Consider the following 46,426-nt stretch of genomic DNA (forward strand, 5'->3'; position numbering starts at 1 on the left):
GTAATCCTGTTTTTTTTGTTGGTTTGGGATGCGTTTAGTCTAAAACCGATAGAATCTATCCAGGTATGCACTTTTGTATGCAGGTTGCGTATATTATTCATAGGTTAAATATTTAATAGTTCAACGAAATAAATAGTGATAAGTTTTAACTGTTTCGTTCGTATTTATAAACAGTTGTTAACTAAAGCTAAAATCGTGCCGGATAATTTAATATGGCTAAATAAAATATTTTATTATCCTGTGGGTAATTGAAACCAAAATGATTATTGTTGCGTAAAATGTCTCGTTACCTTAGACAATTAGCAGTATGAAAACCAAATACTTATCACCATTTGTATTACTTATCGTAATCAGTTTAAGCGCTTGTAAAAGCTCTACAGCTCCCGGACCAAAAGGCGCGACAGGTGCTACCGGCGCCACAGGTGTTACCGGCGCTACGGGGGCAGCTGGTGCAGTAGGGCCGGGCGGTCCGCAAGGCGTAGCAGGTGCTACTGGTGCCACGGGCGCTACGGGTGCCACCGGCGCTAATGGGACTAACGGAACTAATGGCGCTGCAGGAGCTACCGGAGCAGCAGGGGCAAAAGGTGCCACAGGCGCTACTGGGGCCACCGGAGCTAATGGTTCAAACGGTGCTACAGGAGCAACAGGTGCCACCGGAGCTAATGGTACATCAGCTGTTATCGCTAACTACGTATTTACCAACCAAACTGTGGTTTTGGCAGGCAACACCCACTTGTTAGTGCCCGCAATTACACAAGCTATAGTGGATCAGGGCATTGTTTTGGTTTATTTTAGAAACACCGGCACCACTACGTCATGGATCTCTTTGCCATATAGTGAAACAGGAAATACGCTTACTTTACAATCATACGGTGTTGGTTATGTAGATCTGAAGGCTAACTTCACATCCGCAGGTTTGGATATCAGGGTAGTGATCATACCGGGCACCTCGCTTACCACTTTAATGTTGCATAATCCGGGCCTTAACTTAAATAATTACGACCAGGTTGCCAAGGCGGCAGGCATCAACTAAGAAAACTGACTTATATAAGAACATAGGGGCATCGATTTAACGGTGCCCTTTTTTATTTAGGCGTATTAGCTTAAATTGGCGCCAATGTCAGTTAACGCATTGCCGCTTTTTAATAAGACCCGTATAGCTCCGACACCGAGTGGTTATCTCCACTTGGGTAATGCGCTGTCATTTGCGTTAACCGCCGCTCTGGCCCGCAAATCGGGCGCAAAAGTTTTACTGCGGATAGACGACCTGGACCAGGAACGGGTGAATGACCAGTACGTACAGGATATTTTTGATACGCTTAACTTTTTAGGAATAACCTGGGATGAGGGCCCGCGTAATTTAGAAGATTATAAAAACAATTGGTCGCAATTGCATCGCGTGGCGCTTTATAGGGATGTGCTGCAACAATTAAAAGATCAACGTGAGGTGTTTGCCTGTTTATGCCCGCGGTCGCAACTAAAGGGTGGCATTTATCCCGGTACCTGTCGTAACCTGGCTCTTCCGTTAGAAACGCCAGATACAGCCTGTCGGCTATATACCGATGACCGGCAGTTATCTGTTAAAACCTTATCTGCCGGTGTCGCCGGAACTAAATTGCCTGAAGCGATGGCGGATTTCGTCGTCAAAAAGAAGGACGGCTATCCGGCTTACCAGTTGGCTTCTTTGGTTGATGATATCCATTTTGGTGTGGACCTGATTGTACGCGGCGAAGATCTATACCCGTCAACCATCGCGCAGCAATATTTGGCTACTGTGCTTGGTGCTGCTGCCTTTCAAAACATAACCTTCCATCATCACCCGTTAGTGATGGACGGCGATAAAAAGCTCTCCAAATCTGCCGGGGCAACTTCTATTAAATATCTGCGGGAAGAGGGTAAAACTGCGACAGATGTTTATCGGGAGATTGGGCGAATGCTGGACATTAACGAAAACTTAAGCAGTTTTGAAGACTTTGTAAAGCTGATGTAATTTAGGGGTGTTCCGCTTTGCGTGCGGAACACAACGGAACGGGTGGAACACTACGGAACACCCCGTTTTTAATTTGGAACACCATAATAGTTAAAAAAGTTAATTGTGAATGGAGTGACAGAATCTTGTCGGTATTTGTATTAACTTTTACGGGTTGGTTTCGAAAAAACCTAAACAAGCAATATGTTTTTTATCTTAGCTAAGATCAACATCATCAAACTTGAAACACAGTTTCTTCTACTTTAAAAAGCTAACCGGATGGAATATCGCAGGCTTAGCGGGCTATATTTTGTTTAGCCTGTTTGGATATGGTTATTGCAGTTTATTTACTCCGGACGAGTTACCGCAATTTCTTTTAGGTGACATTTTAGTTATGCAAGGCCTTCTTTATTTGTTAGGATACAAGAAATTAAGAAATATGACTGTCTTCTTTTGTTGGTGCGCGGTGGGCTTGATGCAGGTACTGATCTATTTTCTTTTAAAAGATAACCCTGCTTTAAAAGTTGGTCATTTGTCCGCAGTAGTTGCTTTTAGAAACACTATCCCTTTATTACTTCTATTTCAATCATTGCGCTTTCTATATTTTAAGATACAAGGCCGGGAATTAATTATGCTCTCAAAATTGGGGCAAAAAGATATGTATGACAATCGCGAAAGTGATTTCTTTGATGTTATTTCATTCATTATTTATTTCTCAGCAATGATATACTTGTCAGCACAATAACAAAAAAGGGCCTGATCCTAAAATCAAGCCCTTTAACCTTTTAGCTTTCGCCTTTTACCTTAATTAGAATTAGTAACGGTAATACTCCGGTTTAAACGGACCGTCAACAGTTACACCGATGTATTCGGCCTGGTCCTGGTCAAGTACTTCCAGCTCAACACCAATTTTAGCCAGGTGTAAACGGGCAACTTTTTCGTCTAAATGTTTTGGTAAAGTGTATACTTTGTTTTCGTAAGCACCAGCGTTTGTCCAAAGCTCTAACTGAGCTAAAGTTTGGTTGGTGAATGAGTTACTCATTACAAAGCTTGGGTGGCCCGTAGCGCAACCTAAGTTTACCAAACGGCCCTCGGCCAAAACAATAACGTCGCTGCCGTCAATAGTATATTTATCAACCTGTGGTTTAATTTCGATTTTGGTATTGCCATAAGCGCTGTTTAACCAGGCCATGTCAATCTCATTATCAAAGTGACCGATGTTACAAACGATAGCTTTGTCTTTTAAAGCGCGGAAATGCTCTTCGCGAACAATGTTCATGTTACCGGTAGCGGTAACAACAATGTCAGCTTCAGCAATAGCAGTGCTTAATTTTTTAACTTCAAAACCTTCCATAGCTGCCTGTAAAGCGCAGATAGGATCAATTTCGGTTACAATTACACGCACACCGGCGTTACGTAAAGAGTCTGCCGATCCTTTACCTACATCGCCATAACCGCAAACAACGCCCACTTTACCGGCCATCATTACGTCAGTTGCACGACGGATCGCGTCAACCAATGATTCGCGGCAACCGTATTTGTTGTCGAATTTTGATTTGGTTACAGAATCGTTAATGTTAATTGCCGGGATTGGCAAAGTGCCGGCTTTTACACGCTCATATAAGCGGTGCACACCGGTTGTAGTTTCTTCTGACAGGCCTTTAACACCTGATACTAATTCAGGATAGCGATCAAATACCATATTGGTTAAATCACCACCATCATCTAAGATCATGTTTAATGGCCGGCGGTCTTCGCCAAAGAACAATGTTTGTTCAATGCACCAGTCAAAATCAACCTCGTTTAAACCTTTCCAGGCATAAACAGAGATACCGGCAGCGGCAATAGCAGCAGCGGCATGATCCTGGGTTGAAAAAATGTTACATGATGACCAGGTAACTTCGGCACCCAATTCAACCAGTGTTTCAATTAACACAGCTGTTTGGATGGTCATGTGCAGGCAGCCTGCAATGCGCGCACCTTTTAATGGTTTTGAAGCTCCAAACTCCTGGCGCAAGGCCATTAAGCCCGGCATTTCTGCTTCGGCTAACCCTATTTCTTTACGGCCCCATTCGGCTAAAGAAATGTCTTTTACTTTGTACTTGGTGTAAGCGGTCTCTACTGATGACATAGCGTTTAATTTTTTTGAATTGCAAAAATAAGACATTCTGTTATTAAAGTGAAATGTAAGTTACCCGCGCCGGGATTATTGCGTTAGGGTGATAAGTAGCTGGGATCGAGGGTTGATGAAGCCCGGAAGTGTTAGTTGTTAGTACGCGTTAGGGATGGAAGCGGATACCGGCCCGAGCCTAAGGGCTGTGGCGTATAAGCGGACAGCCCGGCCCGCAGGGAAACGCCCACGTTATTAATAATTATTTATAACCTATATCAGCACCAACAGACAACCGAATCTTCAAATCGCCTGCAATCCTAACCATGGTACCAGGCTAATCAACCCAACATCTCATCATCCACGGCAAACTCACCCTATGTTCCTCACCAATTCACCCAACAATAAAACGATAAAAACCCTGCCCATTTATTCCACTTTATTTATATTTGAAGCACTTTAATACTCAGCTATTTAATTTATTTAACCTAACAAATGAAAAAAGTAATTTTGGTAACAGGCGCCTCATCGGGTATTGGCTTAGCCAGCGCAACTGCTTTACATGAAGCCGGACACATCGTTTATGGTACCACACGTAACCTTGCAAAAAAGGTAAACGTACCCTTTAACTTAATTGAACTTGATGTAACTGACGACGCGTCTGCACAAGCTGCCGTTGCTAAAATTATTAAAGCCGAAGGTAAATTAGACGTGCTGGTAAATAATGCCGGTAACGGTATTGCCGGCCCGGCCTACGCTATGCCGGTTGATAAAGCTAAGCAACAGTTTGAGGTTAACTTTTTTGGCGTTGTACGTATGTGCAGCACCGTTATACCCGAAATGTTAAAAAACAAAGCCGGTATGGTGGTTAACATAAGCTCATTAGCGGGGCTGTTTGGTTTGCCTTACCAAAGCATGTATGTTGCTTCAAAATACGCGGTTGAAGGCTATAGCGAAAGCCTGCGGATGGAACTGCGCAAAACAAGCGTTAAAATAGTTACCATTAACCCGGGCGACTTTAAAACCGAATTTACCGGCAGCCGCGAAAAAATACCCTTTACGGTTGATAACGAGAAGTTGAAAGCCAATTACGACATAGCCATTGCCAGCATTGAAAAAGATGAAAACGCAGGTGCAGATCCGTCAGCTATTGGTAAACAATTAGTTAAAATAGTTGGCAAGAGCAGCCCGGCGCACCAGTACTTAGTCGGTGCTATTGGCCAAACCATTGCAGTTACCTTGAAAAAGGTATTACCTACAGGTGTGTTTGAAGGGTTGATGGCTGATCATTACGGGATAAAGTAAACAGCCCCTCCCAACCCTCCCCGGAAGGGAGGACTTTAAATAATTATTTATTAAACAAATATATTAAGTCTCCCCCGGCAGGGGGGGGCTTAGGGGGCTGACTATGGGAAAAGATAAATTAAGACGTTTTGCTGAGATAGAAACATTTAGCAACGTTTTACAACTGGACGAGGGCAAGCCTTACAAAGGCCGGTGGAGCAAGGACTTTTTTAAGAACAATAACCCGGTGGTACTGGAACTAGCTTGCGGTAAAGGCGAGTACACGGTTAATTTAGCGGTACTGTTTCCGGATAAGAATTTTATAGGCATTGATTACAAAGGTAACCGCATTTGGCGCGGCGCTAAAACCGCGTTAGAGGATGGCGTGGCTAACGTAGCCTTTATACGGATGCAGATAGAGACCCTTACGGATTATTTCGGCAAAGGTGAAGTGGATGAGATCTGGATCACCTTTCCGGACCCGCAGCCGCAGTTGAGCCGCGAAAAAAAGCGCCTCACATCGCCCCGGTTTTTAAATATGTATATCGAGGTGCTAAAGCCCGGCGGTTGTGTAAACCTGAAAACAGATAACGATGGGTTTTATACTTACACCGCCGAAAAGATAAAAGAGCTGAAATTAAAAGAACACGTTAATACGGCCGATCTGTATAAATCTGAATACGCCGACCAGGTGTTATCCATCAAAACTTATTACGAAAAGAAATATTTAAAGGACAATAAAAATATTAACTACCTTAAGTTTTCATTTCAATAATTATTGCGATGCCCGATTATAACTTTTATGATAACGTTTATGATGTGGCCCGCCAGATACCGTCGGGCAGGGTAACATCATACGGTGCTATTGCCAGTTATTTAGGTACCAAAGGATCATCAAGAATGGTGGGCTACGCTATGCAGGCTTGCGGTAACGCCAAGCCGCCCGTGCCGGCCCACCGCGTAGTAAACCGCCAGGGCCTGCTAACAGCCAAGTTCCATTTTGGCGGCGATACCATGCAGCGTTTGCTGGAAGCCGAAGGCATAAAAGTAAAAGACGACCAGGTGCAGGATTTTAAAACCGTGTTTTGGGATCCGAATATAGAGTTGGCGTTATGAATACGGTCCACAAAACTAAAACTCCAACTCCACCAGCATCGGGCAATGATCAGAATGTTTGGCCTCCGGCAAAATGGTCGCCCGTTTAATATTATCCTCTAACTCCTTACTGGCCATAGCATAGTCAATGCGCCAGCCCAGGTTCTTGGCGCGGGCATTAAAACGAAAACTCCACCAGGTGTAGTTATGCGGTTCTTTGTTTAGGTGACGGAACGTATCTACATAGCCCGACTCGATAAAATTTTCCATCCACTCGCGTTCTTCCGGCAAAAAACCTGATGAGTTGGCATTTGATTTTGGGTTATGGATATCAATAGGGCGATGGCAGATATTGTAATCGCCGCAGATTACCAGGCGCGGGTGCTCCACTTTTAACAGGGTAAGATACTTGCCAAACTCGTCTAAAAATCTAAATTTAAAGGCCTGCCTGTCTTCGCCGCTTGAGCCCGATGGGAAATAAACGCTCATCACCGAGACCTCGTCAAAATCAACACGGATGTTACGGCCCTCACGGTCGAAATCAGGGATCCCGCAGCCGTATTCAATATGGTTTGGCGTGCGTTTGGTAAATATGGCGGTGCCGCTGTAGCCTTTCTTTTCGGCCGGGAACCAGTAATGCTGGTAACCCAGCGCATCAACCAAATGCAGATCGGTTAATACATCAGGCGTAGCCTTAATTTCCTGCAGGCAAACCACATCAGCATCGGTTGCCTGTAACCAGGCCAGCCAGTTTTTGTTGATAGCAGAACGAATGCCGTTAACATTATAAGTGATAATTTTCATGTCGGATTCCGGATGTTCGATTTCGGATTTAAAAATTTAAATATATAACCAAATTAGAGATCGAACATCCGAAATCTGAAATAAAATGGCTTAGCGCGCAAGGCCCAAAAGTTTATCCAAATCCTTACACTGCCCTTTTGATAGCACGCTCACCGTCATTGGTATATTGGTTAATGGCCGGTCGCGTTCGTCTTTTTTAACGCCGGCAATACGGTCAACCATATCTATGCCTGTTACAACTTCACCATAAACGGTATAGCCCTGGTCAAGGTGCGGCGCGCCGCCAACGGTTTCATAAATTTCGCGTTGCGATGGCGGGATGACGCGGCCCTTTAACCTGCCGGCAATTAGTTTATCCAGGTCGGCATCAGTAAAACGCTTACCCTCTACAATATAAAACTGGCAACCGCTTGATGCTTTGGCCGGGTTATCATCGCGCGCGGCCGCCAGTACACCGCGTTTATGAAACAGACTATCGTTAAATTCGGCGGGTATGGTATAACCTACATCGCCGTTGCCCAGCTCGGCGCCGGGTTTGTTTTTGCTGGTATCGCGCGAGTCGGGGTCGCCACCCTGGATCATAAAATTCTGTATCACCCGGTGAAACAAGGTGCCGTTATAAAAACCTTTTTTAGCCAGTTTGATAAAATTATCACGGTGCCCGGGTGTTTCGTTATATAGGCGGATTATGCAATCGCCAAAGCTTGTGCTCACCCGTACATATTGATTTTTGGGTGGTTTTGCAAAAGCAGTAAGCGTGGCTAGCAAAATGACCAGGGTAAACAGTTTTTTCATATTGTTAATTAATTTCTTCTTCAAAATAGTTAATTATCAGGGTTTTTATCACCATCTCCTGTTCAAGCAGGGTATAGTTTGGGATAACCTGCACCAGTTTCCAGTGTGGCCACCCGTCCTGGTCCAAACCTTCCAGCTCATAAAAGCCCATCATGCTAAATAATTTGCAGTTGGCTATATGCATCAATTCTTCTTTTTGGCGCTTGCTGAATTTGCGTGGGCCCTGGCCCAGCTCCTGCACACCAATTAAAAACAGCATCACCTTAACATCGGGCTTATCGCTGTCAAAATCCTGTGCTATGCGGTCCTGTAATTCGCTCCATTTCTTGTTGATCTCTGCCGGTGTCATGCAACAAATATACATGGATGATTGTGCTAATTATAGACAAAATATAATTGCTATTGCAACAATATTGCTTTTGTTGATTGATTTTACTTAAAAAAGCGTAATTTTGCCATTGATTTGAAAAACAACAAGGCAAATATTTTTTACGCGTGGCTGTTAATGTTCTGCTTTATAGCGGGGCAGTATACTGTTTATACGCACCAGCATAAAGTTATTGCCGGTATTGCTGCCAAAACCCGGGGTGTCGCCAAAAATCAATCGCGCACCGTTGTGCAGGAAAAATGTTCTATGTGCGATGCTATGCACCACACCAACGCGGTAATTAACACGTATACCTACTTCAGTCCTAATATTGTTACAAAGCATTTTTACAGGGTCTACAACTATGATTTTGTAAGCATTGCGTTAATCTTATCAGCCGGGCGCGCTCCGCCGGTTGCAGCATCCTGCTAAATTATAATCTGTGCGATTTAAAATCGTTCAAACAATAACCCTTTTTATTTTTTAAGAGCAACAGGTACATGGCTTTTCAACTGCAATAGCCCGCCTCAATTAACTTCAACAATGAAATTCAATATAAAATTAATAAGCCTGCTGATCATCTTGCTGGCAAATACCCTGATTACCAAAGCTGCCCGCACTGATGCCGGGACAATTACCGGCACCGTTACCGATAAAAAAGACGGCAGCCCGATTATTGGCGCAACCATAAGTATTCCCGATTTAAAAACAGGCACGGTTACAGATGCTAACGGCAGGTTCACGCTAAACCATCTGTCAAAAGGCGTTTATTTGATACAGGTTAGCTATATAGGCTACTCAACCGTTACGCAACGGGTTGATCTGTCGAAAACCACCGAGCTTAATATCCAGCTGCAGGCCTCATTCATTGAAGCCGGCGAGGTGGTTATTACCGGCGTAAGCCGCGCAACCGAGTTAAAACGCAGCCCGATACCAATGGCAGCGGTGGGTAAAGCTTTTGTCGACCAGCGCGCCGGCGCCGGTAACGTTATTGACATGATAGCCAATTTACCCGGTGTAAGCGCGGTAACCACGGGGCCAAATATTTCTAAACCGTTTATTCATGGCCTGGGCTATAACCGGGTTATTACCCTGATGGACGGCATACGCCAGGAAGGCCAGCAATGGGGCGATGAGCATGGTGTCGAGGTAGATCAGAATTCTATTGACCGGGTAGAAGTGATTAAAGGCCCGGCAAGTTTAACTTATGGATCAGACGCTATCGGCGGGGTGGTTAACCTGATATCGCCGCCGCCCGTGCCGGATGGATCTGTTCTGGGTTCGGTACAGTCTGTTTATGGTACTAATCAGGGGCTGTTCAATAACTCGTTAAGGCTGCAGGGCAATAACAAAGGGTTGATATGGGGGACTATCGTATCTGCCAAAGAAGGTAAAGCTTATCAAAACCAACACGATGGCCGTGTATACGCAACCGGCTTTAACGAAAAAGACGCGCGGATTATGGTTGGATTAAACAAAGCCTGGGGATATTCTAATTTTAATGCCTCGTTATTTGATGATGAGCAGGCGATTCCTGACGGCAGCCGTGACTCTGTTACCCGCCGGTTTACCAAACAGGTTACAGAGGACGACGCTACGCGCCCTATAGTACCCGCGTCCGAATTAAATGCTTACAAGATCCCGGTTCTGCACCAGCACGTACAGCTTTACCGTATTTATAATAACAGCAATTTTATATTGCAGAATGGTGCAAACCTGTTTGTTAACTTAGGTTACCAGTTTAGCCACCGGCGCGAATACACTCACCCTGAAGATCCGGAAACGGCAGGGCTTAACCTGCACCTTACTACCTATACTTATGATTTTAAGTATAACCAAACTTTCGGCAACGGCTTTGAAACCACTTTTGGCCTTAACGGGCAATATCAAAACAATACCATAGGCAGTGCTACCGATTTCCCGATACCTGCTTATCATCAATTTGATATCGGGCCGTTCGCGGTGTTAAAGAAGAGCTTCGGCAAACTGGATCTGTCGGCCGGTGCAAGGTATGATTACCGGTCGTTTGCCGGACAGTCGGCCTATATCGATACGTTAACCGGCAAATATCCGCAGTTATATACCGGCAGCAATACGGGTGCACCAGGCGTGATCAAACAATTTGACGCGTTAAACAAATCTTTTACCGGTTTTTCGGGCAGCTTTGGCGCAACTTATAATATGTCTGACCAGTTTTTTCTGAAAGCTAACATCTCGCGCGGTTTCAGGGCGCCCAGTATTTCAGAATTATCAGCCAACGGGCCTGATCCGGGCTCACAAATTTATCATGTCGGTAACAGCAGCTTTAAACCCGAGTTTAGCGTGCAGGAAGATGTTGGCGCTTTCCTGACCCTGCCCAATGTATCGGCCAGTGTTGAGCTGTTTGACAACGATATTGAAAATTATATCTATCAGCAACAGGTTCTAAACCCTGACGGCAGTCCGGCTATTAACCCGGCGTTTCCGTTGTATTCCATATTTACCTATACCCAGAGCAAGGCACGCATTAATGGCGGCGAATTTAACCTGGATATCCACCCGACATCATGGTTGCATTTTGAAAACTCTCTGGCTTTAACGTATGGTAAAAACCTGGGCAATGGCAGCCCGGTAGCCGACAGCTTAAAATACCTGCCGTTTATACCACCGCTGCATACGCACTCTGAGTTGCGCGGGACCTTTGTTAAAGGTTTTTCAAAATTTAAAAACGTTTATGCCTTTGTGGGATTAGATCACTACAGTGCCCAGGACCGTTTCTTTTCTGCCTACGGAACCGAAACCTATACAGCCGGATACAATCTGTTAAACGCCGGTATAGGCGGTAACCTGGTTAATGCAGCAGGTAAGAAGGTAGTTGAGTTGTTTATTGAAGGCACCAACCTGGCTAACATCAACTACCAGTCGAATATGAGTCGTTTAAAGTACTTTGATAATGCTGAGACCGCACCGGGCGTGCAGCGCGGTATTTTTAATATGGGCCGCAATATTAGTTTCAAGGTGATCGTACCATTTGATCTGTCGGCGCACGCAGAGAAAAAGAATTAACCAGGCACTGTCATGCTGAACTCAGCATAACAATTGGTTAAAAAAAGCGATGGGTTACAAACCCATCGCTTTTTTTAACGCCCATAATTTTGCATAACCATCAAAATATCATTATGTTAGATTCGTAAAACATTCAACATGAACCTTTTAGCTGAGCCCCCTAAAAAGCGTATCGATGCCATCGATATACTGCGCGGACTTGTAATGGCTGTAATGGCGCTTGACCATACCCGCGATTTCTTTATGGTGGCACCCTATGATCCTACTGATCTTACCCGCGCATCAACCATCTTATTTTTAACCCGCTTTATTACCCATTACTGCGCCGCAACCTTTGTTTTCCTGGCAGGCACAGGGGCGTTCTTATCGCTGGCGCGGGGGAAAACCAAAGCCGCAGCCGCTAAGTTTTTACTGTCGCGCGGACTGTGGCTGATTTTTTTAGAACTGACTGTTGTTTATGCCGGCTGGGGCATCGGCGAATTGTTTTTACAGGTGATATGGGCAATCGGCATCAGCATGATGGTGCTGGCAGTTTTAATTTACCTGCCGCTTTCTGTTATCGCCGGTTTTGGTTTATTATTGATTTTTGGGCATGATGCCTTTGACCATATCAGCATGGCAACATTTACACCCGGCGAAAAAACCTGGTGGACTTTTTTACACGTACAGGGCATGGTGCACCTGTTTGGGCATACAAATGTATTTGTAATGTATCCGCTGATACCATGGGTGGGCGTTATGGCTACCGGCTACAGCTTTGGCAAATTATATACTATTGACGCGGTTAAGCGCAAAAAAATACTGCTAACCATTGGCATAGCAGCAATAGCCTTATTTATCCTGATCAGGTATTTTGGTATTTACGGCGACCCTGAGGTCTGGACCTACCAGGGCAATATTCATCGTACCCTATTGTCATTTATCAATGTATCAAAATACCCGCCATCGCTTGATTACCTGTTGGTGACGCTTGGGCCGGGCATGTTGTTTTTAGCTTGGGTTGAAGGCAAACACAATATATTCACCAATATTTTTGTGGTATATGGGCGGGTGCCGCTTTTTTATTACATCCTGCATTTATACCTGCTTAACTTATTGGCCCATATCATCGGCGCAATTTTACAATTGCCAAAAGGTACCGGTTTAAGCTTAGGCTGGGTGTATATAATATGGGTGGGTGTAGTATTCATCCTCTATTTTCCGTGCAGATGGTTTATGCGGTATAAAAGCACGCATAAACAATGGTGGCTGAGTTATTTGTAAAGGGCCGGCCATTACAAAAAATTACCACATTAAAAGCGTGAAATTCCGCTTTTAATGTGGTAATGATTAAATCTGATTTTTTATCCCCGGGGCAGGCAAACCCGCCGCTAATTACTTAGGCCCGTAGGTTACTATCGGGATGATCATTTCTTCTAACGAGATGCCGCCATGCTGGAAGGTCTCATTATAAAAATTAACAAAGTGATTATAATTGTTAGGGTAAACAAAGTAAGTATCCTCCTTGGCAAATACAAAGCTTGAGCTTACGTGCAAGCGCGGTAACATAGCATCGTGCGGGTTGCGGATATGGAATACATCCTTAGGGTTAAAGTTAAGGTTGCGGCCCTGTTTGTAACGCAAATTGGTGTTGGTATTACGGTCGCCTATAATTTTGCTTGGCTTTTTAACTCTGATGGTACCATGGTCGGTAGTAATAACTACGCGCACTTGTTTTTGCGCTAAAAATTTAAGCAGATCAAACAACGGCGAATGCTCAAACCATGACAGCGTTAATGAACGGTAAGCGGCGTCGTCGCTTGCCAGCTCGCGGATCATCTGCATATCTGTACGTGCGTGCGACAGCATATCCACAAAGTTATATACCACTACGTTCAGGTCATTTTTCAGCAGGTTGCTTACCGAATCGTTCAGCGCGCGGCCCTCGTCAATATTTAAAATTTTATGGTACGAATGTTTAATATCCTTACGATAAACACGGCTTATCTGATCGGCAATGAAATCCGACTCATACAAATTCTTGCCGCCCTCGTCTTCATCATTCTGCCACATTTGGGGGTAGCGCTTTTCCATTTCCAACGGCATCAGGCCCGAGAAGATGGAATTACGCGCGTATTGCGTAGCTGTAGGTAAAATACTGTAGTAGGTATCTTCTTCTTCCAGCTTAAAATATTGCGATATAATGGGGTTAATGATCTTAAACTGATCATACCTTAAATTATCGATCAAGATAAAAAATACCGGTAAGTTACCCTCCAACTTAGGAAACACCTTCTTTTTAAATAACTGAGGTGAGCTGGTTGGCGCGGTGTCCGGGTTCTTGATCCAGTCCAGGTAATTCCTTTCAACAAATTTGCAGAACTGGGTATTTGCTTCGGCTTTTTGCAGGGTCAAAATTTCATGCATACCGGCATCTTCCAGCTGCCCCAATTCCAGTTCCCAGTAGATCAGTTTTTTGTAAACATCAACCCATTCCTGGTGGCTCAGGTTGTCATTAAGCGTAATGCCCAGCGTCCTGAAATCCTGCTGATAGGCCATGGTGGTTTTCTCGGTCACCAGGCGTTTGTTCTCGGTTAACTTTTTTATCGTAAGCAGTATCTGTTTGGGGTGTACCGGTTTTATCAGGTAATCGCCAATTTTTGAGCCGATGGCATCCTCCATTAAATATTCCTCTTCGTTCTTGGTTATCATCACGATAGGAACATCATTGTTGATGTTTTTGATCTGTGCCAGCGTTTCAATACCGGTTAGCCCCGGCATATTTTCGTCAAGGAAAACCAGGTCAAAATAGTTATTTTTGAAGGCCTCAACCGCGTCATTTCCGTTGGTTACGGTAGTCACCTTGTAGCCTTTTTCGTTTAAGAAAAGTATATGTGGTTTTAACAGGTCAATCTCGTCGTCAGCCCATAATATTGTAGTATCCTGCATAGTATATTTTATAATATCGGTAAATAAATGTCGTTCAGTAGTTCAGGCCGTTAAGCCCAATTTTTGCTAAACATAGGGATATAACTCTAAAGCATGTTATTTGTTACGTATTGTGGCATAGTATTAACAAAAATTAACAAATATAAAGTAAAATGTTTACCATAATTTAACATTTTTGCAGCGCATAAACTACACATTGAATAAAAAGAAAATAATAAACGACCCGGTTTACGGATTTATAAGCATCCCGTCTGAATTGGTGTTCGACCTGATCGAGCATCCTTACTTTCAGCGATTAAGATATATTAAACAATTGGGCATGACCCACCTGGTTTATCCGGGCGCGTTGCATACCCGTTTTCACCATGCACTGGGTGCCATGCACCTGATGAAGATGGCGGTTGAAACCCTGCGTAGCAAGGGCCATGAAATTACCACTGCCGAAGAAGAAGCCGTAACCATAGCTATTTTATTACATGATATCGGGCATGGGCCGTTCTCGCACGCGTTGGAACATACCATTGTTCAGGGCGTATCGCACGAGGATATTTCTATCCTGCTGATGGATAAACTGAATGAGCAGTTTAACGGGAAACTAACAACCGCGATCAGCATTTTTAGCGGTACTTACGCTAAAAAGTTTTTACATGAGCTGGTATCAAGCCAACTGGATATGGACAGGCTGGATTACCTGAATCGCGACAGTTTTTTTACAGGCGTATCAGAAGGGGTGATCAGCTCAGACCGGATCATTAAAATGCTTACCGTGAGGGACGATCATATCGTAATTGAAGAAAAAGGAATTTACTCGGTCGAGAAATTTATTATAGCCCGCCGGTTAATGTACTGGCAGGTATACCTGCATAAAACCGTTATCGCAGCCGAGCAAATGCTGGTTAAGATACTGGAGCGCAGCCGCGAACTGGTTTTAAAAGGCGAAAAGCTTTTTGCCACCCCCGCACTTAATCATTTTTTAACCAACACGCTTACACGCGAAGCATTTATTAAGGATGGCCATTTAGAGGTATTTACCCAACTGGATGATACCGATATCCTGTCGGCAGTTAAGATCTGGGCGTCGAGCGATGATTTTGTGCTGGCTAAACTATGTAATGATTTTGTGCACCGGAAACTGTTTCATGTGGATATTACCAATGATAAACCTGACAAAAACCTGGTTGCACAATTGGGTGAAAATGCCGTTGTTAAATATGGAATAGCCAAAACGGAGGTGCCGTATTTTGTTTTTACAGATTCCATAAAAAACAACGCCTACCGGGTGGGCGACGGCAATATAGGCGTGCTGATGAAAGACGGCAGCGTTATAGACCTGGCCACCGCCAGCGACTACTCTAACCTGGAGGCATTGGCTAAAACGGTAGAGAAATATATACTTTGTTATAGCAAAGATCTGGTTTAAAAATTACTGGTGTTGCGTTGTACGTTAACTCAACATTAAAAACACATATTACGTTCAACGTATAACGTACAACATAACCATTAAAAATTTAAATTTGCCCGATGCAATTTACCGCCCAGCAAATAGCTTTATTACTCAACGGAACAGTTGAAGGTGATCCGTTAGTAGCGGTTAATCAGTTGGCTAAAATTGAAGAAGCCGTTGCCGGCACGCTTTCGTTCCTGGCCAATCCAAAATATGAACAATATCTTTATACCACCAACGCATCCATAGTTATTGTAAACAATGACCTGCAGCTTACCGGCCCGGTAAAAGCTACGCTGATAAGAGTGGACAATGCTTACAGCGCTTTTACTTTATTGCTTGATCAATATCAAACCATCAAGCTTAATAAAAGCGGTATTGAGCAGCCTAACTTTGTACATCCGTCGGCAACAATCGGCAAGGATGTATATATAGGGGCGTTCGCTTATATCGGCCCGGATGTAAAAGTGGGCGATAACAGTAAAATATATCCCAATACTTATATCGGCGACAATGTTACCATCGGTAAAAATGTTACCCTGTTTGCCGGCGTTAAGGTTTATTTTGACTGTGTGTTGGGCGATAATGTCATCGTGCACTCGGGCGCCATTATTGGCAGCGACGGCTTCGGCTTTGCCCCGGCCGGCGATGGCACCTACAAAAAAATTGCCCAGATTGGCAATGTTATTTTAGAAGACGATGTGGAAGTAGGTTCAAATACTACTATCGACCGGGCAACCATGGGCTCGACCGTTATCCGCAAAGGCGTAAAACTGGATAACCTGATCCAGATCGCCCACAATGTAGAGATAGGCTCAAACACGGTTATAGCCGCACAAACCGGCATATCAGGCAGTACAAAAATCGGCGAGCAGGTAATATTGGGCGGGCAGGTAGGTGTGGTAGGGCATATCAGCATAGCCAGGGGGTCGCAGGTGCAGGCGCAATCGGGTATAGGCCGTACCATTGATGAAGAAAATAAAAAATGGGCCGGAACACCGGCTTTTGCGTATAGCAGCAATATGCGGTCGCAGGTGGTGATACAGCGGTTGCCCGAATTGGAAAAAAGAATACAAGAGTTAGAAAAAATAATCGCTGAATTGCGTAAGAGTAGTTAATTAGTAACTTGTCGTTAGTTATCGGACATAATTGCCAGGCTGATGACAGATATCTAATGACCAATGATCAACAAGAATGAACATAAAACAAAGAACTATTAAGGCGCCCGTTTCTGTTTCGGGCTCAGGCTTACATACCGGCGAAAAGGTTACCATGACCTTTAATCCCGCGCCGGAGAATCACGGCTACAAATTTAGAAGGATTGACATAGTTGGCATGCCGGTTATTGACGCCGACGTTGATAACGTTACAGATACATCACGCGGTACAACCATTTCACAAAACGGCGCAAGCGTTAGTACCATTGAGCACGTATTGGCGGCGCTGGTTGGCCTGGAAATTGATAACCTGCTGATAGATATGGATGGCCCCGAAACGCCGATAATGGATGGCAGCTCTATCCAGTTTGTGGAAGCTATCCGCAGTGCGGGTTTTGCCGAGCAGGAAGCCGACCGTGAGTATTACCATATCCCATATAACATCCATTATTCAGAGCCCGACCGTAAGGTAGAGATGGTGGCCATGCCTTTGGATGATGATTACCGCTTTACCTGTATGGTTGATTATAACTCGCAGGTATTGGGTAGCCAGCATGCCAGTATATCTTCAATTACCGAATTTGTTGACGATATAGCCTCATGCCGTACGTTTTGCTTTTTGCATGAGCTGGAAATGCTGTTAAAGCACGACCTGATAAAAGGCGGCGATTTAAACAACGCCATTGTAGTAGTTGATAAGGACGTTGACCAGGAAGAACTTGACCACCTGGCTAAGCTGTTTAACCGCAAAGATATCAGCGTAGCGCCGCAAGGCATATTAAACAATATTGAGCTGCGCCATCAAAACGAGCCTGCAAGACACAAATTGTTGGATATGATTGGTGACCTGGCCTTAGTAGGTGTACCGTTGCGCGGGCATATTATGGCTGCAAGGCCGGGCCACGCAGCAAACGTTGCGTTTGCCAAAAAAATAAAGACACTCATCAAAAAAGAGCGCAGCCGCAAACACTTTAAGATTTACGACCCCAACATGAAACCGGTATATGATACCGTGCAGATCATGGAGATATTGCCGCACCGCTACCCGATGTTAATGATCGATAAGATCCTTGAACTGACCAAGAGCCACGTGGTAGGGTTGAAAAATGTAACCATGAACGAGGGGATCTTTATGGGGCATTTCCCGGGTGCGCCATTGTTCCCGGGGGTATTGCAGATCGAGGCTATGGCGCAAACCGGTGGTATACTAGTGCTAAATACCGTTCCTGATCCGCAAAATTATATTACCTTGTTCCTTAAGATTGAGAACGCGCGTTTTAAGGATAAGGTGGTCCCGGGCGATACCGTGATATTCCACTGTAACTTAATTGCACCCATACGCCGTGGCATAGCCCAGATGAAAGGTATTGGTATGGTGGGCGAGCGCGTGGTAGTAGAGGCCGAACTGATGGCACAAATTGTTAAAAAAACAAAAACTGAAGAAGCATGATCCAACCCCTGGCATATATACACCCACAGGCAAAAATAGCCGACAACGTAGTTATTGAACCATTTGTTACCATTCATAAAGACGTTGAAGTAGGCGAGGGCACCTGGATAGGCTCAAACTCGGTAATCATGGATGGCGCGCGTATTGGTAAAAACTGCCGTATTTTTCCGGGTGCCGTAGTATCGGCGCCGCCGCAGGATTTAAAATACAAAGGCGAGCCAAGTACTGTTACCATTGGCGACAATACCGTTATCCGCGAATGCGTAACCCTGAACCGCGGTACCGCTTTAGATAAAAACACCACCACCATAGGCAGCAATTGCCTGCTGATGGCCTATGTACACGTTGCCCATGATTGTGTTATTGGCGATAATGTGATCGTTGCAAACTCGGTGCAGCTGGCGGGGCATATTAATGTTTATGATTTTGCCTTTATCGGCGGTGGCTCATTGGTGCACCAGTTTGTTGAAATTGGCGCGCATAGCATGATCTCAGGCGGGTCACTGGTGCGTAAGGATGTGCCGCCCTATACCAAAGCAGGGCGCGAACCATTGTCTTATATCGGTATCAACTCGGTAGGCCTGCGTCGCCGCGGCTTTTCGGCCGAAACGATCAACGAGATCCAGGAGATCTACCGGATCATCTTCCTGAAAAAATATAACATGACCAAGGCACTGGATATTATCGAGGCCGAATTTAACCCAACCGTTGAGCGCGACGAGATCATCAACTTCGTACAAAACTCGCAGCGTGGTATCATGAAGGGATTTGGGAGTAGTTAGTCATTGGCCACTGGTCATTAGTCATTAGTATGACGGACCGGTAATCCAAAGGTTATCACAAATGACGAATGACGAATGACAAATGACCAATTCTCCATCAAGCTAAGTCAAATCGGCCGCCGCTTTAACCGAGACTGGATTTTCCGGGGGATAGATCATACATTTATAAGCGGCGAAAGTTATGCTATACTGGGATCAAATGGTTCGGGTAAATCAACCTTATTAGCCGTATTAAACGGCAGTCTTTCGCCATCTGCCGGTAGTATCAATTATTTTTTTGAGAATAAAGAGGTCGAGGTTGAACAAGTGTTTCAGCATCTCAGCCTGGCCGCGCCGTACCTGGAACTGATAGAAGAATTTTCGCTGGGGGAAATGATCGATTTTCACTTTAAGTTTAAAACCTATAAGCAGAGGATAGATAAAACTGTTATAATTGAACTGTTGAACCTGCCCGGCAGCCAAAACAAGCTGATCCGTTACTTTTCATCAGGGATGAAACAGCGCCTTAAGCTGGCGCTGGCTTTTTGTGCTGATACGCCCATATTGATGCTGGACGAACCCACCTCAAATTTAGACGCGCAGGGGGTAGACTGGTACTTAAATTTGGTACAACAGTTTGCGAAGGACAGGTTAACCATTATCTGCTCCAACCAGGAGCATGAATATAGTTTTTGCAAGCACCGGTTAAACATAACTGATTATAAACAATGATACTGCTTGTTTACAGCATTGCTGCCACTGTTATATGGATAGGGTTTATGACCTACCTGCTGATCGGCCTCCATCAAATCAAAAAATTAAAAGCCCAGCCAATTACTGCAGAACAGCCACCCTTAGCTATCATTATAGCAGTACGTAACGAAGAGGAAGATTTAGAGAAAGCTTTGCAAAGCGTTTGTAATATCAATTACCAGAACCATCGCATTATTGTAGTGAATGACAGGTCGACCGACCGCACTGCCGAAATATTAGCCGGGTTTGATCATCCCCGAATGAAGTTAATTACACTGGATGAATTACCGCATGGTTGGCTTGGTAAGAACAACGCTTTATACCAGGGCTATAAAAACAGCACCGAAGAATGGATGCTGTTTACTGATGCTGATATAGAGTTTCACCCTGATGCCATCAGCCGGGCGTTTGGCTACGTGGAAAAACACAACCTCGACCATTTAAGCGTATTGCCCGATGTAAGGTCAAGATCAGTTATTTTAAATAGTGTACTGGCAACCTTTAGCATGATGCTGATGATGTTGACGCGCCCCTGGGATGCCAAAAAACCGCGCCGCAGCGGATCATTAGGCGTTGGTGCCTTTAACCTGGTTAAACGCACTGCTTATGAACAGGCAGGCACTCATGTGAAAATAAAGCTGCGGCCTGATGATGATTTAAAACTGGGCCAGAATATTAAGCGCGCTGGCCTGCGGCAGGACGTATTAAGCGGCGGAGGTTATATCTGCTTAGAGTGGTACAAAAGTCTGCAGCAGTTTAGAAACGGGTTGTTAAAAAACTCTTTTTCAGTTGGTAATTATAATGCCTTCAGGACGGTTGCCGATGTTACGGCCACCTTATTAACCACTGCCCTGCCCATCCCCGTCATGCTTATTTTTGGCGATACGGCTATCCGCTTAATGGCTTGTTTGGTATTGGCCGCACAGGTTTTCTTTATGTCAGTCAATCCGCGAAATAAATGGTGGTACGCGCTGATGATACCTTACGCCGGGTTTTTAATGGCTTATATTCTTGCAAAATCGGCCTGTGTTACGTTAAAGCAGGGCGGGATTTATTGGCGGGAAAGCTTTTATTCGCTGGCGATGTTGAGGGGTGAGGAAGAATAAATAAATTACTTATAACTTATCGTTCCCTGAGGGTTCTTGAAAAACTCTGAAAAAAGCCCAAACTTATACGGCTTTTCATAAATTCCAGGTGTTTCACTTAAAGTGTTTCACTCTAAATCGTAAAACATCCAAAAAATCAGTTAGAACGGTTATTTACAATCGGTTAACAACATCGCCTGAAGTATTTGTACTGTTGCAAAGTGTTTCACCCGACTTTATTAATTAGCTTATTTACAGGATAGTAGTAGAAAAAGTGTTGCAAAGTGTTTCACTTTTTTGTGAAACAGTACACTTAACGCGCCAGCCTGATTATGGCATAATTAGGACAATGGGCGAAAAACAAAATCCCATCCGCTTCCTTGTCTACCTATAAACAAAACTACTTATGATACCAGTAAAAGGATACGCGGCGCAAACGCCGGAAACAGATCTTGCCCCGTGGGATTTTGAAAGACGCGAAGTTGGGCCGCATGATGTACAGTTTGATATTTTATTTTGCGGCGTTTGCCACTCTGATCTGCACCAGATCAAAAACGATTGGTTTGAAGGGATCTTCCCGATGGTGCCCGGTCACGAAATTGTTGGCCGTATAGTTAAGGTTGGCGACCATGTAACGAAATTTCAGGTTGGCCAGCTGGCAGGTACCGGCTGTATGGTCGACTCGTGCCGTGTGTGCGAAAACTGTAAAGAAGGCCTGGAGCAATACTGTATCCCGGGCAGCTCGCAAACCTATAATGGTTTGGAGCAGGACAAAAAAACACCTACCTACGGTGGCTACTCGAACAGCATTGTAGTTAACGAAGATTTTGTATTGCATATATCTGAAGACCTTGACCTGGCTGCTACCGCGCCGTTATTGTGCGCAGGTATAACCACCTATTCGCCACTACGCCACTGGAAGGTTGGGAAAGCCCACAAACTGGCTGTTTTAGGTTTAGGCGGATTGGGCCACATGGGCGTTAAATTTGGTGTTGCGCTTGGTGCCGAGGTAACGGTATTAAGTACCTCGCCTAAAAAAGAAGCGGATGCTAAAGCCTTAGGCGCCCATCATTTTTTGGTAACCACAGATGAAGAGCAAGTTAAAGCCGCTGCTAATACGTTTGATTTTATATTAGACACCGTGGCAGCCCCACACGATTTTAATATGTATCTTAATTTATTAAAAATTAATGGTGTGCATATTTGTGTTGGCGTACCACCGGAGCCGGCCAGTATAGCGGCATTTAGCTTAATAGGTGGCCGCAGAAGTTTGGCTGGTTCATCTATAGGCGGCATAGCCGAAACGCAGGAGATGCTGGATTTCTGCGCCGAGCACAAGATCGTTTCAGATATTGAAATGATTGATATCAAAGATATTCAAACTGCTTATGACCGTATGGTTAAAGGCGATGTGCGTTACCGCTTTGTAATAGATATGGCCACGCTGTAAGGCAAAAGGTTAAAGCAACAAAGGCGAAAGGCGAAAGGCAAAAAAACCTTTTTACCTTTCGCCTTTTACCTCAATAAAAGCCTTTCACCTCAAACTTGCAACTTTCCCTGTAAGTCCCTAAGTTTGCGCCTTCAATAATATTACTATGTCTAAAGCATCTGAAGTAAAAAATGGTAACATTCTTCGCTTTAATGGCGAGCTGTTACAGGTAGAAGAGTTTTTACACCGTACACCGGGTAACCTGCGCGCGTTTTACCAGGCCCGCATGCGTAATGTAAAAAGTGGCAAACTGGTCGAATATCGTTTCCGTACAGACGAGGACGTTACGATTGCCCGGGTTGAAACCAACAATTACCAATATTTATATGATGACGGCACTGGTTTGGTGATCATGGATAACGACACTTACGATCAGCATACCGTACCCAAAGCCTTATTTGGCCCGGCCGTAAAGTTTTTAAAAGAGGGCATGAATGTTATTGTAGCTTTTGAAAGCGAAGAACCGATAATGGCCAATATCCCTGCATCAGCCGAATTAGAAATAACTTATACCGAGCCCGCCGTAAAAGGCGATACTTCAACCGGTGCGCTGAAAAAAGCTACCGTTGAAACAGGGGCAGAAATCAACGTTCCGCTATTCATCAATATCGGCGATAAAGTTAAAGTAGATACGGTTAACGGCACTTACGTAGAGCGGGTTAAATCATAGCCGTTCCACAAGTATTATAAGTTGAGTAGAGGTTGGTTGCTATCTCAGATAAACTGCATCTTCTTCACCGCTCTCGCTCAGTACCACGTCAATATGTTCTTTAATGATGGTAGACAGTGCTATGCCCGAGTAATCGGTACTGACAGGGAAATTTTTGTGGTTCCGGTCAACCAATACAACGGTACGCAGTTTTTTCAACGGTACATTCATAAATACGCCGAAGCCGTAAGCAAGGGATTTGCCGCTGTTCAGTACATCATCCACTAAAATAACCACCTTGCCGTTACATATTTGCAGGTCAAAATCCAGCCGGGCATGCAGGCTTGAGCTAAAGCGGTCAAGGTCAATAGTAAGCAGCGTGCTTTTAAATGGCGCAATTTTATCCAGTACTTTTTTTAAGCGTGCCGCTAAAAACCCGCCGCGCGGCAGCATGCCGGCAATTACTATCTCCGTTTCGTCAAAGTTATCTTCCAGGATCTGGTAAGCAATACGGTCAATTTTTTGCTGTATTTGCTGTTTATTTAAGATGAGTAATTTTTTGCCTTCCATTTTGTTGCTACTTACGCTAAAGTAAATAAATTAATTAAATGACAAGGGTCATTCGTAGGGTACAAACACAAAATTTGCCCCTTCGGGCACCACTACAAACACGCACATAAAATCTTTTGGATTTTTGTAGTTGGTTATAAAACGATCTTTCAGCTCGGGTTTTACAACACCTGCCTCTAAAAATTCCTCCAGGGTTGAAGCGTGGATGCTCCATTCGGTATTTAATTCAAAGCGGTCCAATATCAGCTCGCCCAGTTTTAGTTCATGCTGATGAGCGATAAAGATAGGGTACCTTGACAGTCCCTCTACCATAATCTCCACCGCAACTTCGCGTATGGATTCACTAAACATTTTCAGATCGCGCTGTAAACTTACCAGCGGACTATCAGCCGCCGGCTTTTGCGCCCCACCACGATTTTCATTAAGCAATTCTTCCGGTTCCATAAGGCTACCTCTAAAATCTCCCCGGCAGGGAAGACATTTTGTTTTTATTTTAAACTTCTTTTTCAAAATTCTCCCGATAGGGAGGATTAACCGCTAATCTCTCAAAACCAACAGCACCACATTCTCTACGTGCTGTGTATGGGGGAACATATCCACCGGTTGTATCTTTACCGTATCATATTTTTCTTTCAGCACCAGCAGGTCGCGGGCCTGGGTGGCAGCGTTGCAGCTTACGTAAACTATTTTTTTAGCTTCAATTTCTATTAACCGGGCAACCACATCCGGGTGCATGCCGGCGCGCGGCGGGTCGGATATGATCACATCGGGCTTGCCGTGTTCGGCAACAAATTCTGCCGACAGGACATCTTTCATATCGCCGGCGTAAAATTTGGTATTGGTGATGTTATTGATGGCACTATTTATTTTGGCATCCTCAATAGCGCTGGGCACGTATTCTACGCCTACTACTTCTTTAACGTGGCCCGCCACAAAGTTAGCAATGGTGCCTGCGCCGGTATACAAGTCATAAACCAGTTCGTCGCCTTTAAACCCGGCAAAGTCGCGGGTTATTTCATACAGGCGCAGGGCCTGTATACTGTTGGTTTGGTAAAATGATTTTGGACCGATGCGGAACCTGATGCCCAGCATTTCTTCATGGATATATTGCGGGCCCTTCCAGGCCGTAACATCCTGGTCAAAAATGGTATCGTTCTTTTTTTCGTTAAGGATATAAAGCAAAGATGTTATCTCCGGGAACTCCGTTTCAACAAAGCTCATCAGCTTGTTTACTGTTTCCTCATCCGCATAAGCGAAAACAACGATCACCATAAGCTCGCCTGTGGACGAGGTGCGGATAATAAGGTTACGTAAATTACCTTCGTGGTTACGCAGGTCATAATAGGTATAGCCGTTTTGTTTCGCAAATTCATCAATACGGTTACGGATATCATTACTTGGGTCGGCCTGTAAGTAGCAATGCTGTACATCCAGGATCTTATCAAAACGGCCGGGGATGTGGAAACCCAGCGCGTTCATGTTAAGCGCGGTATCTTCCCGGTTCTCCCCATCATACAGCCAGCGTTTGTTGCTGAAAGTAAATTCTAATTTATTGCGATAATACCTGTCGGCCGGTGACGGTATGATAGGCATCATTCCGCCTGTATCGATCTTAGCCAGCCGGCTCAGGGCATCAGCTACTGATTTTTGTTTGAATTGCAGTTGGGCCTCATAGGTCATATGCTGCCATTTGCAGCCGCCGCAGGTACCAAAGTGCTGGCAAAAAGGTTCGACCCTGTATTCGCTGGCTTGTTTAAGGCCGATGATCTTAGCCTCGCCAAAGTTTTTCTTACTGCGGTAAACCTGTACGTCAACCACATCGCCGGGCACAGCTTTTTCAACAAACAACACAAAATCGTCTGCCTTGCCTACGCCTTTGCCTTCTTCGGCAATATCAATAATGGTAACGTCCTCAAAAACCTGGTTCTTTGCTCCTCTGCTCATTGCGCGCAAAGGTAAGCGTATTTTTTAATGTGCGAAAGGAATGTGAGGAGTATTGAATAGCTGGTATCAAGTACCAAGTAGCTGGTATCAAGCAGGAAGTATCAGGTAGCAAGACAAAATGCGGCTACCTGATACTAATTACCCTGATTCCAGGCATTACTTTTCAACCCTGATCAACAGCACTCCGTGCGGCGCAATACTGCCGCCTACTGCTGCTATGTTTTGCTGGCGCCAAACATCTCTGAATTTGGTATAGCCTTTTAAAGCGGCGTTTGTTTTGCTTAAAGAAATGGTTTGATATTTATCAGCTGTGTTAAATAAACCAATTGCTTTGCCGCCGTCTTTTAATTCTTTAACCCAAACCTGGTACCCATCTTTTTTGATATATTGTCTGGCACTTTTGCCCAGCGCGTCCTGATCGATAGCTATTACTTCATCATTAGTAAGCAGGCTTAAGGTAAACCTGTCCAGGTGGCCCATATCGCAACCAATTAATAATGGTGATGATAGCAAGCTCCATAAACTAATGTGGGTGTATTGCTCATCAAAAGTGAGGCGGGTATTATGCAGGCTTGGGCCCCAGCCCACTTTACCCACTACCAGCATATCGGGGTCATTAAAGTGCCCCGGGCCGGCCAGTGGCGCAGCCTTATCCTGGCTAAAGCCAATGCCTGACATACTGTTCCAGGTGTCGGTAATATCACCGGTGGTGCGCCAGCTGTTACCGCCAACTTCTGCACCCCAGTTCCACACGTCGCCCATACCATACTGGCAAAAACTAAACAGGATATCGCGGCTGGCTTTGTTTAAAGAGCTGCGCATTACCTGGTAGGGTTTTTTCATTTCGTCAAGGTTAGGGTGATGCGGTGCAATTTCGCCGTATGAACACCAGTCGTATTTTAAATAATCAATACCCCATTCGCCATAAGTTAAGGCATCGTCATCTTCGTGTTGCCAGCTACCCAAATAGCCGCCGCAAGTGCGTGGGCCGGGCGATGAATAAATACCCATCCGTAAGCCTAAACCATGTACAAAATCTGTTAGCCCCTTCATGTCCGGGAATTTACTGTTGGCGACAATCTTGCCGTCGTCGGTACGCTTTTCGGCCTCCCAGCCATCATCAATATTAATGTACGACCAACCGTGGGCGCTTAAACGCTGGGCCATTTCGCGGGCAGAGGTGCGCACTTTTTCGTCATTTACACTCAGTCCCCAGGCATTCCAGCTGTTCCAGCCCAATGCGGGGGTAAGGCCGATATTATCGCCGATAGCCAAGGTGAATTTCTTGGTAGCGCTACCTTTCCTGTTGGTTACTGTAAGCACCAGCGGGTATGATCCCTCTTTATCTACTACGCCCGTAATGATACCGGTTGCCGGGTTAAGTTTTAATCCCGAAGGTAAACCTTTAGCTCTATAAGTTAACGGCTTAAGCCCGGTAGCCGGGATCAGATATAATACCGGGTGGCCCGGGCGAACGCCGAATACATCGGCGCCGTTTATTTTTGGCGTTTTGGCCAGGGCAGGCGTAAGGATATACGGCGTAGTTTCAGTTTCTGATAGTTCTACGCCCGATCTTCTGTCTTTAAAAGTGTAGGTAATTAAATAGGATCTCTTTTTAGCTGCCGAGAATGTGAACCACCACGAAAATGGCGTGCCCGCGGTAAAGTGTGCGGTATCTGTCTTTTTGCTTAAAATAACGGCGCCGGTTTCGGGATCGGTAACGGTGAAAGACAGGGTGCCTTTATAAGCGTACCTGTTAGCCGTAACTATTTTTATGGATTTGCCAAGGCTGTTTTTATCGCCATAGCTAAAGTCGCTGTTGGTATCAAAATGTACCCCCTCCATAATGTCGGCCATGTGGACGTTAAAATTTGAACCGTACATACCGCCGTCGCCGCCGGTATCATAAACACGTATCGCCAGTACGTTTTCTCTATCCCATAAAATAGCCGGATTGTTTGCCGCTATTTTATAGCTGCGCGGGCCATAATGACTGCTTTTAATATCGCCGCCGCGGCCGCCATATTTGCCGATAAGCGTTCCGTTAAGGTATACCTCGTCATTATCGTCAATACTGCCGAGGCTAATTAACAGGCTGTCTTTTAAATAAGCTTTTTCTTTTATTGATGATGGGATTACAACATGAAGGCGGTACCAGCCAAAACCATCATAAGACGGGTGCCCCTGCAGTTCCCAGGATTTGCTTACATCGGCATTTTGCCATCCTTTATCATCAAAGCCCGGCGATGACCATTCGGGGCTATCGCCTATGGCCAGTTTCCAGCCTTTTTTTAACGAAACATTTTGTGCACCGGCTTTAAAAAACAGCCCAAGCAACAGTAAAAGAATTAAATTTTTCTTCATCAGGTTTGTTATTTTATTAAGTTTAATACAGTTGGTTAATGAGCCGGGTTAAAGCAAACCGGCTATAGGCAATAAATGTAACTATAAAATTTAAAAACCGCCAGTGGGCGGGCTTTGTAAATTAGTTAACAGCTGCTTTTAATGTTATGTATAATATTTGTAGGTCAGGCTTATAAATATCCCGGAACGCGTACAGCAAAAAGCCACCGGCTGTTATCTAAGCGTTATTTAAGTAAAAAAAATGTTAACACATTTTGGCTAAACAGGCCAAATACGGCAGCCATATTAACACATTGTTAAGATTGCGTTATTCTTATATAGTTATCCTTAAAACTCAGTTTTTCTACAGAATTCAAGAGGCTATTTGTCCGAAATTTAGCCTCATATGAAACACAATTATCTATTATTAAAACTGCTTTCACTTTTTTTATGTTGTTTATTTTGGTCGTTTTCTACTTTCGCCCAAACTATCAGAGGAAAGGTTTTCGACTCCAAAACAGGTGAACCCCTGGTAGGCGCGACCGTTAAAATTGAACGCGGAAGCTTTAAACAGGCTACGTCTGCAAAGTTAGACGGATCTTATTCCTTTAAAAACCTGCAACCCGGCACCTATAAAATCGACGCCAAATTTATTGGTTATAATGAGTCAAAAGATGATGTAGTAAATATAAACGAGGGAGCCACAGTTACACAGAATATATTGCTGCAGGACGCCAATACCCAGGTAAATGAAGTAGTTATTGCCGGATCGGCAAATAAAGCTACAGACCGCTCTGCCCGCACGCTGGAAAGGAATGCTAACTCTGTAATAAACATTCTATCGCAAAACACGATACAGCTTTTACCCGATGTTACTGTGGGTAACGCCATACAGCGGGTAAGCGGTGTAAGCATACAGCGTACCAGCACGGGCGAAGGCCGGTATGCCATTATCCGCGGGATGGACCAACGCTATAACAATACCCTGGTAAATGGTATTAAAATACCAAGCCCTGATGACAGGTACCGTTTTGTACCGATGGATATTTTTCCCTCAGAAATGTTGGAAAGGCTGGAAGTTGTAAAAGCGTTAACGCCCAATATGGAAGGCGACGCGATTGGCGGTTCAATGAACCTGGTAATGAAAAGCGCGCCGGACAGATTTATATTTGATGCTAATTTATCAGGCGGGTTTTCTACGCTTTTTTCATCTTCACGACCATTTACCTCGTTTAGCTCGTCAGGTATAAATAAAAACTCGCCGGCTCAAATTAATGGCAATGATTATGCTGCGACTTTTAAGGATTTTAACAGTTCGGCAATAACCAGCAATAAGCAATTGTCAAACCCCGTTAGCTCAACAGCCGGCTTTACCATTGGCGACCGGTTTTTAGATAAAAAGCTAGGGGTTATTTTATCAGCCAGTTATCAGAATATTTATCGCGGCTCAAACTCAAAAGAGCTTACGCCAAATGCCGCACCTACTATTGTGCCTGCACCAAATTCGCCGCAGTTTTCTGATTCTTATGATCGTACGTATTCTACCCAAACCCAGCGGGTAGGTTTACACACTAAAATAGATTATATATTTGATAAGAATAACAAAATATCATTATACAACCTGTATTTGCACACCAACGAGTACCAGTCAAGACAAACATCAGACACATTGGGACTGGGTTTAAACTCAACCGGTTTAAGCAAACAGATCACCATATCAAACCGGAGCACTTTTACCCAGCAAACTGTTTATAATGCAACCTTACAGGGTAATCACCGCCTTGCCGATAAGTTGGATTTTGATTGGGATGGCGTTTACTCCATCGCTAAAAGGAACCAGCCGGACAGAACAGATTTTTCTTATGATGCCAATAACGCTGTTAATAGTGCAGGTGAGGTTACTGCCAGTGTAAAAAACAATATGGCACTAAGCCATCATTGGGAAAACAACACGGATAAAGATATTGCCGGCTATGGCAATTTAAAATATTCGCCCAAAATTGGCAATACTGATGTTGAATTTGCCCTGGGTGGTTTATACCGGCACAAAACACGTGACGCTTACTATGCTACTTATGATCTAACCGGCGGTAAGGCCACTTTATATAATAATAACTTTGACGCTGTTCCATTTTATTTTAACCTGCCATCAGACGGGATTGGAAATAACAATAAAGATAAATCTAACAACTACGCATTTAAGGAAGATATTAATGCCGAGTATGTACAGGCAAAATTTAAATTGTTTGATAGGTTACAAGTATTGGGTGGTGTAAGGATTGAAAACACCTTACAATCTTACAATACCGAGCAGCCTTTAACTTACAGCCAAAAAAACGGAACTATCAGCTATACGGATGTTTTGCCAAGCCTGCACTTAAATTATTCTTTATCTGATCTGCAAAATCTTCGCTTATCTTATTATGCCGCTATAAGCAGGCCTGGTTTTGGAGAAATCGTTCCCTATAACATCGATGGCGAGTATTATAAGCAAATCGGAAACCCAAACCTGAAACATTCAACATCTAACAATTATGACCTGCGTTACGAACTATTCCCCGGCGGTGCAGACCAGCTGTTATTAGGTTCATTCTATAAGAACATACAGGATCCTATAGAATATTTTGTAGTGACCAACGGTGGTCCAAGCGCATTATTTGTGCAGCCCGGAAATGCTCAGGGTGGTGCAACCAATTATGGTTTTGAGGCCTTAGTTACCAAGTATTTTGGTGTGTTTGGTGTATCCGCTAATTATACTTATACCCATTCAAGCATCACAACTGATAAATTATTAAAGATTGACAACTCGCCGATAGTTGTTCAGCAAACACGTTCATTGCAGGGTCAGGCAGCCAGTGTGGCCAACGCATCATTCTTATTTAAGAGCCAAAAGCTGGGTCTTGACATGCAACTGGCCTACGTTTATACCGGCGAAAGGATTGCACAGGTATCAACTTATTATAATCTTGATTTTTATTATCATCCATTTAGCCAGCTTGATTTTTCTTTTGAAAAGAAAATTGTTAACAGGCTATCCTTTTACGGGAAAGTTAACAACCTTACCAATACAGCCAATAAAATCTACCTAAAATATCCGCACGCTGATATTGACAGCAAACAACAGGAGTTTTTAGGTAAACAGGATATTTCAGGTCAAACATTAGTTCAGAGTGATTACTATAAGGTTTCGTTCCTGGGTGGTTTCAGATATAAATTTTAATTATCAATAATACATTTAAAATGAAAAAGATATTATTTCCGGCGATTTTGATGGTAATTACCATATCATTTGCGGGTTGCAAAAAATGGAGCGGCGAGCATAGGGATATTTATAGCTATACCCCACCGGCCGCAAACCCTGTTAGCGACAAGGCCCCATTATCATGCAGCGGATCCGGCACTTCGGTTGTGTCGGTAAAAGGCACAATGCTTACCGGTAAAACTTATAGCGTTGAGGCTGGTTGCGATTTGGTAATTAACCCTCTCGATACTTTATTAATGCAGCCGGGGGTTACGTTAAATATGGGAGCCGGTAGCAGTATTATTGCATTGGGCACACTGGTTAGTAACGGCTCGAAGGATCGTCCTAATTTTATTACTGTTGCCGGTGTTACTAAAATTGACGCGCCCGGTACGGTTACGGCTAAGTCTGATCCGGCGTTTGCGGGTAAGTGGAAAGGTATAATTGGCGGCCCCAGCTGTAACTTAATGGTTTTAAGATGGACGCATGTTGAGTTTGCCGGTGGCACAGAAGGCGACGCTACTGCTAAACTTGCGGGCTCGGGTACGGGCAACCAATACAGCATATTATTTGCCAATTATAAAGGTAACTTTATCATGGAGGACTCCTGGTTATATGGCGGCGTTGATGATCCGATTCGTATATCGTCAGGCAAAGTTGCCATATTCCGCAATACATTTGAGAAGAACGGTGTAAGTGGCGGCGATTGCTTAAATTTAAAGGGCGGCTCGACCGGAACCTTAGCTTATAACTTCTTTATCGGTACAGCAACAAACGGACAAAAAGCTTCTAACAAGGGCCAGGCTGTTGGCGCGCCCCAAACCAACATTGTAATGTATAATAATACATTTATAAGCGGCGGTTACCGGCAGGTGCAAAGCGGCCGCGGGGGTTCAATAAATTTTGAAGAAGGCGCAGCCGGTATGTATTACAATAACGTAGCTGTTAATTGCAAATATGGCTACCGCGTAGTTGGCAGTCCGATTGCCGATGTGGCCCATCTTAGTTACGGTAATAATTTCCAATACGCCGATTCGCTTTTTGTAGCCAATCAGTTTTATCCAACAGGCTATATTACGCAACCGCAAACCACCGACATCCCTTCAATAACTACGTCTGCTAAATATTTACCTGCCGGCTATACGCCCGGTTCTGTTTATGACGGTACAGACGTGGTGCAAAAAAACAACCCCATGTTTATTAATTTCCCTTTGCCTGCAACGGGTCATCCGTTGGCGCAATACAATGCTTTAAACGGGTATAATTTCAGGTTACAGGCATCGTCACCATTAATAGGCAAAGGCAATACAACTATTAAACCGTTAATTTTAGTTCCGTTAGATCCGGTTTATGGGTTATCGGAAGCTACCCCGCCCGGAGCCGACCTGGGCTGCTACCAGATAAACGGTGTAGGCAACCAACATTAAAATATTACGTCAGGGCCCGCAAGGGCCCTTATTTATTTATATGAAGCTTAAAAAATTATTAACCGGCCTGGCATTGATATGCCCGTCACTGGCAATGAGCCAGGTGACCCAAATGGTATTTATATCTGATGTACATTACGGCATCACCCGCAAAAACTTCAGGGGTGCCACCCACGTAAACGCACAGCTGGTAAACCAGGCCCTGATAAAGCAATTAAATATTTTACCCCTGTTAACCCTGCCGGCAGACCATGGCGTTGGTTCCGGAAAAAAGATAGCCGCGGTAGACTACCTGATAGAAACCGGAGACATTGCCAACCGGATGGAGCCACCCTATCAAACTGCTGCCATAAGCTGGCAGCAGTTTTGGTCGGATTACGGCCACCGGCTCACGCTGGTTGACGGCGAACATCAACTTGTTAAACTGCTGCTGGTACCCGGTAACCATGATATCTCGAACGCGATTGGCAGCAGCAAGCTTATGCAACCTAAAACAGACCCCACGGCTTTGGTACAGCTATACAATAGGATGATGAAGCCCGCCCAGCCAAAAACTAACGAAAGTTATAACTACGTTACGGATAAGATCAATTACTCGGTAAATGTACACGGGGTGCATATGCTGTTCATCACTGTGTGGCCGGACTCGGTAGAACGGATATGGATGCAGAAAGATCTGCAGAAAGTACCGGAAACTACCCCCGTTATTATATTTTGCCATGATCCGCCGATTGCCGATCCGAAACATTTTACCAACCCATTACCACCGTATGAGATGACGGCCGAAAACAAGTTTGAAAATATCATACCCGAACATTATAAAGAAGGTAGCAATGCGTTTAAAGATGAGGAGGCCACTGCTATTGAACAACGTGGCTGGGTAACATTTTTAAAGGCCCATCCCAATATCAGGGCTTACTTTCACGGACATAGTAATTATAACGAGTTTTACGTTTATCACGGCCCTGATCATGATGTGGCGCTTAACACGTTCAGGGTTGATTCGCCAATGAAAGGTAAATATTCCGCAACGGATGAAACAAAGTTATCCTTTCAGCTTTTAACGCTCGACGCTTCAACACTGCAATTAACCGTACGCGAATGCTTATGGAACACCAACCCTGAATCGCCGGCTGCGCCTACAATTTTTGGTGCTTCTGAAACTATAGATTTAAAGGTAAAGTAACCCGCCGGGCTGCCTGCCTTTAAAGTTGCTGATTATAAAAAGAAAGCGCCGGGGCATTATGCCCCGGCGCTTTCTTTTTACCCGTAGGTATGGTGTTTGTTAACCGGTTATTTTTTGGTGTAAGCACCGGTAAGCAGGTTCACCAGGTAAACATTGGTACCGATGGTTAATGTTGCCTGGTTGTTGCCGTTAAATACCAGGTTGCCGGTAAAGTTAAATGCCCCGGAAGGTGCAGTGCCCGATACTGTAATAACCGCGCTGCCGCTAACTACGGCCCGGCCCGGTTTGCTTAACGTTACATTGCTGGCTGTAATTACCACGGTGCTGTTGCCGCTGGCCTTGCTGCCTACTTTTGAGTTGAAAGCACCATTACGGGTATAGGTACCATTGATAACAAAGTTGGTAGCACTGCTGCTTAAACCGCCGATAGTAACGGTTGACGTACCCGAATCGGTTGAGCTTAGGCGTGGGCCATCAAAACTGCCGTGGAAAGTAATACTGTTAATCAGGTTGTCGGGCTGGTTGTTGGCATTGCAGTTTAGTGTACGCATGTATTTATAAAATGCGGTAAACGTAACGGCCGAGTTACTGCCGTTAAAGTTCAGGCTATCGGCTACCGTGGTGCCGCAGGCCTGGTGTACAGACGCAGTGCCGGTTGAATTAACCGCCTGTCCGCCACCATTTACCGAATTAACATTTTGCGCATTGGCGCTAATGTTATCAGCTACGCTGGCGAAACCAAATGAGTTTGCCGAGATAGCGCCGACAGCCATATCCATAGCTTCGTCAGTAGTTACACTGGCAGTAGGATTGTTTGCTGATTTTTTACACGAAATTGCAAACAGCAATAACGGAATGATTAATGTGAATCTTAACGCTTTCATAATCTTTGAGGGGTTATAGTTATGTTTAATGTTTGTTGCTTTGCTATGACATAACGCAATTGTAATGGTTTAGTTACAATTAAATATTTTTTTAAATAGCGTCAGTTGGTATACGTGAACGCGGTGCCGATTGTTGTGCGCATGAAAGCCGGGTGCCGCAAAACGGATGTTAGCAACCGCGTGCAGCATTAAACAGCACTGTTAATTAATAACTTAAATTAGATGTGATTATTTTGTCTGCTGTGATATTACCGACGCAATTAGCGTTTAAAAAACTTCCCCTGGAGTATTCTTTTTATAGCTTCGTCATAAAAGCTTTGCCCGATAGTGATCTTTGCGAGGCCGACGTCCAGCATATTGCCTTCAATACTATTGATCTTATCCAGGTTAATGATATAGCTTTTATGCACCTGCAAAAACAGGGCAGGCGGGAGCTTTTCCTGTATCCCTTTGATGGTAAGGTAAACCACCAGCTTTTTAGGGATAGTATACAACGTTATGTAATTGGCCATCGCCTCAATATAAACCAACTCGTTGTAGTTTACGCGCTCAATTTTATTGTCGCATTTTACATAGAAATACGCATCAGTGCTTTTACCTGCCGGTTCCTGTATTTGTTCCAGCGATTTTAGCCTGAGCGCTTTTTGGGCGGCTTTTATAAAACGATCCAGCGAAAAAGGTTTGACCAGGTAATCAACCACCGCCATTTCAAAGCCATCCAGCGCATACTGGCCATAAGCGGTCGTCATGATCACCATGGGCAGGTTGGTTGCCGATTTTAAAAACTGGAACCCGTTCATTTTGGGCATATTCACATCCAGGAATATCAGGTCGATATCCAACTCATTTAATAATCCGGTAGCTTTTACGGGGTTCTCTGCCGTGCCGGCCAGCCTTAAAAAATCAGTCTCCTCTATATATTCCTGTAAAAGCTTACGGGCAATAGGTTCGTCGTCAATAATAAGGCAGTTCAGGATCATATGCCGGACAAAATTAAAGTAACTTCATAATAACAATCATCATCCAACAGGGATAAGCTGTGCTTGCCGGGGTACAGGATCTCTAACCGCCTGCGTGTATTTGCTACGCCCAACCCTGACGACTTTTCGGTTAAATTAACAAACGCCTCCCGGGTATTATAAACCTTAAACGTTAACACGCCATTTTCGTATTTAAGGGAGATATCAACCCTGTTTTCCTTATTCCCATTAAAGCCGATATATTTAAAAGCATTTTCAATAAAAGTAATAAACAGCAGCGGCGCTACCATTATTTGCCCGTTAATATTATCGGCATTAAAGGTTACCATTATTCGCTCGTCTATGCGGCCTTTTTGTATAGCCAGGTAGTTTTTAATATAATTGATCTCGCTGTCCAATTCAATCTGTTCAACATTGCACTCATACAGTTGGTAACGCAGCATCTCTGAAAACACCAGCAGCATGTTCCTGGCATCTTTGTTTGTTTTATCAATATGCCCGTAAATAGAGTTGATAGAATTAAACAAAAAATGCGGGTTAAACTGCGCGCGTAAAAAGTTAAGTTCGTTGGTGGCTTTTTCTTTCTCGATCTGCTCGATATAGAGCTGCGACCGGATCTTTTCGATCACCATTTTAGCCGCCAGGATACAGATCACCCAAAACAAAATATTGACAAACGAATCAAAAAAGATTGACAGGTAATTAAACTGCGGATGCGGCACCTTAAAAACAGTGGTAACCACAAACACCGATACCGGGATGCGCACCAGGGCGGTTAGCATGATCCCCCCTAAAAACAGCAAACCAAAAACCACATAACGCCGCTTGTTAAGCAACTGCGGGATGGTATACAGCGTGTTAAAATAATAGTTGACAGCGATAAACACCAGGTAGCAAAATTGAATGGTGATGGCATGCGTTAACACCAGCGTGCCGTTCCTGAAAATAAAGATCCAGAAAAGGTAGGCCAGCAGCCAAAAGCCCAGGTGATATGTTAATTTATTGATCTTCAAGGATTGCGGATGTTTAACGGGCGAAAGTTACCAAAACTGTTTAGTTTTTTATTACTCAACACCATCCGGAAATGGCTGCCCTTTATGGCAGGTATTGCAGGACACCACCAGCGCGTCGCTGCCAATTTTAGGGTGCTTTACTTTAAGATATTTTTTATTGATGCCGATGGTCATGCGCATCATTTGGCGCGCTATCTCTTTTTCAGGCCTGGCGTCGCTGGCAAAATCAAGTCCACGGCCGTTTTTATTACCGGCATGACAAAAGCTGCAGTTTACACCCAGCGCGTCCTGGAAATCGTCAACCATGATCCCTTGTAATTCTTTGGCGCTGATGTTTTTTGGCAGTACTTTTAAATTGGTGTAGCGTACCGGTTCGGCTGCTTTAAAAGCGCTGGCGGCCATCAGGGATACCGCAATTGCAAGCGATGTTATAATCGCGGCTGTTCTGTTTATTCTCATGAGCTGGCCTGGCTTTTGGTGGCGGTTACATCCAACACAACTTCCAGTTCGTCGGCAACGGTACTGGTACCGCCCACGCCAAAATCTTTTCGTTTCATTTTAAACGAGCCCTTAAACTGGTAGCCGCGGGCAATTGCGGTTGCTGAAAACGGAAACTGTATGGCCTGCGTTTTTCCTTTTATAGTTAGCTGCCCGTTTAACATATACAGGCCGATTTTATTGGTCGGCATAACTTTGCTGACTGTTAAACGGATGTTAGGATAATTCCTGGCGTCAAAAAAGCTACTGCCTTTTAAATGTTCATCGCGCAGGTTATTATCCGTGTTGATGGTGGCCGTTTTAATGGTTACATCAAACGAGCTGGCGGCAAGGCTTTGAGGGTCGAAACTGATATTTCCCTCAAAGCCCGTGAATGATCCGTCCACATCAAAACCCAGGTTTTTGATGGTGAATTTTAGTGTCGAAGCCTGCTCAACCGGTTTAAGCTGGGCATGGCTTACAGCAGCGGCAAATAAAAGCAGCAACAGGGTAGTAATACGTTTCATTTTAGGCTGATTATTTTTTGTCCGCAGCCGCGTCGGCTGCTATTAAAGGGGTATCGGTTATGGCAAGCGTATGGTTATGCTCAACATAATTAACGCTGGTTAAACCCAGCATTGAGCGTAATTTATCAGCCGGTACTTTCATCGGGCCCGGCCCCGGCGCGGTACCCGGAACAGGCTGCGGGAACGCTGTTGAATTGGCGGTATGGAACGTAATATTACCTTCAACCTTTTGGATAGTTTGATGGATATGTCCGTTTAATACCGACACCGACCCAAAGCGTTTAAGCAAAGTTAAGGCCTGCGCGCTATCGTCAGTGCCCCAGCCCCATTGCGGATAGATTGCCCAAAGCGGAATATGCGCAAACACCACAACAGGTGTGCTGTTTGATAAGGGTTTCAAATCATTCTCCAGCCATTTTAATTGTTCCGCGCCAATGTACCCCAGGCCGCCGTCAACATGGTTGGTAACGTTTACCAGGCCAATAAAATGCACGCCGTGCGAATCAAAGCTGTACCAGCCGTCGCCTAAGGTGCCTTTGCCGTAGCGCTCCAAATAAAGTTTGCCGTTATCGGTTACATCATGCTCGCCGGGTACATAAAATATTTTTTCGGTTTTTACCGCTTTTAATGATTGCTCCAGCGTGTCAAACTCCTCGGCCTGTGCAAGGTGTGATAAATCGCCGGTATGTAATACAAACGATGGTGCGGTGGGCATCACATTAATTTTTGCTATGGCGGCGTTAAGGGTGCCTAACACATCGGTATTAGCAGGTTTGTTAAAGCCGATATGGCTATCGCTGATCTGCACAAAACTGAAATCGGATGCCGGAACGATCAATCCCTTTTTAAGGCCGCCGGTAGTTTTGTCCGTTAGTTGGCTCATGCCATATGATTTTAATACGCCGCCCGACATCATCCAAAGCACGCCGGTACCCGCCCAGGCCATACATTCTAAAAAACCGCGGCGGTCAATGCCGTCATTGTTGCCTTCGGGTGCGGCGTGGTCGGGGTGGTGAAAATGGTTCTTCATATCAAAGTTATTTTTGTGATTTAATAATGATGATGCGAAGAAAAACAAACCCGATAGCCCTTTATAATATTTTACATCACCGGGGCTTATTACTTGATGAACGTGCCGGTTGGCCCAATTTATGCCGGGACGCTACAGACCCCTCTATCTGCAAACAGGCAGCTCCCGGCCATTTACTTTCTGGCTTTACGTTTGCACTTGGCTTTACTATTGTTCATATTTGCGTCGATATTTCTATCAAAACAAAATCATTCACCCAATCACTTCCTGATAAGCTATCGGGATCAACTATTCAATAATTAACATACATGGCAGACGAAAAAATAATTTTTTCAATGGCCGGGGTAAGCAAAGTATATCCCCCGCAAAAAACAGTATTAAAAAACATCTACCTGAGCTTTTTTTATGGCGCTAAAATCGGCGTTATCGGTTTAAACGGCTCGGGTAAGTCATCCCTGTTAAAGATCATTGCAGGTATTGATAAAACCAATATAGGCGAGGTTGTATTTTCGCCGGGCTATACCGTAGGTTACCTGAGCCAGGAGCCGGAGCTTGACCCTAACAAAACCGTACGCGAAATTGTGGAAGAAGGCGTAAGCGAAACCACCGCCCTTTTGAAAGAATACGAGGAGATCAACGAAAAATTTGGCCTGCCCGAGTATTATGAAGATGCCGATAAAATGGATAAACTGATGGCCCGCCAGGGCGAACTGCAGGACCAGATTGACGCAGTTAATGCCTGGGAGCTTGACACCAAACTGGAGCGCGCCATGGACGCCCTGCGCTGCCCGGAGCCTGATACTAAAATATCGGTATTATCAGGAGGCGAGCGACGCCGTGTGGCGCTATGCCGTTTATTGTTAAAAGAGCCAGATGTGTTGTTGCTGGATGAGCCTACCAATCACCTGGATGCCGAATCAATTGATTGGCTGGAACAACACTTAAAGCAATATAAAGGTACCGTGATTGCCGTAACGCACGACAGGTATTTCCTGGACAACGTGGCCGGCTGGATCCTGGAGCTTGACCGCGGCGAGGGCATCCCCTGGAAAGGTAATTACTCTACTTGGTTAGAGCAAAAAGCAAAACGTTTGGCCCAGGAGGATAAAACCGAAGGCAAGCGCCAAAAAGCACTGGAGCGCGAGCTGGAATGGGTGCGCATGGGCCCTAAGGGCCGGCATACCAAATCAAAGGCACGTTTATCAAATTACGACAAACTAGCCTCTGAAGAAACTAAAGAACGCGAAGAAAAACTGGAGCTGTTTATCCCACCTGGTCCGCGTTTGGGCAATGTGGTGATCGAAGCCAACGGCGTAAGCAAAAGCTATGGCGATAAATTATTGTTTGATAACCTGAGCTTCTCACTGCCACCTGCCGGTATTGTAGGTATTATCGGCCCTAACGGCGCGGGTAAAACCACGCTGTTCCGTTTAATTACGGGGCAGGACCAACCCGATGCAGGCACTTTCCGCGTTGGTGAAACGGTAGCCCTGGGTTATGTTGACCAGCTGCATGATGACCTTGACCCCAATAAATCTGTTTGGGAAAACGTAACCGGCGGACTGGAAACCATTATGGTGGGTAACCGCCCGCTTAATTCAAGGGCCTACGTATCGCGCTTTAACTTTAATGGGGCCGATCAGCAGAAAAAAGTTGGTGTTTTATCGGGTGGTGAGCGTAACCGCGTGCATTTATCCATCACCCTTAAAAAAGGCAGTAACGTATTGTTACTGGATGAGCCTACCAATGATATTGACGTAAACACGTTGCGTGCGTTGGAAGAAGCTTTAGAGAACTTCGGCGGCTGCGCGGTGGTGATCAGTCACGATCGCTGGTTCCTTGACCGTATCTGTACGCATATCCTGGCATTTGAAGGTAATTCGCAGGTTTATTTCTTTGAGGGTAACTACTCTGACTATGAAGAGAACCGTAAAAAACGTTTGGGCGACGTTGGGCCGAAACGGATAAAATATAAAAAGCTGACGGTGTAAAAATTAAAGGCCGGCCGAATGGTCGGCCTTTAATTTTTATGTTATTTCAGGCATAGCCAATGATCTTATATCATACGCCCCTTGCTAAGCTGACAAAATGTTAATCAATCGGCCTTAAAACCCGGTTCCATCTTACACGGTTAAAAATACTGCGGGTAGAATCGGTGCTGAACCAGGTCAATACCGCTTTGCCGATGATGTGATCCTCAGGCACATATCCCCAAAATCTCGAATCCAGCGAATTATGGCGGTTATCGCCCATCATCCAGTAGTAATCCATTTTAAATGTATAGCTGTCGGCCTTCCTGCCATTTATCAATATGGCTTTGCCATTTACCGCGACTTTATTGTTTTCATACACTTCTATCGCCCGGCGGTATAAAGTAAGGGTCGAATCATTTAACGGTGTTGTCCAGCCCTTTTTCGGTAGCCTTATGGGCCCGAAGTTATCGAGGTTCCATTTAAAGTTTGGATTATGCGGGAAGATCTCCGGGTCATAAATACCCGCTTTAGCAATAACCGGCGTAACGCTTTTGATGTTGGAATAACCTTTTATAACAGCCGCAGCTGATGCAGGCATTACCATTTCGTAAGTGTCAGGCGACAGTTGATTTTGGATGGTGATGTTTTGTTCCTTCAATATTTCAGGGTTGATATCCAGGCCCGTTGTCACCACGTCGTATGACATTTGTTGTTTCGGCGCGTTTGGCGAGGGTTTGCCGTTGATATAAACCTGTGTGTTAACAATGCTTAACACATCGCCGGGGATAGCCTGGCAGCGTTTAATCAAACAGGTGCGCTCATCAACCGGGAGGTTATATTCTGGTCCGGCTTCGTCAGGTTTGTTAAAAACAACAATATCCTGGTTCTTTACGTGGGTAAACCCGGGGAGCCTTAAGTAAGGTAATTGCAGGGCATCCCAGTAAGTTTTAACGCCATATAGGGTAGGCTCGGTAAACGGTATCGCCAACGGTGTATTGGCCATGCGCGGGCCATAGCTTATTTTACTTACAAAAAGGTAATCGCCGGTAAGCTGTGTGCCTTCCATTGATCCGGAAGGAATAGCATAAGCAGAAAACAGCAAACCGCGCACCACGGTTGATACCACTACCGCAAAAACGATAGCATCAACCCACTCGCGGGTTTTAGATTTTTTTGGTTTAACGGTGTTGGTGTTCCTTTTAAAATTCAGCTTCCAATTCATGAGCTTAAGTTTTGATTGCAAAACTTAGACGGTAAAACCCGCAAGTTGTTACACAGAACGTTATTCCTCCGCAGGTGGGGGAGCGGGTTTAGTCACACCGGCTTTAAATCTTGGCGTGAAACCGATCTTCGGTTTCTCTTCGGCGGGTGCTTCCCCAGGTTTTTGTTCTTCGGATGGTATTTCAGCAGGCTTGGTCACCCCCGCTTTAAATCTTGGCGTGAAACCGATCTTCGGTTTCTCTTCAGCGGGCGCTTCCTCAGGTTTTTGTTCTTCGGATGCTGTTTCAATGGGTTTGGTTACACCGGCTTTAAATCTTGGTGTGAAACCAACTTTAGGTGCAGGGGTTACCGGAGCATCTTCTTTTTTCTCTTCAGCTATTTCGGCAACAGGCTTGGGCGGAACGGCTGCTTTAAACCGTGGCGTAAAGCCAGCGTTTGGTGCAGGGGGCGCCATTTCGCTTAAACTATCGTTTACCGTTTGTTCGGCTAACTGGTTTTCTATCTGCGGTTTCTCGGTTTTAACCTCGGGTGCTAACTTATAATTAAGTCGAATTTTATTGAACCAGTATTTCTTGGTATGGTCAAAACTCTTTTCGCCCATTTGTTCGTAGTGTAATTTAAATTCGGCAAACAGCGCCGGTTCGCCTTGTTGTAAGGCAGCCAGGTCTATCCGCTTCTTTTTAAAAAACTCTTCGAAAGTCATAGTATGTTGAATCTATGTTATGGAGATATCCAGATCCAATTTAGTAAAACGGATGCCCTTGTCAGTCTGTACCCAATCTTCGCGCTCTTCGTCGGTAGCGTTCTGCAACTTCGGGAACCACTCCAACATAAACACATCTTGCTTGCCATTTGCCTTTTCAACAATAAGCAAGCCCTGGTTAAAGGTTACTTTAACTTTCTTTTCCTGCTTACGTGTGGTGAATAACGGCATACAATCAAAACTTTATAAATTCGAAATCGGACATCCGAAATTCGAAATCAAACTACTCCGCCATATTATGATAAACCGCCTGCACATCATCATCTTCCTCCAAACGGTCAATCAGTTTTAATACATCAACAGCCTGTTCTTCGGTAACGTCTTTAAATGATTGCGGTATACGCTCTAATTTTGCAGACCTCACTTCGATACCCATCTCCTCCAATGCTTTTTGCATTTTACCAAAATCTTCAAAAGCGGTATGCAGTACAGCTATATCATTTCCTTCCTCATCAGCCTCAACAAAAATATCTTCCAATCCGGCATCTATCAATTCAAACTCCAGCTCTTCCAGGTCACGGTCGCCGGGTACAAAGGTGAAAACCGCTTTCCTGGTAAAAATAAAATCAAGCGACCCGGTTTTACCCAGCGCGCCGTTGTATTTGGTAAAGTAGCTGCGTACGTTAGCTACGGTACGGTTAATATTATCGGTAGCGGTTTCAACCAGTACGGCAACGCCGTGGGCCGCGTAACCTTCGTAAACCAGTTCTTCGTAATCTTTCTCATCGCGGCTGGTAGCGCGTTTTATGGCAGCTTCCACGCGGTCCTTAGGCATGTTAACGGCCTTCGAGTTTTGTACTGCAGTACGCAAACGCGAGTTGGTGTTAACATCTCCACCACCGGCTTTAACGGCCATCACGATCTCTTTACCCAAACGGGTAAACTGTACGGCCATTTTGGCCCAACGCTTAAATTTTCTTTCTTTACGGAATTCGAATGCTCTTCCCATTGTATAATTATTCAATAGTCCATGGTTGATAGCCCCATGGGTTGTAAGGTCAAAGATAAGAGGTTTCTTTTACTTTTTCAGGTTCTCCAACATATCAGCCGTCATGCTGCCCAGGTCAAACTTTTGTTTCCAGCCCCAGTCGTTTTGCGCATAGGTATCGTCAATGCTCTTTGGCCAGCTATCGGCAATGGCCTGGCGCGGGTCGAAATCAGCATAGCTCATTTTAAAATCGGGCAGGTGCTTTTGTATTTCTGCGGATAACTGTGCAGGCGTAAAACTGATGCCGCCCAGGTTGTACGATGAGCGGATACTTATTTGATAAGCCGGGGCCTCCATCAGCTCCAGTGTCGCGCGTATGGCATCTTCCATATACATCATTGGCAGGGCGGTATCGGCTGACAGGAAACTTTCATACTTGCCGTTGGCCAAAGCCTCATGGAAAATATTAACGGCATAGTCGGTAGTTCCACCGCCTGGTTCAGACCGCCAGCCTATCAGGCCGGGGTAACGGATGCTGCGTACATCCAAACCATATTTTACATAGTAGTACTCGCACCAGCGTTCGCCGGCCAGCTTACTAAAGCCGTAAACCGAATTTGGGTCCATGATGCAAAACTGCGGTGTATTTTCGCGTGGCGAATGCGGCCCGAAAACCGCGATAGAGCTTGGCCAGAAAACTTTAGCGGTTTTAAACTCGACAGCCAGGTCAAGGATATGGATTAGGCCGTTCATGTTCAGGTCCCAAGCCAGTTTTGGTTTTTGTTCGCCTACGGCGGACAGGATGGCGGCTAACAGGTACACCTGTGTAGGACGATGTTTTTCAAACAGCTGATGCAGGTTCTCTTTGTCAAGTACATTAGCCAGCTCAAATGGGCCAGCGTTGATTGCCGGGTTATCAGTGCTGCGAATATCGGAAGCTATTACCTGGTCATTACCGTATTTAGCGCGTAGGTTCATGACCAATTCAGTGCCTATCTGGCCATTCGAGCCAAGCACTATTATCTTTTCGTTCATATTGAGTATCAGTTGCAGCAAAGGTAAAAATTTGGATGAAATGATCAGCCTGGATTTTACACCGGTATGTCAGTTATTGCCGGTAGTAAAAACCTGCATTTTTCGGGTATACGGAGCTATGCCGGTAGTAATTTTAGGCGTTTTTCGGGTATGGGGTATTATGCCGGTAGTAATTTTTGCTGCTTACCGGGTGTGAGGGCCTATGCCGGTAGTAAGTTTTTAATTTAACTTATTGATAATTAGCATTTTATTGTAAATCAAAGAACGGGGAGCTGATTTTGGTGACAATCGGGATCTGTATTTTTTGTGGCGGGTTGTTAACGCCGATGTTGTAGCAGCTCCAAACAATATACAAAAAGTCCGGCAATATAATGGTGACCTAAAACGGCAGTTTGCGGCATCATTTACATAAATAATACCTAGTCAGTAAAAAAAGTCCGATATTTGCTTTCCAATAAATAATTATTAATTAACCATTTAAAAAAATGAACCCGCCGTAAGGCAGCTTCATTGCCTTTTAGAAACAAATTAAAAAAATGAAAATCGCAGTTGTAGGCGCCACAGGATTAGTTGGCACTAAAATGTTGCAGGTTCTTGAAGAACGCAACTTCCCCATTACAGAACTATTATTAGTCGCATCAGAGAAAAGTGTAGGTAAAGAGATCACTTTCAAGGGTAAGGCTATAAAGGTTATTTCTGTTGAGGATGCGATAAAACAGAAGCCTGACATCGCCCTATTTTCGGCAGGTGGCAGCACATCATTGGCACAGGCCCCGCTTTTCGCGGCAGCCGGTACTACGGTAATTGATAATTCATCAGCCTGGCGCATGGACCCAACCAAGAAACTGGTTGTGCCCGAAGTGAACGCCGGTGTATTAACTCCCGAAGATAAGATCATCGCCAACCCAAATTGCTCAACCATACAAATGGTAGTGGCTTTAAAACCATTGCACGACAGGTATAAAATTAAACGCGTGGTTGTTTCAACCTATCAGTCAGTAACCGGTACCGGCGTAAAAGCTGTCGACCAGCTAATGAACGAGCGCGCGGGCATTGACGGCCCGATGGCCTACCCATACAAAATTGATTTGAACGTTTTGCCTCATATTGATGTATTTACCGAGAATGGTTACACCAAAGAGGAAATGAAAATGGTTAAAGAAACCAACAAAATTATGGGCGACGAGAGCATCCGTGTTACGGCAACTACTGTACGGATCCCGGTTATGGGTGGTCACTCAGAATCTGTAAACATCGAGTTTGACAATGATTTTGACCTGACTGAAGTAAGAGATATATTAAGCAAAGCCCCGGGCATTATTGTTACCGACGACGTAGCCAACCTGAAATACCCGATGCCGCTTGACGCGCACGATAAGGACGAAGTATTTGTGGGCCGCATCCGCCGCGATGAGAGCCAGCCAAACACTTTAAACTGCTGGATAGTGAGCGACAACCTGCGCAAAGGCGCGGCAACCAATGCAGTACAAATTGCCGAGTACCTGGTAGCTAAGCACCTGGTAGGGCAGGCTGTGGAAGCGTAGCCCCCCACCCCCTGAAGGGGGAGGAATAAATATAAGTAAACAACCCCCACCTAAGGTGGGGGCTTTATTCTAACCTCTGAAAGAGGTATTCGTCAAAACAACTTCAAATCAGTCGAGCCATCTTCTTTTCGTTCTTCCTGCTCCTGATACTTCAC

The 46,426-nt window shown here is 44.7% G+C and carries 45 protein-coding genes (1 of these 45 running past the window's edge); 24 read left to right on the plus strand and 21 right to left on the minus strand.

The genetic code is table 11. The features are described 5' to 3' along the window. A protein-coding gene (locus tag LJ658_RS08725; protein ID WP_230546102.1) for a hypothetical protein crosses the window boundary here: on the minus strand, positions 1–101 show its 5' portion. The gene continues 169 nt to the left of window position 1, outside the view; only the first 101 of its 270 coding nucleotides appear in the window; its start codon is at positions 99–101; its stop codon lies off the left edge, out of view. Positions 102–307: 206 nt separating this feature from the next. Here LJ658_RS08725 and LJ658_RS08730 point away from each other — a divergent pair, with 206 nt between their 5' ends. The 3 genes from LJ658_RS08730 (at position 308) to LJ658_RS08740 (ending at position 2,714) form a co-directional block, all read left to right on the plus strand. Then, on the plus strand, positions 308–1,033 hold the full coding sequence (locus LJ658_RS08730) for a hypothetical protein (protein WP_230546103.1): 726 nt from the start codon (positions 308–310) through the stop codon (positions 1,031–1,033). Between the two features lie 84 nt (positions 1,034–1,117). Next, positions 1,118–1,990: a glutamate--tRNA ligase family protein gene (locus LJ658_RS08735; protein ID WP_230546104.1), complete on the plus strand. Its 873-nt coding sequence runs from the start codon at positions 1,118–1,120 to the stop codon at positions 1,988–1,990. Positions 1,991–2,210: 220 nt separating this feature from the next. Continuing rightward, positions 2,211–2,714 carry a hypothetical protein gene (locus LJ658_RS08740; protein WP_230546105.1) on the plus strand — a complete coding sequence of 168 codons (504 nt, stop codon included), beginning with the start codon at positions 2,211–2,213 and terminating at the stop codon, positions 2,712–2,714. A 69-nt stretch (positions 2,715–2,783) separates the two neighbouring features. On the opposite strand, the gene ahcY is transcribed toward LJ658_RS08740, so the two are convergent. Beyond that, the gene (ahcY, locus tag LJ658_RS08745; protein WP_230546106.1) at positions 2,784–4,100 is read right to left on the minus strand and encodes an adenosylhomocysteinase; all 1,317 of its coding nucleotides are present in this window, start codon (positions 4,098–4,100) and stop codon (positions 2,784–2,786) included. Positions 4,101–4,574: 474 nt separating this feature from the next. Here ahcY and LJ658_RS08750 point away from each other — a divergent pair, with 474 nt between their 5' ends. The 3 genes from LJ658_RS08750 to LJ658_RS08760 all read left to right on the plus strand — a co-directional run bounded on the left by LJ658_RS08750 (position 4,575) and on the right by LJ658_RS08760 (position 6,479). Then, positions 4,575–5,384 (plus strand): SDR family oxidoreductase, encoded by an 810-nt coding sequence (locus LJ658_RS08750; RefSeq protein ID WP_230546107.1) that lies wholly within the window; start codon positions 4,575–4,577, stop codon positions 5,382–5,384. Between the two features lie 103 nt (positions 5,385–5,487). Next, positions 5,488–6,138 carry a tRNA (guanosine(46)-N7)-methyltransferase TrmB gene (gene trmB, locus LJ658_RS08755; protein WP_230546108.1) on the plus strand — a complete coding sequence of 217 codons (651 nt, stop codon included), beginning with the start codon at positions 5,488–5,490 and terminating at the stop codon, positions 6,136–6,138. 8 nt (positions 6,139–6,146) lie between these two features. Further along, positions 6,147–6,479: an MGMT family protein gene (locus tag LJ658_RS08760; protein WP_230546109.1), complete on the plus strand. Its 333-nt coding sequence runs from the start codon at positions 6,147–6,149 to the stop codon at positions 6,477–6,479. Between the two features lie 15 nt (positions 6,480–6,494). Here LJ658_RS08760 and LJ658_RS08765 read toward each other — a convergent pair whose 3' ends face one another. From LJ658_RS08765 to LJ658_RS08775, 3 genes are all read right to left on the minus strand, one after another. After that, positions 6,495–7,262: an exodeoxyribonuclease III gene (locus tag LJ658_RS08765; protein WP_230546110.1), complete on the minus strand. Its 768-nt coding sequence runs from the start codon at positions 7,260–7,262 to the stop codon at positions 6,495–6,497. A gap of 90 nt (positions 7,263–7,352) precedes the next feature. Further along, complete coding sequence (locus LJ658_RS08770) at positions 7,353–8,057, minus strand: peptidylprolyl isomerase (protein ID WP_230546111.1); 705 nt, start codon at positions 8,055–8,057, stop codon at positions 7,353–7,355. A gap of 4 nt (positions 8,058–8,061) precedes the next feature. Continuing rightward, entirely contained in the window at positions 8,062–8,406 is a 345-nt protein-coding gene (locus tag LJ658_RS08775; RefSeq protein ID WP_230546112.1) for a hypothetical protein, read from the minus strand. A 114-nt stretch (positions 8,407–8,520) separates the two neighbouring features. On the opposite strand from LJ658_RS08775, the gene LJ658_RS08780 reads away from it, so the two are divergent. The 3 genes from LJ658_RS08780 (at position 8,521) to LJ658_RS08800 (ending at position 12,732) form a co-directional block, all read left to right on the plus strand. Next, positions 8,521–8,856: a hypothetical protein gene (locus tag LJ658_RS08780; RefSeq protein ID WP_230546113.1), complete on the plus strand. Its 336-nt coding sequence runs from the start codon at positions 8,521–8,523 to the stop codon at positions 8,854–8,856. Positions 8,857–8,967: 111 nt separating this feature from the next. Further along, the gene (locus LJ658_RS20445) at positions 8,968–11,469 is read left to right on the plus strand and encodes a TonB-dependent receptor (protein WP_255670478.1); all 2,502 of its coding nucleotides are present in this window, start codon (positions 8,968–8,970) and stop codon (positions 11,467–11,469) included. A 138-nt stretch (positions 11,470–11,607) separates the two neighbouring features. Continuing rightward, the gene (locus LJ658_RS08800) at positions 11,608–12,732 is read left to right on the plus strand and encodes a DUF1624 domain-containing protein (RefSeq protein ID WP_230546114.1); all 1,125 of its coding nucleotides are present in this window, start codon (positions 11,608–11,610) and stop codon (positions 12,730–12,732) included. Positions 12,733–12,843: 111 nt separating this feature from the next. Here the strand turns inward: LJ658_RS08800 and LJ658_RS08805 are convergent, their stop codons facing one another. Next, positions 12,844–14,397, minus strand: a complete 1,554-nt coding sequence (locus tag LJ658_RS08805; RefSeq protein WP_230546115.1) for a bifunctional response regulator/alkaline phosphatase family protein — start codon at positions 14,395–14,397, stop codon at positions 12,844–12,846. A gap of 196 nt (positions 14,398–14,593) precedes the next feature. Here LJ658_RS08805 and LJ658_RS08810 point away from each other — a divergent pair, with 196 nt between their 5' ends. The 8 genes from LJ658_RS08810 (at position 14,594) to efp (ending at position 23,206) form a co-directional block, all read left to right on the plus strand. Further along, on the plus strand, positions 14,594–15,817 hold the full coding sequence (locus tag LJ658_RS08810; protein ID WP_230546116.1) for an HD domain-containing protein: 1,224 nt from the start codon (positions 14,594–14,596) through the stop codon (positions 15,815–15,817). Positions 15,818–15,918: 101 nt separating this feature from the next. Continuing rightward, positions 15,919–16,959: a UDP-3-O-(3-hydroxymyristoyl)glucosamine N-acyltransferase gene (gene lpxD, locus LJ658_RS08815; RefSeq protein WP_230546117.1), complete on the plus strand. Its 1,041-nt coding sequence runs from the start codon at positions 15,919–15,921 to the stop codon at positions 16,957–16,959. 76 nt (positions 16,960–17,035) lie between these two features. Further along, positions 17,036–18,448 carry a bifunctional UDP-3-O-[3-hydroxymyristoyl] N-acetylglucosamine deacetylase/3-hydroxyacyl-ACP dehydratase gene (locus tag LJ658_RS08820; protein WP_230546118.1) on the plus strand — a complete coding sequence of 471 codons (1,413 nt, stop codon included), beginning with the start codon at positions 17,036–17,038 and terminating at the stop codon, positions 18,446–18,448. Further along, positions 18,445–19,230 (plus strand): acyl-ACP--UDP-N-acetylglucosamine O-acyltransferase, encoded by a 786-nt coding sequence (lpxA, locus tag LJ658_RS08825; protein WP_230546119.1) that lies wholly within the window; start codon positions 18,445–18,447, stop codon positions 19,228–19,230. Before LJ658_RS08820 ends, lpxA begins: the two co-directional genes overlap by 4 nt. Positions 19,231–19,305: 75 nt before the next feature. Beyond that, entirely contained in the window at positions 19,306–19,941 is a 636-nt protein-coding gene (locus LJ658_RS08830) for an ABC transporter ATP-binding protein (RefSeq protein ID WP_230546120.1), read from the plus strand. Then, the gene (locus LJ658_RS08835) at positions 19,938–21,068 is read left to right on the plus strand and encodes a glycosyltransferase family 2 protein (RefSeq protein ID WP_230546121.1); all 1,131 of its coding nucleotides are present in this window, start codon (positions 19,938–19,940) and stop codon (positions 21,066–21,068) included. Before LJ658_RS08830 ends, LJ658_RS08835 begins: the two co-directional genes overlap by 4 nt. A gap of 385 nt (positions 21,069–21,453) precedes the next feature. Continuing rightward, positions 21,454–22,497: an NAD(P)-dependent alcohol dehydrogenase gene (locus tag LJ658_RS08840; protein ID WP_230546122.1), complete on the plus strand. Its 1,044-nt coding sequence runs from the start codon at positions 21,454–21,456 to the stop codon at positions 22,495–22,497. Between the two features lie 145 nt (positions 22,498–22,642). Next, positions 22,643–23,206 (plus strand): elongation factor P, encoded by a 564-nt coding sequence (efp, locus tag LJ658_RS08845; protein ID WP_230546123.1) that lies wholly within the window; start codon positions 22,643–22,645, stop codon positions 23,204–23,206. 39 nt (positions 23,207–23,245) lie between these two features. On the opposite strand, the gene LJ658_RS08850 is transcribed toward efp, so the two are convergent. The 4 genes from LJ658_RS08850 to LJ658_RS08865 form a co-directional block, all read right to left on the minus strand. Beyond that, entirely contained in the window at positions 23,246–23,755 is a 510-nt protein-coding gene (locus LJ658_RS08850; protein WP_230546124.1) for a phosphoribosyltransferase family protein, read from the minus strand. 48 nt (positions 23,756–23,803) lie between these two features. Then, entirely contained in the window at positions 23,804–24,199 is a 396-nt protein-coding gene (locus LJ658_RS08855; RefSeq protein WP_230546125.1) for a hypothetical protein, read from the minus strand. Positions 24,200–24,292: 93 nt separating this feature from the next. Then, complete coding sequence (gene rlmD, locus LJ658_RS08860; RefSeq protein ID WP_230546126.1) at positions 24,293–25,699, minus strand: 23S rRNA (uracil(1939)-C(5))-methyltransferase RlmD; 1,407 nt, start codon at positions 25,697–25,699, stop codon at positions 24,293–24,295. 156 nt (positions 25,700–25,855) lie between these two features. After that, entirely contained in the window at positions 25,856–28,063 is a 2,208-nt protein-coding gene (locus tag LJ658_RS08865) for a putative Ig domain-containing protein (protein ID WP_230546127.1), read from the minus strand. 385 nt (positions 28,064–28,448) lie between these two features. Here LJ658_RS08865 and LJ658_RS08870 point away from each other — a divergent pair, with 385 nt between their 5' ends. The 3 genes from LJ658_RS08870 to LJ658_RS08880 are packed head-to-tail and all read left to right on the plus strand — an operon-like array spanning position 28,449 to position 33,896. Then, a complete protein-coding gene (locus LJ658_RS08870; RefSeq protein WP_230546128.1) occupies positions 28,449–31,262 on the plus strand; it encodes a TonB-dependent receptor in 2,814 nt (937 codons plus the stop codon). 20 nt (positions 31,263–31,282) lie between these two features. Next, complete coding sequence (locus LJ658_RS08875; RefSeq protein WP_230546129.1) at positions 31,283–32,710, plus strand: hypothetical protein; 1,428 nt, start codon at positions 31,283–31,285, stop codon at positions 32,708–32,710. Positions 32,711–32,750: 40 nt separating this feature from the next. Beyond that, positions 32,751–33,896, plus strand: coding sequence for a metallophosphoesterase (locus tag LJ658_RS08880; RefSeq protein WP_230546130.1), 1,146 nt, complete (start codon positions 32,751–32,753; stop codon positions 33,894–33,896). 107 nt (positions 33,897–34,003) lie between these two features. Here LJ658_RS08880 and LJ658_RS08885 read toward each other — a convergent pair whose 3' ends face one another. The 6 genes from LJ658_RS08885 to LJ658_RS08910 all read right to left on the minus strand — a co-directional run bounded on the left by LJ658_RS08885 (position 34,004) and on the right by LJ658_RS08910 (position 38,807). Continuing rightward, positions 34,004–34,780 carry a hypothetical protein gene (locus LJ658_RS08885; RefSeq protein WP_230546131.1) on the minus strand — a complete coding sequence of 259 codons (777 nt, stop codon included), beginning with the start codon at positions 34,778–34,780 and terminating at the stop codon, positions 34,004–34,006. Between the two features lie 260 nt (positions 34,781–35,040). Continuing rightward, positions 35,041–35,760, minus strand: coding sequence for a LytTR family DNA-binding domain-containing protein (locus LJ658_RS08890; protein ID WP_230546132.1), 720 nt, complete (start codon positions 35,758–35,760; stop codon positions 35,041–35,043). After that, positions 35,757–36,773, minus strand: a complete 1,017-nt coding sequence (locus LJ658_RS08895) for a sensor histidine kinase (protein ID WP_230546133.1) — start codon at positions 36,771–36,773, stop codon at positions 35,757–35,759. Before LJ658_RS08895 ends, LJ658_RS08890 begins: the two co-directional genes overlap by 4 nt. A gap of 51 nt (positions 36,774–36,824) precedes the next feature. After that, entirely contained in the window at positions 36,825–37,232 is a 408-nt protein-coding gene (locus tag LJ658_RS08900) for a c-type cytochrome (protein WP_230546134.1), read from the minus strand. After that, positions 37,229–37,777 carry a YceI family protein gene (locus LJ658_RS08905; protein WP_230546135.1) on the minus strand — a complete coding sequence of 183 codons (549 nt, stop codon included), beginning with the start codon at positions 37,775–37,777 and terminating at the stop codon, positions 37,229–37,231. Before LJ658_RS08905 ends, LJ658_RS08900 begins: the two co-directional genes overlap by 4 nt. Before the next feature lie 10 nt (positions 37,778–37,787). Continuing rightward, positions 37,788–38,807, minus strand: a complete 1,020-nt coding sequence (locus LJ658_RS08910; protein WP_230546136.1) for a metallophosphoesterase — start codon at positions 38,805–38,807, stop codon at positions 37,788–37,790. 26 nt (positions 38,808–38,833) lie between these two features. Between LJ658_RS08910 and LJ658_RS08915 the strand changes: the two genes are divergently transcribed. Both LJ658_RS08915 and ettA read left to right on the plus strand, forming a co-directional pair. Continuing rightward, complete coding sequence (locus tag LJ658_RS08915) at positions 38,834–39,106, plus strand: hypothetical protein (protein ID WP_230546137.1); 273 nt, start codon at positions 38,834–38,836, stop codon at positions 39,104–39,106. Between the two features lie 9 nt (positions 39,107–39,115). Further along, positions 39,116–40,798: an energy-dependent translational throttle protein EttA gene (gene ettA / locus LJ658_RS08920; protein ID WP_230546138.1), complete on the plus strand. Its 1,683-nt coding sequence runs from the start codon at positions 39,116–39,118 to the stop codon at positions 40,796–40,798. A gap of 100 nt (positions 40,799–40,898) precedes the next feature. Here the strand turns inward: ettA and lepB are convergent, their stop codons facing one another. The 5 genes from lepB to LJ658_RS08945 all read right to left on the minus strand — a co-directional run bounded on the left by lepB (position 40,899) and on the right by LJ658_RS08945 (position 44,727). Then, positions 40,899–42,002 carry a signal peptidase I gene (gene lepB, locus LJ658_RS08925; protein ID WP_230546139.1) on the minus strand — a complete coding sequence of 368 codons (1,104 nt, stop codon included), beginning with the start codon at positions 42,000–42,002 and terminating at the stop codon, positions 40,899–40,901. A gap of 60 nt (positions 42,003–42,062) precedes the next feature. Then, the gene (locus LJ658_RS08930; protein WP_230546140.1) at positions 42,063–42,704 is read right to left on the minus strand and encodes a hypothetical protein; all 642 of its coding nucleotides are present in this window, start codon (positions 42,702–42,704) and stop codon (positions 42,063–42,065) included. Positions 42,705–42,716: 12 nt separating this feature from the next. Next, positions 42,717–42,935 (minus strand): DUF2442 domain-containing protein, encoded by a 219-nt coding sequence (locus LJ658_RS08935; protein ID WP_230546141.1) that lies wholly within the window; start codon positions 42,933–42,935, stop codon positions 42,717–42,719. Positions 42,936–42,987: 52 nt separating this feature from the next. Next, positions 42,988–43,713, minus strand: coding sequence for a YebC/PmpR family DNA-binding transcriptional regulator (locus LJ658_RS08940; RefSeq protein ID WP_230546142.1), 726 nt, complete (start codon positions 43,711–43,713; stop codon positions 42,988–42,990). Between the two features lie 69 nt (positions 43,714–43,782). After that, entirely contained in the window at positions 43,783–44,727 is a 945-nt protein-coding gene (locus tag LJ658_RS08945; RefSeq protein ID WP_230546143.1) for an NAD-dependent epimerase/dehydratase family protein, read from the minus strand. Positions 44,728–44,793: 66 nt separating this feature from the next. Here LJ658_RS08945 and LJ658_RS08950 point away from each other — a divergent pair, with 66 nt between their 5' ends. Together LJ658_RS08950 and LJ658_RS08955 are read left to right on the plus strand one after the other, a co-directional pair. Beyond that, positions 44,794–44,955, plus strand: coding sequence for a hypothetical protein (locus tag LJ658_RS08950; protein ID WP_230546144.1), 162 nt, complete (start codon positions 44,794–44,796; stop codon positions 44,953–44,955). A 308-nt stretch (positions 44,956–45,263) separates the two neighbouring features. Continuing rightward, a complete protein-coding gene (locus LJ658_RS08955) occupies positions 45,264–46,271 on the plus strand; it encodes an aspartate-semialdehyde dehydrogenase (RefSeq protein ID WP_230546145.1) in 1,008 nt (335 codons plus the stop codon). Positions 46,272–46,426 lie beyond the last annotated feature (155 nt).

Source organism: Mucilaginibacter sp. UR6-11 (assembly GCF_020880695.1).
Taxonomy (GTDB): Bacteria; Bacteroidota; Bacteroidia; order Sphingobacteriales; family Sphingobacteriaceae; genus Mucilaginibacter.

Excerpts from the sequence above, each read along its gene's own strand:
- LJ658_RS08855 (WP_230546125.1), bottom strand. The coding sequence starts at position 24,199 with ATGGAACCGGAAGAATTGCTTAATGAAAATCGTGGTGGGGCGCAAAAG.
- LJ658_RS08840 (WP_230546122.1), top strand. The coding sequence starts at position 21,454 with ATGATACCAGTAAAAGGATACGCGGCGCAAACGCCGGAAACAGATCTT.
- LJ658_RS08760 (WP_230546109.1), top strand. The coding sequence starts at position 6,147 with ATGCCCGATTATAACTTTTATGATAACGTTTATGATGTGGCCCGCCAG.
- LJ658_RS08865 (WP_230546127.1), bottom strand. The coding sequence starts at position 28,063 with ATGAAGAAAAATTTAATTCTTTTACTGTTGCTTGGGCTGTTTTTTAAA.
- lpxA (WP_230546119.1), top strand. The coding sequence starts at position 18,445 with ATGATCCAACCCCTGGCATATATACACCCACAGGCAAAAATAGCCGAC.
- LJ658_RS08930 (WP_230546140.1), bottom strand. The coding sequence starts at position 42,704 with ATGACTTTCGAAGAGTTTTTTAAAAAGAAGCGGATAGACCTGGCTGCC.
- LJ658_RS08730 (WP_230546103.1), top strand. The coding sequence starts at position 308 with ATGAAAACCAAATACTTATCACCATTTGTATTACTTATCGTAATCAGT.
- LJ658_RS08735 (WP_230546104.1), top strand. The coding sequence starts at position 1,118 with ATGTCAGTTAACGCATTGCCGCTTTTTAATAAGACCCGTATAGCTCCG.
- lepB (WP_230546139.1), bottom strand. The coding sequence starts at position 42,002 with ATGAATTGGAAGCTGAATTTTAAAAGGAACACCAACACCGTTAAACCA.
- LJ658_RS08950 (WP_230546144.1), top strand. The coding sequence starts at position 44,794 with ATGTCAGTTATTGCCGGTAGTAAAAACCTGCATTTTTCGGGTATACGG.
- LJ658_RS08945 (WP_230546143.1), bottom strand. The coding sequence starts at position 44,727 with ATGAACGAAAAGATAATAGTGCTTGGCTCGAATGGCCAGATAGGCACT.
- LJ658_RS08800 (WP_230546114.1), top strand. The coding sequence starts at position 11,608 with ATGAACCTTTTAGCTGAGCCCCCTAAAAAGCGTATCGATGCCATCGAT.
- LJ658_RS08940 (WP_230546142.1), bottom strand. The coding sequence starts at position 43,713 with ATGGGAAGAGCATTCGAATTCCGTAAAGAAAGAAAATTTAAGCGTTGG.
- LJ658_RS08900 (WP_230546134.1), bottom strand. The coding sequence starts at position 37,232 with ATGAGAATAAACAGAACAGCCGCGATTATAACATCGCTTGCAATTGCG.
- LJ658_RS08820 (WP_230546118.1), top strand. The coding sequence starts at position 17,036 with ATGAACATAAAACAAAGAACTATTAAGGCGCCCGTTTCTGTTTCGGGC.
- LJ658_RS08915 (WP_230546137.1), top strand. The coding sequence starts at position 38,834 with ATGATGATGCGAAGAAAAACAAACCCGATAGCCCTTTATAATATTTTA.
- LJ658_RS08750 (WP_230546107.1), top strand. The coding sequence starts at position 4,575 with ATGAAAAAAGTAATTTTGGTAACAGGCGCCTCATCGGGTATTGGCTTA.
- rlmD (WP_230546126.1), bottom strand. The coding sequence starts at position 25,699 with ATGAGCAGAGGAGCAAAGAACCAGGTTTTTGAGGACGTTACCATTATT.
- LJ658_RS08765 (WP_230546110.1), bottom strand. The coding sequence starts at position 7,262 with ATGAAAATTATCACTTATAATGTTAACGGCATTCGTTCTGCTATCAAC.
- LJ658_RS08805 (WP_230546115.1), bottom strand. The coding sequence starts at position 14,397 with ATGCAGGATACTACAATATTATGGGCTGACGACGAGATTGACCTGTTA.
- ahcY (WP_230546106.1), bottom strand. The coding sequence starts at position 4,100 with ATGTCATCAGTAGAGACCGCTTACACCAAGTACAAAGTAAAAGACATT.
- LJ658_RS08880 (WP_230546130.1), top strand. The coding sequence starts at position 32,751 with ATGAAGCTTAAAAAATTATTAACCGGCCTGGCATTGATATGCCCGTCA.
- LJ658_RS08775 (WP_230546112.1), bottom strand. The coding sequence starts at position 8,406 with ATGACACCGGCAGAGATCAACAAGAAATGGAGCGAATTACAGGACCGC.
- ettA (WP_230546138.1), top strand. The coding sequence starts at position 39,116 with ATGGCAGACGAAAAAATAATTTTTTCAATGGCCGGGGTAAGCAAAGTA.
- lpxD (WP_230546117.1), top strand. The coding sequence starts at position 15,919 with ATGCAATTTACCGCCCAGCAAATAGCTTTATTACTCAACGGAACAGTT.
- LJ658_RS20445 (WP_255670478.1), top strand. The coding sequence starts at position 8,968 with ATGAAATTCAATATAAAATTAATAAGCCTGCTGATCATCTTGCTGGCA.
- LJ658_RS08870 (WP_230546128.1), top strand. The coding sequence starts at position 28,449 with ATGAAACACAATTATCTATTATTAAAACTGCTTTCACTTTTTTTATGT.
- LJ658_RS08770 (WP_230546111.1), bottom strand. The coding sequence starts at position 8,057 with ATGAAAAAACTGTTTACCCTGGTCATTTTGCTAGCCACGCTTACTGCT.
- LJ658_RS08850 (WP_230546124.1), bottom strand. The coding sequence starts at position 23,755 with ATGGAAGGCAAAAAATTACTCATCTTAAATAAACAGCAAATACAGCAA.
- LJ658_RS08935 (WP_230546141.1), bottom strand. The coding sequence starts at position 42,935 with ATGCCGTTATTCACCACACGTAAGCAGGAAAAGAAAGTTAAAGTAACC.
- efp (WP_230546123.1), top strand. The coding sequence starts at position 22,643 with ATGTCTAAAGCATCTGAAGTAAAAAATGGTAACATTCTTCGCTTTAAT.
- LJ658_RS08875 (WP_230546129.1), top strand. The coding sequence starts at position 31,283 with ATGAAAAAGATATTATTTCCGGCGATTTTGATGGTAATTACCATATCA.
- LJ658_RS08885 (WP_230546131.1), bottom strand. The coding sequence starts at position 34,780 with ATGAAAGCGTTAAGATTCACATTAATCATTCCGTTATTGCTGTTTGCA.
- LJ658_RS08830 (WP_230546120.1), top strand. The coding sequence starts at position 19,306 with ATGACAAATGACCAATTCTCCATCAAGCTAAGTCAAATCGGCCGCCGC.
- LJ658_RS08835 (WP_230546121.1), top strand. The coding sequence starts at position 19,938 with ATGATACTGCTTGTTTACAGCATTGCTGCCACTGTTATATGGATAGGG.
- LJ658_RS08910 (WP_230546136.1), bottom strand. The coding sequence starts at position 38,807 with ATGAAGAACCATTTTCACCACCCCGACCACGCCGCACCCGAAGGCAAC.
- LJ658_RS08905 (WP_230546135.1), bottom strand. The coding sequence starts at position 37,777 with ATGAAACGTATTACTACCCTGTTGCTGCTTTTATTTGCCGCTGCTGTA.
- trmB (WP_230546108.1), top strand. The coding sequence starts at position 5,488 with ATGGGAAAAGATAAATTAAGACGTTTTGCTGAGATAGAAACATTTAGC.
- LJ658_RS08890 (WP_230546132.1), bottom strand. The coding sequence starts at position 35,760 with ATGATCCTGAACTGCCTTATTATTGACGACGAACCTATTGCCCGTAAG.
- LJ658_RS08955 (WP_230546145.1), top strand. The coding sequence starts at position 45,264 with ATGAAAATCGCAGTTGTAGGCGCCACAGGATTAGTTGGCACTAAAATG.